This is a genomic window from Lacrimispora brassicae (assembly GCF_054772055.1).
Window position 1 is genome coordinate 115,168 of record NZ_BRYH01000026.1, and the last position, 45,295, is coordinate 160,462.

Annotated in this window: 35 protein-coding genes (1 of these 35 cut by a window edge); 10 read left to right on the forward strand and 25 right to left on the reverse strand. The window is 46.6% G+C overall.

The genetic code is table 11. The features are described 5' to 3' along the window. The 6 genes from ACYVD3_RS13705 to ACYVD3_RS13730 all read right to left on the reverse strand — a co-directional run. Positions 1-492: the start of an N-acyl-D-amino-acid deacylase family protein gene (locus tag ACYVD3_RS13705; protein WP_460643086.1), read on the reverse strand. 1,119 nt of this gene lie to the left of the window's left edge; 492 of the gene's 1,611 nt are visible here — the first part of the coding sequence; its start codon is at positions 490-492; its stop codon lies beyond the left edge, outside the window. Continuing rightward, complete coding sequence (locus ACYVD3_RS13710; protein WP_460643087.1) at positions 489-1,610, reverse strand: alanine racemase; 1,122 nt, start codon at positions 1,608-1,610, stop codon at positions 489-491. Before ACYVD3_RS13710 ends, ACYVD3_RS13705 begins: the two co-directional genes overlap by 4 nt. Before the next feature lie 69 nt (positions 1,611-1,679). Then, positions 1,680-4,223, reverse strand: a complete 2,544-nt coding sequence (locus ACYVD3_RS13715; RefSeq protein WP_460643088.1) for a beta-mannosidase — start codon at positions 4,221-4,223, stop codon at positions 1,680-1,682. Positions 4,224-4,346: 123 nt separating this feature from the next. Further along, positions 4,347-5,171, reverse strand: a complete 825-nt coding sequence (locus tag ACYVD3_RS13720) for a carbohydrate ABC transporter permease (RefSeq protein WP_460643089.1) — start codon at positions 5,169-5,171, stop codon at positions 4,347-4,349. 2 nt (positions 5,172-5,173) lie between these two features. Continuing rightward, positions 5,174-6,097 carry a carbohydrate ABC transporter permease gene (locus tag ACYVD3_RS13725; RefSeq protein ID WP_460643090.1) on the reverse strand — a complete coding sequence of 308 codons (924 nt, stop codon included), beginning with the start codon at positions 6,095-6,097 and terminating at the stop codon, positions 5,174-5,176. An 81-nt stretch (positions 6,098-6,178) separates the two neighbouring features. After that, the gene (locus ACYVD3_RS13730) at positions 6,179-7,522 is read right to left on the reverse strand and encodes an ABC transporter substrate-binding protein (RefSeq protein WP_460643091.1); all 1,344 of its coding nucleotides are present in this window, start codon (positions 7,520-7,522) and stop codon (positions 6,179-6,181) included. Positions 7,523-7,774: 252 nt separating this feature from the next. Between ACYVD3_RS13730 and ACYVD3_RS13735 the strand changes: the two genes are divergently transcribed. Continuing rightward, the gene (locus ACYVD3_RS13735; RefSeq protein ID WP_460643092.1) at positions 7,775-8,416 is read left to right on the forward strand and encodes a helix-turn-helix transcriptional regulator; all 642 of its coding nucleotides are present in this window, start codon (positions 7,775-7,777) and stop codon (positions 8,414-8,416) included. 81 nt (positions 8,417-8,497) lie between these two features. On the opposite strand, the gene ACYVD3_RS13740 is transcribed toward ACYVD3_RS13735, so the two are convergent. Next, positions 8,498-8,902, reverse strand: coding sequence for a MerR family transcriptional regulator (locus tag ACYVD3_RS13740; RefSeq protein ID WP_460643093.1), 405 nt, complete (start codon positions 8,900-8,902; stop codon positions 8,498-8,500). A 127-nt stretch (positions 8,903-9,029) separates the two neighbouring features. On the opposite strand from ACYVD3_RS13740, the gene ACYVD3_RS13745 reads away from it, so the two are divergent. Next, entirely contained in the window at positions 9,030-9,890 is an 861-nt protein-coding gene (locus ACYVD3_RS13745) for an aldo/keto reductase (RefSeq protein ID WP_460643094.1), read from the forward strand. Positions 9,891-9,915: 25 nt separating this feature from the next. Next, on the forward strand, positions 9,916-10,614 hold the full coding sequence (locus ACYVD3_RS13750) for a flavodoxin (protein WP_460643095.1): 699 nt from the start codon (positions 9,916-9,918) through the stop codon (positions 10,612-10,614). Between the two features lie 198 nt (positions 10,615-10,812). Here the strand turns inward: ACYVD3_RS13750 and ACYVD3_RS13755 are convergent, their stop codons facing one another. The 3 genes from ACYVD3_RS13755 to ACYVD3_RS13765 are packed head-to-tail and all read right to left on the reverse strand — an operon-like array spanning position 10,813 to position 16,182. Continuing rightward, positions 10,813-14,193 carry an ATP-binding protein gene (locus tag ACYVD3_RS13755; protein WP_460643119.1) on the reverse strand — a complete coding sequence of 1,127 codons (3,381 nt, stop codon included), beginning with the start codon at positions 14,191-14,193 and terminating at the stop codon, positions 10,813-10,815. Further along, positions 14,174-14,824 (reverse strand): DUF4194 domain-containing protein, encoded by a 651-nt coding sequence (locus ACYVD3_RS13760; protein ID WP_460643096.1) that lies wholly within the window; start codon positions 14,822-14,824, stop codon positions 14,174-14,176. Before ACYVD3_RS13760 ends, ACYVD3_RS13755 begins: the two co-directional genes overlap by 20 nt. Continuing rightward, positions 14,821-16,182, reverse strand: coding sequence for a Wadjet anti-phage system protein JetA family protein (locus ACYVD3_RS13765; RefSeq protein ID WP_460643120.1), 1,362 nt, complete (start codon positions 16,180-16,182; stop codon positions 14,821-14,823). The genes ACYVD3_RS13760 and ACYVD3_RS13765 overlap by 4 nt, the downstream gene beginning before the upstream one ends. A 307-nt stretch (positions 16,183-16,489) precedes the next feature. Here ACYVD3_RS13765 and ACYVD3_RS13770 point away from each other — a divergent pair, with 307 nt between their 5' ends. Then, positions 16,490-18,691: a helix-turn-helix domain-containing protein gene (locus ACYVD3_RS13770; RefSeq protein WP_460643097.1), complete on the forward strand. Its 2,202-nt coding sequence runs from the start codon at positions 16,490-16,492 to the stop codon at positions 18,689-18,691. 17 nt (positions 18,692-18,708) lie between these two features. Here the strand turns inward: ACYVD3_RS13770 and ACYVD3_RS13775 are convergent, their stop codons facing one another. The 9 genes from ACYVD3_RS13775 to ACYVD3_RS13815 form a co-directional block, all read right to left on the reverse strand. Next, positions 18,709-20,409, reverse strand: a complete 1,701-nt coding sequence (locus tag ACYVD3_RS13775; RefSeq protein WP_460643098.1) for a DUF4091 domain-containing protein — start codon at positions 20,407-20,409, stop codon at positions 18,709-18,711. A gap of 22 nt (positions 20,410-20,431) precedes the next feature. After that, the gene (locus ACYVD3_RS13780) at positions 20,432-21,256 is read right to left on the reverse strand and encodes a carbohydrate ABC transporter permease (RefSeq protein WP_460643099.1); all 825 of its coding nucleotides are present in this window, start codon (positions 21,254-21,256) and stop codon (positions 20,432-20,434) included. Beyond that, positions 21,253-22,134: a carbohydrate ABC transporter permease gene (locus tag ACYVD3_RS13785; protein WP_460643100.1), complete on the reverse strand. Its 882-nt coding sequence runs from the start codon at positions 22,132-22,134 to the stop codon at positions 21,253-21,255. Before ACYVD3_RS13785 ends, ACYVD3_RS13780 begins: the two co-directional genes overlap by 4 nt. 72 nt (positions 22,135-22,206) lie before the next feature. Beyond that, positions 22,207-23,526 (reverse strand): ABC transporter substrate-binding protein, encoded by a 1,320-nt coding sequence (locus tag ACYVD3_RS13790; protein ID WP_460643101.1) that lies wholly within the window; start codon positions 23,524-23,526, stop codon positions 22,207-22,209. A gap of 621 nt (positions 23,527-24,147) precedes the next feature. After that, positions 24,148-26,130, reverse strand: a complete 1,983-nt coding sequence (gene ftsH / locus ACYVD3_RS13795; protein ID WP_460643102.1) for an ATP-dependent zinc metalloprotease FtsH — start codon at positions 26,128-26,130, stop codon at positions 24,148-24,150. Between the two features lie 143 nt (positions 26,131-26,273). Beyond that, positions 26,274-27,254, reverse strand: a complete 981-nt coding sequence (locus ACYVD3_RS13800; protein ID WP_460643103.1) for an ABC transporter permease — start codon at positions 27,252-27,254, stop codon at positions 26,274-26,276. Between the two features lie 15 nt (positions 27,255-27,269). Continuing rightward, a complete protein-coding gene (locus ACYVD3_RS13805) occupies positions 27,270-28,370 on the reverse strand; it encodes an ABC transporter permease (protein ID WP_460643104.1) in 1,101 nt (366 codons plus the stop codon). Continuing rightward, entirely contained in the window at positions 28,363-29,895 is a 1,533-nt protein-coding gene (locus tag ACYVD3_RS13810; protein ID WP_460643105.1) for an ABC transporter ATP-binding protein, read from the reverse strand. The genes ACYVD3_RS13805 and ACYVD3_RS13810 overlap by 8 nt, the downstream gene beginning before the upstream one ends. Positions 29,896-30,010: 115 nt before the next feature. Further along, entirely contained in the window at positions 30,011-31,291 is a 1,281-nt protein-coding gene (locus ACYVD3_RS13815) for a BMP family ABC transporter substrate-binding protein (protein WP_460643106.1), read from the reverse strand. Positions 31,292-31,598: 307 nt separating this feature from the next. Between ACYVD3_RS13815 and ACYVD3_RS13820 the strand changes: the two genes are divergently transcribed. The 6 genes from ACYVD3_RS13820 to ACYVD3_RS13845 all read left to right on the forward strand — a co-directional run bounded on the left by ACYVD3_RS13820 (position 31,599) and on the right by ACYVD3_RS13845 (position 38,465). Next, positions 31,599-33,203 carry a CTP synthase gene (locus ACYVD3_RS13820; protein WP_460643107.1) on the forward strand — a complete coding sequence of 535 codons (1,605 nt, stop codon included), beginning with the start codon at positions 31,599-31,601 and terminating at the stop codon, positions 33,201-33,203. A gap of 216 nt (positions 33,204-33,419) precedes the next feature. Continuing rightward, positions 33,420-34,598 (forward strand): ABC transporter substrate-binding protein, encoded by a 1,179-nt coding sequence (locus ACYVD3_RS13825; protein ID WP_460643108.1) that lies wholly within the window; start codon positions 33,420-33,422, stop codon positions 34,596-34,598. Between the two features lie 233 nt (positions 34,599-34,831). Further along, a complete protein-coding gene (locus tag ACYVD3_RS13830; RefSeq protein WP_460643109.1) occupies positions 34,832-35,713 on the forward strand; it encodes a branched-chain amino acid ABC transporter permease in 882 nt (293 codons plus the stop codon). A 10-nt stretch (positions 35,714-35,723) separates the two neighbouring features. Further along, on the forward strand, positions 35,724-36,902 hold the full coding sequence (locus ACYVD3_RS13835; protein WP_460643110.1) for a branched-chain amino acid ABC transporter permease: 1,179 nt from the start codon (positions 35,724-35,726) through the stop codon (positions 36,900-36,902). After that, a complete protein-coding gene (locus ACYVD3_RS13840) occupies positions 36,902-37,768 on the forward strand; it encodes an ABC transporter ATP-binding protein (RefSeq protein WP_460643111.1) in 867 nt (288 codons plus the stop codon). The genes ACYVD3_RS13835 and ACYVD3_RS13840 overlap by 1 nt, the downstream gene beginning before the upstream one ends. After that, positions 37,755-38,465, forward strand: coding sequence for an ABC transporter ATP-binding protein (locus ACYVD3_RS13845; RefSeq protein WP_460643112.1), 711 nt, complete (start codon positions 37,755-37,757; stop codon positions 38,463-38,465). The genes ACYVD3_RS13840 and ACYVD3_RS13845 overlap by 14 nt, the downstream gene beginning before the upstream one ends. Before the next feature lie 78 nt (positions 38,466-38,543). On the opposite strand, the gene ACYVD3_RS13850 is transcribed toward ACYVD3_RS13845, so the two are convergent. From ACYVD3_RS13850 to infB, 6 genes are all read right to left on the reverse strand, one after another. Beyond that, positions 38,544-39,587 carry a C40 family peptidase gene (locus tag ACYVD3_RS13850; protein ID WP_460643113.1) on the reverse strand — a complete coding sequence of 348 codons (1,044 nt, stop codon included), beginning with the start codon at positions 39,585-39,587 and terminating at the stop codon, positions 38,544-38,546. A gap of 58 nt (positions 39,588-39,645) precedes the next feature. Next, complete coding sequence (gene ribF / locus ACYVD3_RS13855; RefSeq protein WP_460643121.1) at positions 39,646-40,599, reverse strand: riboflavin biosynthesis protein RibF; 954 nt, start codon at positions 40,597-40,599, stop codon at positions 39,646-39,648. A gap of 256 nt (positions 40,600-40,855) precedes the next feature. Further along, entirely contained in the window at positions 40,856-41,761 is a 906-nt protein-coding gene (gene truB / locus ACYVD3_RS13860; RefSeq protein WP_460643114.1) for a tRNA pseudouridine(55) synthase TruB, read from the reverse strand. 12 nt (positions 41,762-41,773) lie between these two features. Then, positions 41,774-42,724, reverse strand: a complete 951-nt coding sequence (locus ACYVD3_RS13865) for a DHH family phosphoesterase (RefSeq protein ID WP_460643115.1) — start codon at positions 42,722-42,724, stop codon at positions 41,774-41,776. Positions 42,725-42,736: 12 nt separating this feature from the next. After that, a complete protein-coding gene (gene rbfA, locus ACYVD3_RS13870) occupies positions 42,737-43,099 on the reverse strand; it encodes a 30S ribosome-binding factor RbfA (protein WP_460643116.1) in 363 nt (120 codons plus the stop codon). A gap of 88 nt (positions 43,100-43,187) precedes the next feature. After that, positions 43,188-45,295 (reverse strand): translation initiation factor IF-2 (infB, locus tag ACYVD3_RS13875; protein WP_460643117.1); only part of this gene is annotated, 2,108 nt, incomplete at its 5' end.

The following is a 45,295-nucleotide window of genomic DNA, read 5'->3' on the forward strand; positions in this document are numbered from 1 at the left end:
TGTATATGCCTTGTTTCCAAAGCCCTTTAAAGCCACTTTGATGCTGTCTGAGGCGGCAAAGAAGCCCATATTCACCGGAAGCTCTGCTGCTTCCAGGGCTTTCCCGTAATCCTCATAGGTTTCAAAGGCAAGATCTTCCGGAGCCGTTCCAATCACCGGCTCCAGGTAATCATACAGTTCCTTCCGGCACAATGGAGTGGACGGTACAGGTGCAAGGCCGCAGTTTCCCACAAAAGTAGTGGTGATCCCCTGGGCCAGCTCTATTTCCCCAAAATGGGGGTTAATAAAAGGTGTAATATCACAATGCCGGTGGATGTCAATGAAACCGGGAGTTACCGCCTTCCCTGTGGCATCGATGATCTCTGCGCCTTCCTTTTTAATGCCAGAGGCGATTTCAACAATTTTATCCCCTTCAATAAGAATATCTCCCTGAAACGGCAGATCCCCGCTTCCGTCATAAATCAACCCATTTTTGATCAGGATATCACTCATATCAGCATCCCTCTTGCATCAACCTTTTGTTTTTTAAGGCAACCCTTTTCCAGGAGGTAAACGGAATTTTGCATGTTGACAGCCGTACACACATGGATGGGGATCAGGGACAGCACCTGCCCTACCTGCAGCCCGGTTTCACCCTTTAAAGCCGTAATAATCCCATGTTCCTCGTTCATCCGCGACAGCCTGAGATTGTCATCCCCTTCTACCACCGCATATCCCGGATAGTAAAAGGGCGGCTGTCCCGGAACCACATCCGTAGGAAAGCACTTGGTTCCTCCGTCTACCACGGCGTATTCCCGGTGCTGGCAACTGACTACGGTAGCATAGAACCGGACGGCGATCTGGCTGAGTTTTGCCACCTTTTCCTTTGTCAGCATAAAGTCATGGAAAATGTAGGTACCCGGACGGATCTCATTCACCATTCCGGTCTGAGCGACCTGGACCCCTGTAGGAGAAGAACCGGCGCTGATGTCCTGTATCTCAACTCCCGCCGCTTTCAGCATCAAGGCAGTTTCAGCCATCATGTTTCCTTCTTCTTTGGCAGCCAATAGGTTATCTTCCGTAGGCTTGCCGGACAGGATAAGGCTTTTAAAGGTGAAAATGCCTGTCAGGTTTAAATGTTTCATCTGTTTAACAGCAAGGGCCAGTTCCACCACACGGTCCATGGGCACTCCCGTTCGTCCGGCTCCTGTATCGATCTCCATGCGCACTTCCAAAACCATATCCTGGTTAGAAGCCGCCTGATCCAGGGCTTTTGCGCCTTCCAGACTGTCAATGGCTAAAATGAGCCTTTTGATCTTTTTCGCCAGAGCCATTGCCCGCCGGATCCGAAAATCTCCGATCATGGGGTATGCGATGAAAATATCCTCCATGCCTCCCTGGGCCATAACCTCTGCTTCGCTCACCTTGGCGCAGGTGATCCCCCTTGCGCCGGCCTTTACCTGCATTTGGGCAAATAAGGGCATTTTATGGGTCTTGATATGAGGACGCAGCCTGCATCCTGCTTGATCAGCCGCTTCCTGCATCTGTCTTATATTTTTCTCCGCCAGATCCACATCAATGACCAGGCAGGGCGTTTCTAACTGCTGAATCTGTTCCGGTGTAAGTTCCATCCTTATTTTCTCCTTCCTTTCCACGTTTTTTGAACATAACGGAATACCCGAAGGGTGTTTCCTCCCTTCTCAGCTTTCATAGCTGTCGGCCACGCTCCGCACCACCAGATTCTCTTTTACCAGGTCCGGGGTCATATGGCATTGAAAGTCTTCCTTATTTACATGAACAATAATTCCTTCCGGCGATGTAATATCAAAATAGTTATCAGAGAAAATCACGTCAAAATCCTTAAAGTAAAGCTCCACATACTGACAGAAACAGGAAGCTTTCACCGTGATATCAAAACTCTCCCCTGACTCTGAAACCGAAACATCATAAACCGGGGCCTTATAATCAAAATGCTTTGGCTTTACAAACAGCACCGTCCGTTCCGTCACAAACGATTCTCCCCTGTATAACCGGAATACGGAAAAAACGCAAGAGCGAAGGGTTTCATCATTGGTCCACGGGGAAAAATCTGCTTCCATGGATTTCACAACAGACAGCGCCGGTAAGTCGCCTTCCCAGGCTTCTTCCCATAATACCCGGAACTCATGGTCCTTTAACTGGATTTCCGTTCTGCACCCTTCTTTCTCTCTGGTATCATTATGAACGTAATAGGAAACATGGGGGGAGAGCTCCTTTTCTTCCCCAATGGAAATGGTAAAGGGCGCATAAAATCTGCGTGCTCCGTAATGAAGCGCTTTCCAGCGTCCATAATAGTCAATGCTTGCCCAGGATGCCACCGGCCAGCAGTCATTTAGCTGCCAGTAGAGGGAACCCATGCATTGTCCCCGTTTTCTTCTCCAGTGCTCCACCCCATATTCAATGGCTTTTAGCTGCAGGATCTGGGAAATATATGCCAGGGAATCCGTATCCTTGGGATAAAGGAAGTAATCCGCTATATAGTTTAATATTTTCCCGTTTGCAGCCGGATTCTTCTGGTGAGATTCCATGACCCTGCTGAAAATGTTCCGGTCCTCAGGCAAGGTAAAGGAAGCAATGGTTTTGCTGTGGGGAAAGGACTGGAATCCGTATTCCGAACAAAAGCTGAAATCCCCGTATTCTGTAAAGGGTTTTCCGGAATGCCAGACCTCCCAGTAATGCTGATCCCCCCGGTTAATTCCATTGGGATTGTCAAAGGCTCCCCCTGAGGACGGGGAAGACGGCCAGTAAAATGTGGTGTCATCGCAGGCTCTTATTGCACGGGGAAGGATATATTCAAAGATCTTCGTATAGTCCGCCTTATATCCTGGGTGATGGCCTTTTAACCTGGCCCACTCATCTGCCCAGCCCCATTCCATTTCATTATTTCCGCACCATAAGGCCAGGCAGGCATGGTGCCTTAAGCGGCGGACATTGTCCTTTGTTTCTTCCACAATGTCCTCTTCAAAACTGTCATTTAATGCATAGACATTGCAGCCGAACATCAGGTCCTGCCAGATTAAAATTCCTTCTTCATCACATTTGTCATAGAAATAGTCGTCAGGGTAATAGCCTCCGCCCCAGACTCTCAGGCAATTGAAATTTGCGGCAGCACAATCCTCAATCAGCCGTGTTGTCCTTTCCTTTGTCACCCTTGTTAAAATATTATCTTCCGGGATATAATTTGCGCCCATGGTAAATATCTTAATCCCATTGACCGTTATGGCAAACTCATTACCGGATTCATTTTCGTATGCTGATGAATCAAGGGAATATTTATCCCTGCTCACGGTCACTGTCCGAAGGCCGATCCGGCACTCATAGGTATCATGGCAGGTTCCCGTCTCATCAAGCAGGCGGATTCTCACTTTGTATAAGGGATGCGCTCCCAGACCGTTGGGCCACCAAAGCTTAGGCTCACTGATGATTTCTTCAAACTGCCACTCTCCGCTGCTGCGGACTCTTTGGGATACAGGCATACCTTCCGGATCTGTTATCTCAGTCTCAGTAAACCATGTGTGCCCTGCTTCCCGGCTTTTATCATAAGAAGAAAGCTGCTTTATTTTCACTTCAAACTTCAGCCCTGCTCTGCTGCTGTCCTGATGATCCTGCCTGATGCGGACGTCTTGGATTTTTGCATGGTTCCAATATTCAATCCCTATATCCCGGAAGATCCCCATATCGGGAAGCTGAGGGCCCCAATCCCATCCAAACATATAATGGGCCTTGCGAAGTGCTGCATTCCCCCGGATACAGCCGGTGGATGCATAGAAAATATCATTTTCCCCGTCTTCTTTCCTTACAAACTCCAGGGGGGAGCGGAATAAAACCTCAATCCGGTTCTCCCCTTCCTGCAGGTATTCCTTCACAGGGAAACGGTAGGTCCTGTGCATATCCCTGGTCTCTGCCACCAGGCAGCCGTTGATGCGGATGGAAGCAATGGTGTCCAGCCCTGCGCAGACAAGTTCTGCACAGGATAGCTTCAAATCCTCTTCTGACACCGTAAAGCTTCTCCAATAAAGGCAGTCCCTTCCCATCATCTCCCGGACAGTATACTCATTGCATCTCCAATAAGGGTCCTCAATCAGCTTATGGCCAAGCATATCGCTGATCACCGTTCCCGGCACCTCTCCAGTATACAGGGTATGGCAGGAAGCTCCTTCCCAATGCCATTCCCAAATTCCATTTAATGATTGTGTTTTTCTCATTGTTCGTCTCCTAATGGATCAAGCAGATCTGCCTGCATATACCGCTAATGCCCGATAAAGCGGGGCACGCTGTTTACAAACTTAAGGCTGAAAGACGTCTTTCTTTTAACCTTTCCTTGCTGATTACGCCTTTAAACCGCTGGTCGCAATTCCTTCCACAAAGTTCTTCTGGAAAATCCCGAAGCAGACAATGACAGGAAGAACAAATACAACCGCTGCCGCCATCAGCCTTGCCCAGTCCACGGAATACTCACTCATATACTGCTGAAGTCCCAGGGAAAGTGTATACATACCGGGCTTTGTTATGAAAATCAAAGGATATAAGTAATCGCTCCAGGCATCCAAAAATGCATATATCCCGATGGTGGTTAAAACCGGCTTAGACAGAGGCAGCGCAATTTTATAATAACGCTGGAATTCCGTTGCTCCGTCGATCTTTCCTGCCTCAATCAGACTGTTGGGAATGCCTGCAAAAAACTGCCGGACAATGACAATATAGTATGCCTTTCCAAAAAATGCAGGCAGGATTAAGGGAACGTAAGTATTGGTAAGTCCCAGCTTTGAATAGATCTTGTACAAAGGAACCATGGTGACCGTTATGGGGATCATCATGGTGGCCATAACAAGTCCTGAAATAATGTCTGCACCTTTCCATTTGATCTTTGCTAAGGAATACGCCACCATTGGCGTCACCAGAAGCTGCCCTATAAGGGAAATGGCCGTGATGAACACCGTATTTCCCATGTACTTAAAATATGGGATTGCTGCAAATGCCGCCGGATAATTTTCCTTCACCCATTGACGGGGAAACAGCTTTACCGGAATGGTGAACGCATCGTTGTTGGTTTTGAAAGAAGTGAGCACCATTACCATAAAGGGTGATATAAAAATCAAAGCCAGCACGGCAACCATAGCAAAAAATAAAACTTTGCTTGTAATTTTTTTCATTCTTATTCACCTCCGGCATTTTCTGTTGCTTTTCTTGTTACCTTTGTCATAATAACTGTCAGAATTGCAACAATGATAAACAGCAGCCACGCCATTGCCGAAGCCTTTCCCATCTTTAAATAGGTAAATGCATTGTGAAATACATACAGGGGATACATGAGAATGGAATTCTCAGGGCCGCCGGCGGCGCTTCCGCCTTTTACTCCGGCATTTGCAGTAACAATGATGTACACCTGCTGGAAATACTGGAATGCATTTATGGTACTTAAAATAGCCTGATATACCAGCACATGAGCAATGCATGGTACTGTAATATAGAAAAATCTTGCGATCTTTCCTGCTCCGTCGATTTCTGCGGATTCATAGTAGCTTCTGGGCACAGACTGTAAAGCTGACATGCAGACCAGCATCATGGTTCCTGTGTTCCACGTTCCCATGAGCACCAGCGCCCACTTGGTATAATGGGCATCCATAAGCCACGCCGGCCCGCTGATTCCAAACCAGCCTAATACGTTATTGATGTAACCGTAGGTAGGGTCAAACATCCAGATCCATACCATAGTGGCCGCAACCATGGGGATTACGGAAGGCAGGAAAAATGCTGTCCTGACAAACCCCCGCCCCTTAAAATCAGCGCATACGATGCTGGCCAGAAGCAGTGCCACAAACAGGTTGATGGGCGTAGATACAAAGGCCATAAATAAGGTGTTTCCCAAACTTTTCCAAACAAGGGGATCACTGAAGATGTCTTTGAAATTATTAAGTCCCACCCACTGGGGAGCTGTTACGGCATTGAATTTTGTAAGGCTGTAATACAGAGAGCTTATTAACGGATATACGCTAAAAGCCAGAAAGCCCAGAATCCACGGAGATGAGAACAGCAGCCCGTTTATAAAATCCCGCTGTGTTGCGTTTCGTCCCTTCATTCCTTTTCCCCTCTCAAACATTAAGATTAGGGCACTGCAATATGCAGATTTCTGCTTACAGCGCCCCTCATAAGTGAATTGTTATTTTAAATTTGCACTCTGTTCTGTAAGAGCTTTCAATGCCTCTTCAGGAGTTTTTGAGCCTGAGTAAACGGTATCCAGTGTGGCGTTAATCATAGATATGTATTCATCATAATCGGCCATTGCCGGATACTGAATGCCCTTTTCCAGCTTCAGTGCATCAATAAATTCTGTAAATCCAGGAACTGCTTTGATATCAGCATCATCGTATAACGCTTTTACAGCCGGAAGATTTCCTGTTCCAAGATCAATGATCTTGGCTCCTTCCTGACTGCAGAGCCATTTTGTGAAATCCCAGGCTCCGTCTTTATTCTTAGCCATTACCGGCACTGCTACAGAGTCAGTCTCATACCGGCTGGTTCCTCTCAGCTCCGGATTTGCCTGTGTACCAGGGATAAGGGTAATGCCGTAATCAACGGTTGAATTAAAGTTCTTCATCATGGTCGGCAGCCAGGAACCGTCAAGACGGAACAACTGCTTGCCCTGGAAAAACATATCCTGCTCTGTATAGCGGTTTGTATTTGCCGTACCGATAAATCCATCCAAAGCTTTTCCGCCAAACTGGTTTCTGTATTTTACGTTCATATTAAGGCTGTCTAAAATACCTGAGTTATCTGGGGTAACATTAGAATTCTCATCCCACCATCTTCCGCCGAAGCCGTAGATCAGCTCCTGTCTGGCAGAAGCATATGGGAATAAGGGATATCCAAGCACCTCAATATTTCCGCTGCCATCTACCTTTGTAGCCTTTACTGCCATCTCATACATCTCTTCCATGGTTTTTGGCGGCTCGGTGTAACCGGCTTCCTTCAGCAGTTCCTTGTTGTAATACATCTGTATGGTATAGGCATCAAGGGGAAGGGCATAAATGTCTCTGTCAATGGTATTGGCATTCACAGCCTGTTCTGAATAGATAGAAGAATCAAAGGAGTCCTTGTCTGCATATGGCTGCAGGCTTTCCAGCAAGCCGTTCTTCTGATACTGCATCACTGTCTGGTTGCTTATTTTGATCACATCGGGAGATTCGTTGCTGCTCATGGCAACGATTACTTTCTGGGCATCCGTAACGCTTAATCCCTCTACCTTGTACTTGCTCTGGGAAGCGTTATACTCACTGATGGCCTTCTCATAGACAGCCGCTTCATCACCTGTGTTGTTGTACCAGAAGGTGATCACCTGTGCTTCTTTGTTTTCTGCCTGAGCGGTTGTTTCCCCAACCGTTGTTTCCCCACTGGCTGCTGTTGTCTGTGCAGAAGTGGTCTGTGCCGTTGAACCGCCGCCGCAGCCTGTGACCGCCAATGCAGCCATACCTGCAGCCATGATAATACTGATTGCTCTTTTCATAAATAACCTCCTTGTAAAAGAATAGTTTGAACTTTTTGTTGATTGTTCTTCAACATTTTGTTTAACTCATAATCAATATATACTATATTTCCTATCTTTTGTCAACAATAATAATCCATTATCTTTATATTTTTTGTCTGTTTTTTATAATCTTTCTTTTTGACTTCAACAAATAATCTATTATTGCTGGACTTTATTTCACATTTCATTTATAATTTTCTTAGACATTTTGTTGAAAGGATAAAAATTACTATGGGATATGTTTCTGATAACTTAAACCTGCTGTCTGATATTGCCAAATGCATTGCAATGCAATTTGGAGAAAACTGTGAAGTGGTTCTCCATGATCTCACCCTGCCCTATGACCAGACCATCGTCGCCATCTGGAACGGGCATGTGACCGGAAGAAAGGTGGGAGACGGCGGCACCAATGCCGGGTTAGAGATTTTAAAGGGATCGGCATCACCGGATGATCAGTACAGCTATATCAACGCCACGCCAACCGGCCGGATTTTACGTTCATCCAGCAAGTACTTCCGTGACGAATATGGAAAAGTCAACGGAAGCCTGTGCATCAATATGGATATTTCAGATATGATCAAATGCGAAAACACCTTACGTTCCTTCACCTGCTCCGGCTCCTCCACCCTCCCCCAGACCCCGGAACTGTTTGTGGGCAATGTTGATGAACTGCTGGAAATCATGATGAAAGAAGCGGTAAACATGACTGGAAAAACCGTGGGGAATTTAACAAAAGAAGAGAAGGTGGCTGTTGTCCATAACCTGGATGGCAAGGGATTTTTCCTGATTAAGAAGGCTGCGGAAAAGCTGGCCGACTTTCTGGGATTGTCCAGGTACAGCATTTATAACTACTTAAATGAAAGCACCCATTAATCTGCTTAATTGTGATAATCAAAGAGAGGTTCTTCCAAAAGTCTTGATATGGCTTAGGGAAGAACCTCTTTTTATTATGATCTATGGACTCTCATCAACCTTAATGAGATTACTTACATACTTAATCTTATTGTTCAGAACATCATCATAAAACTGCTGCTTTGTGTCAATGTATTCGATACATTCATTGATTTCCTGGAGCTTTCCCAGCAACGCTTTTCTTTTTTTGTCTAATATAATTTTCCTTTCCGGAATAGAGGATTTGCCCTTTAAGCATAGCTCAACATACTGCCTCATTTCTGTAATTCCCATACCGCATTGTTTTAAACAGGACAGGCTCTTTATCCATGCAATATCTTTGTCATCAAATATTCTGTAATTGTTTTTATCCCTTTTTACATTGGGTATCAATCCTTCATTGCAGTAAAATTTTAACGTTTCATAGGTCATGCCTGCTTGTTTACATACTTCTTTCATTGAATACATAAAGAACCTCCTTAAAATCACATTCAAAATTTCAACATCTCAAAAAGGTATTGACCGGTAGCTACTACCGTCTTTTATAATCTGATTGTACCCCTAAAAAACATAGAATGTCAAGGAGAAGTAGAATATGGAATATGTAACATTGAACAACGGCGTAAAGATGCCAAAATTAGGTTTTGGAGTATTTCAGATCTCAAAGGAAGAATGTGAAAAATGTGTCCTTGACGCAATCAAAGCAGGATACAGACACATTGATACAGCACAATCTTATTTCAATGAAGAAGAAGTGGGAAATGCGATCAGCAAATGTGGGATTGCAAGAGAAGAATTGTTTATTACCACAAAGGTATGGATTGACAACTATGGCTATGAGAAGGCAAAACAATCTGTGTTAAAGTCTATGGAAAAATTGAAAACAGATTATATAGATTTGGTTTTGCTTCATCAGCCATTCAGTGATTATTACGGTGCATACCATGCATTACAGGATTTATATGAGGAAGGAAAAATCAGAGCAATCGGTGTCAGCAACTTTTCACCGGACAGATTAGCGGATATGGCCGCTTTTAATAAGATAGCACCTCAGGTAAATCAAGTTGAAACAAATCCCCTTCATCAACAGATCAGTGCACAGGAAAACATGGTGAAACGTGGCGTCCAGATGGAAGCATGGGCGCCATTTGGAGAAGGAAAAAGCAACATGTTCAAAAATCCTGTGTTAAAAGAAATAGCAGATAAATATGGAAAATCTGTGGCACAGGTTATTTTAAGGTGGCTTATGCAGCGGAATATTGTTGCTCTGGCAAAGTCCACTCATACAGAACGAATAAAGGAAAATCTTGAAATCTTTGATTTTCAGCTTTCAGACGGGGATATGAATAAAATCACAGCATTAGACACAAAGTCAAGTTTATTTTTTGACCACCAGACACCAGAAACAGTTGACAGATTCGTAAATATGATTGAAGAAAGAAAAGGACGAATTTAAACTTTTAAGACGGGAAGTAAATTCAATGAAAAAAATAATCAATTTATTATCAGGGATAACACTGATACTCGCTCTTACGGCCTGCGGAACATCGGGAGCAGAAGCCGGAAAGGATAAGGATGCAGCTTCTAAAGAACAGGCAGCAAACAGCTTACAGACACAGCAGACAGATATGGGAAAAGCTTTAGTCGTATATTTTTCCATGCCGGAAACCACTAATCCCAACAATATGACAAAAGCAGAGGCTGACAGCACAGTGATCGTTGACGGTAAAGTATTAGGAAATACCCAATATGCAGCAACTGTTATTCAAGAAAACACAGGAGCAGATATGTTCCCCATTGAACCTAAAACTCCATATCCGACAGATCATGGTACCCTGGTAGAACAGGCAGAAAAAGAAAAGGAGAACAAGCTTCGTCCGGAAATAAAAAACCGTATAGAAGATATAAGCCAATATGATACGATTTTTCTTGGCTATCCTACATGGTGGAGCGATATGCCAATGATACTATATTCTTTTTTGGATGAGTATGATCTTTCGGGAAAGACAATCATTCCCTTTAATACTCATGGCGGCAGTGGATTTGCAAATACGATTGACACTATTTCTGAGCTGGAACCTGATGCAACAGTGAACAAAAACGGCTTTACTGTTTCCAGAGATAATGTTCAAGAAGCCGAAAATGATATTATTGTTTGGCTCAGCGGCCTAAAAGAATAGGGAACCGGGTATCTGGTAAACGGTGTTGTATACCTGTTATGGGAGTTGAACCCAGGGTGTGGGCTATAAATTTGCAGAGGATAAAACAAATGAAAGGCGGGGCGTTCAGAACAGCCTGTAAAGCAAAAACTGTCTGAAACGTCCCCACCTTTTCAGGAGCGGCAGAAAAAGCTGATATCTGTTTTACCGTTGATCCAATCAATCACCGTCTGCACATGTCTCCTCTTCATCAAGCTCCCGCATCAGCTCCGAAAAGCTTTCCCGCTCAAACTCCTGAATGGATATGGACTTTTTATTGGGATTGGCGAACACAAAGGTCTTATCCACGTTTTCCACATAGTTCTGGATCTTGTCATTGGTGGCGCTGATAATGGCCTGGAAGCCCAGCCCCCGGATCAGTTCAATGCAGCTTGCCACCTTCTCCCCATCCATTTTGGAAAACGCTTCGTCAAGCACCACCAGACGGAGGGTGGGATTCCTCTGGATCTTGGGAGATAAGCTGATCCGGTAAGCCTGGGCAAAGCTGGCTAACAGAGCCACGTAAAGGGGATTCTGCCCCTCGCCCCCGGAATTCTTCTTGATCATCTTGCTTAAGCGGATCTTAATGACCTCGTCCTCGTTCTGTATGATCTGCTGCATGTCAAAGGATAAATACGTCCGGTAATCCGCATACTTATCCATGTTCCGCTTGGCCTCTTCCATCTGCTCCGCCGTGGCATTTTCCGGCGGGATGAAGATGTTTATAAGGTCATTGATTATTTCCCCGTACTGGCTCTCATGCTCCATGGTGAATAAATTCATCTGGTCATCCAGGGAATCCGTAAGACAGGCGGGATTAACTTCCAGGGAATCATCCATGAACATGTCGTAATATCTCCCATCCGGTCCCCGATTCCTTCCGATAACAAACTGGTACTTATCCTTTCCGAAATCCAGCCTGCTGATGATCCGGTTCAGCTCATCCTTTCGCAAAAGCGCATCTCTTATAGCGCTGCGGATCTTGAACATAAAGTCATCCTTAAAATGAAGGACAGCAGACTTTGCCTGCTCCGCAGCCATATTTTTATATTCCTCCAGACTGCCGCACTCCATGACCTCAAGAAGCCGGTCGTACTCACGGTTATCCTTTGCTGTCAGGGAAAAACTCCGGTTAGGGTATTTCCTGGCATACTCGCCTCTGGCGCCTACAAGGGCCTGGAACGCCTGGTCCCTGGCGTCTTCCGCTTCCCTGCATTTTCCCCAAAATTTATTCTTCCATTGGTCGTACCGGTGGTTTTCTCTGCTTTCCAAAAGTTCCTTTACCCTGGATTCCAGTTCCTCATCCGGTTCAAATTCCTGCTCCTTTAAAACCAGCTCTTCCTGCTGTTGCAGGGATTCTCTGCGAAACCGCTCTATCTCACTGTTGATGCCAAAAATCAGCTCATCCACTGCCCTCTGCTCCGCCCTTTTTCTTTCGCAGAGCTGTAAGACAGCTTCCCTTTCTTTCACCCAGCCTTCTACATCCTGGGCCTTCAGCTTTTCCAGTTTCTGTTCCAGCCGTCTGATCTCTTTTTCCTTTTCCTTAAGGGCCGCCATATCCTGCTGCCACTCTAAGTAAACGGCCGCATCCTCGCTTAAATCCTCCATGGATAAGATCCGCCCGCATTCCTTTAAAACCTGCTCCTGAGGCTTTTTCTCCTCTTCCATGGCAGCCAGGTTCTTTTCCAGAAGCCGGATCCTTCTCCTGACACTGTCTTTGCCGATATAGGCAAATTTCGTATAATTATCGGGATTCATATGCTGCAGGCGGAAGGTATGGTACAGCATGCAGTCAGGAGTCACTCCTATGCGGCATTGGCGCAGCTCTTCTAAATTCCTGCACTTGACCACCCTGCCCAAAAGCAGGTCAATGTATGGCTGTAAATAAGCCTCCCTCACAATGATCTCTTCCGCAAGGCCGTCTTTTACCACTTCATAGGAATTCTGACCCACTTTTTCCGTATCCAGGACCGCCACATTAAAATATTCCGCCTTGTCCAGTTCCTCATAAACAGCCATGGCCGCTTCTGCATAAGCAGGAGCTACTACCAGGGACAACTTGTTATTTCCCAGATAGCCTTCCACCGCATTTCTCCAGGTCTCATCCCTGATATCCAGAAGGTCTGCAAGCACATGGACCTCCACTGCCTTGCCGGTTTCCTCCAATAGCCGCTGCTGGATCCAGGATCTGGCACGCTCCAGATACTTGGGATAGGCCTTGCTTCCGGCCTTTAACTGGACCAGTTCTTCACTTGTCTGGCGCTCCTTTTTCCGGATATCCCGGAGGATCCCTTCCGCCTCTTTCTGGGTCTCTTTTGTTTCCTGCCCCATTTCAGCGATGGATCTTTTCAGGCGGTTCAGCTTCTCTTCATCAATGGTGTTCTTTTCAAATTCTTCTATGTCCCATATGGTCTGGTTGGAAGTGGCCTCTTCGTCGATCCATTCCTTTAACCGCTCCCCTGTCTGGGACCATCTGGCAGAGCTTTTCCCTAAATGGCTTAACAATTCCCTTGCTGTTTCCAACTGATTTTTTAAATCCTCATAACCGGTGGAAGAAATCCGCCGGAGCAGTTCATTTCCCTGCAAGTTCAAATCTTCCATCTGCCTTTCCAGGGCCGTCTTCTGGCTCTCCTGGCGGCTTAAATCCTCCTTTGCAAGCCCGGACTTATCCGTCAATGCCTGGATCCTGGCATGGTAATCCAGGATCTCCATCCTGCGGAAGAAATACGTATTTTGAACGATCTCCTCTTCCTTTTCCTGAACGGATGAAAATCTTTCCCTCATACCCTTTAAGTAATCGATCTCCACAGCCGTGTCTTCAATCTTCTTTCGCATCCGTCCGTACTGCATGACGCTTTCCTGCATATCCTCGATATGGATGTCCTGCTCCATGCAGATGTATTCCTTTACAAAATCCTCCAGCTTGATGTTCATGCGGAAGGGAATGGCCCGTTTAAACAGAAGAGGGAATTTTTCCGAATCAAGGCCGCCTAAGTATACATCATACAACTGCCTGCGGAACCGCTCGTTATGGGAGGTTGCAAAGTAATCCTCTTTGGCGTAAAGGGTCTGCAAATAAGCGGACACCTCCTGAGTTGTCATGGTCCTGGAACCGGTACGGTAGCCGTTTTCCCAGAGAGGTCCTTTGTGCCAGAAGAATTTTCTGGATATATCATTGGTGGCCGTATCCACATCAAAGACGATTCCAATGCACTGGCATTCTTCCGTATCCGTCCGTTTCAGTTCCAGCACAATGGTGGTGGAAAAATTCTGGTTCCTCAAATAGGCGAATTCGTTATTCTCCCCGATATTCACCATGCCACGCAGATACTCGATCAGGCTCCTGTCCGAATCATCGGCCGCAGCCTTGTTAAAGAATCCCCTGCCGTCGGTATTGGCGTAAAGGAGGATCTGCATGGCATCAATAACAGTGGATTTTCCGCTGCCGGAATGGCCGGTAAAAAAATTGATCTCCTGATTAAAGGATAAGGTCTTCCGGTTGATATAATGCCAGTTGTTAAGGAGTATCCGGGACAGGGCTTCAAATTTCTGGTTCGTCATCATCATCCTCTCCTTCTCCAAATGCTTCTAATAATCCACGCACGTCATCTCCAAACAGCACCACATTGATGCAGGGATAGATGACCATACGGCTGTCTCCATCTAAATCCTCCAAAATATCCAGAGGCTCCAGGATCTGATATTTCTTTAACAAAGCAATTGCCCGGCGGATCTCTGTGGGGGATGGCTGCTTCTTAAATAAGCGGTAAGTTCCCAGCTTTTCATGGATCTCGCTTAAGGTGGTGTAAATGTTGACACTGGTGGAAACTGCCGCCATCTGTTCATCGTAGATCAGCTTTAAGACCAGCAGATAAAGGGTAGCCAGCTTGGGAAGTTTGTCTCCCACCGTAGTCTCTCCCTGGATGTAAATAAGGCCTAGCTGGCTGTTTTCCAGAACGGCTACCCCGCTGACGGCAAGATAGGCCCGGATAAATTCCAGATGCTTGTTGCAGGTTTTAAATTCCTGGTTATAGGAAAACCGGCCGGAACGCTTGTCATACTTGTGCTCCAGCACAAAGGTCTGCTGGAGAAGAAGCCTTAAGCCTGCCCTAACCTCTTCCTTTTCCCCCTGCCCCAGGGCGTCATAATATGGGATCTGGCTGATGATGCCAGCACTTTCTTCATATGTCATGATTCTTTCCTCCTTACAAATACCAGCTTCGGATAGCAATATCTGCCGTTGTCAATGAGCTCTGTCTCCTGATCCTCCACCTGATACAGGCTCTTCCTTCTGGTGGAGTAATCATAGGCCAGGATCAGCTTTTCAAACTCCTCAGGGGAATTGACCGTATCTTCTCTTACCTCCATACGGCCGTTTTCCATATGGGATTCAATATAACTTTCGATCTCCCGGCCGCTGTACCGGCTTTTTAAACGGTTTAAATCCAGGATCTCCTCCATGGTAAGCTCCACAGCCTCTTCCTCAGGCATTAGATTCTCCTTAAAGCCTGACCTGGCTCTTCTCTTTTTATAGAGGGATTTTTCAGAGAGTATGGATATCTGGGATAAATTCATGAGGTTTCCCACTTCCTTCACGGCCTCGTCCTGATCCTCTGTCTGGGAGAGATGATTTAAAAGCCTGATCACAAGGCCCTTCATGCTGTCTTCCTGGTTTAGAAGATAGTTAAGCCTTGTAACCGTTGCCCGGATATAACGGGAATGCTCCCTGTCCATATTGGCAATGCGGTGTTCAATGTCGTCAAAGCCCCTTTCGATCTGGTCCAGCTTTTCCCCAATATCCCCAGCGGTCACTTTCTGCCCGCTGCGGCGGCTCATCTGTTCCATCCATTCCACATCTTCCCGCATGGAGCTGATCCACCGCTTAATATCATTTTTGTAAAGATAGAAATTATCTGAAGTTTTTAACATATGGTATTTCTTTTTTACAATTTCCTCCACATATCCTTCCAGATGTTCCTTTAACAGCTCCCCATACGCCTTCTGCTCCAAAAGGCTTGCAAAGAATTTGTCCATGTTGTGGAGCATGTCCTGCAGGGTCTTGTTAAGCCGCTTTGTGTTGACATAAGCTGTGTTTAAAAGGCTTACACCGGCTCTTGGATCATTTTTCAGGGAAAAAAGGATGGCGTAGACGTTCTGGATATAAATCTGGGTCTCATCCTCTTCATCACTTGCAAGCTTAAAAAAAGCCTCAATCATGACGGCCGCATAATCAGGGATCACAATATTCACCGTCATGGAGGCATAATCATCCACTTTCCTAAGCCAGCCTGCCCTTAACAGCCAGTTTAAGACCCTGACTGCGGTTGGCTCTAAGGCATCCGCCTCATCTTCCAGTTCATCCTGCCAGATGACCAGACGTTTCGCAGTAAAATATTCCTCCAGAACCTGAATGCACACCTCACGGCTTAAAAAGTAGTTGCTGTATTCATATTCCTCATTGATTTTTAACAAAGCTTCTATGTAAGTGGACCTGTTAATGGAACGGAACAATCCCCAGAACCGGTCGGGTATTTCATTCATCAATATCATTTGCTTCTGCTTCATCTCCTGTTTTTCTGATTCCAACCATGAAGTAACCGCCTTGCCCCTATAAAAGCAGACAAAAAGAAACGGCTATCATCAGTTATGACAGCCGATTGATCTTTGTTTTTACGGGTTTTTCTTTTAATCCAAGGCCTCTTTCTTTATATTATAACAAAAATCCCCATTTCTTACAATAAAATTATGAGAGCATATCCCATCTGCCATACCCGAAAACTTTCATTGCCCGCCCATACTCCATATGGTATCATAGAAAGAAAATACAAATGGTATTTGGTTAGGAGAGTCCACGAATATGAAATATAACAATCCAACATTTTTTAAGTGGTTCAAATCAATCCTGCTGGTTGTGGCAGCGATTTTATTGTTGTGTTCTATTCTGTGCGGCTACATGCTGGTTCTGCTCCGGAACAATGCCATCCAGATGAGCAGCAATTTAACCCAGTATATTCAGACAAATATTGATTCCCGCCTGTTTGAGCTGTATAAATACTCCTCCACTCTTGAACTCCATCCTGCCAACATCTATCTTAAGAAATTAAAAACAGCTCCGAAAACCATTGATCCGAAAGTCTATCAGTTCAGTGATCAGATGTTAAACTACAATTATTCCAATAAATTAATCAACAGTATCTTCATCTATTACCCGAACCTCCAAAAAATTGTGGGCAATTTAGGCTGCTATGATGCAGACTCCTATTATGCCCTGGATAATCTCCTGTTGTTAAACGGCTATGAACAATGGCTGGACACTCTCACCATGGAATCAGACAGCGACTTTGCCTATCTGCAGTCAGACAGCCGAAACCAGTTCTGTTATATCAGGAAGATAAAAAACTCAGAGGAGCTTGCAGGTTATCTTGTTTTTGAGTTGAATACGGATGAACTGTTAAATTCTTCCCTTTTGACGGAAAATTCCGGGGATCCTCATTCATCTCTTGGTATTTTGCTGGATGGCCAGTTGATTGCCTACACAGGAAACAGCGAAGAACTGACCCGGCTTGCCACATTGCTGCCCGGCAAACTGGAGGCTCCTGTCATTTTGGAGGAATCCTCTTCCCTGCTGTATGCCAGGCCCTCCTCTTTGCAGAATCTGTGCTATTTAAACGTATATTTTCATAAAAAAAACTTACAGCCGGTTTATATCACTCTTGGAATATGCATCTTGGGCATCATTGCCTGCACAATCTCAGGCCTCTTCGCTTCTGTACTCATCAGCCGGAAGAATACCAGGCCCCTCATCAGCCTGCTAGATAAAATCGGAGGCATCCCGGATAAAGAAAATGATGAATATGAAACCATTCATAAGCGCTTTGACCAGTTAATCAAAGACCACTGGGAAAACACCGAAAAAGTACAGGAACAGCAATCCCTGATTAATAATTTCTTCTTAAAAACAGTACTTTACGGTGACATGCACAGCGAATATGCTATTTTTAATGTGGCCAAAAGATGCAATATCTTATTTGAGAATCCACGCTATTTAGTCGCCATAGCTGAACCCATTTCCGCCAGGCCCCAGCCGGATGAAGACCTGCTTTTTACCATCAACAAATATTGCGAAACAAACCATTTTGATGTGATATCCTCCTTCCATGAAGGAAATCTCGTGATTCTTTTTAATATTGAGGAAACTGTTACACAGAATATGATTTCAAAGTTTATAAAAGAGATGAAGGCGGATGTGTTAGGAGAAGATAAATGGGTCATTGCCCTTGGTTTAGACTATGACGGTCTTGTCAATATACAATACAGCTATGCCCAGGCTGTTACGGCCCTGCACTACCAAATCAAACAGGAATCACCAGTCATCTGCTATAACAACTACATGGAAAATATTGCATCACCAGGTTTATCCTATATTGATACCTTTGAAAACTTCTCCAAAAATATGATCCAGAACGATTATAGCGCCGCACTGGTCCTGGTGCCCGCTGTTTTTGACAATTATTTTTCCGAGAAGGATTCTTCAGAAGTTACTAAAGTAAAATTCAGGGCCATACAGAATCTCTTACTAAATGCCAAGCAGAAGGTCAATCAGGAGATTAAGACATCCGGATGCAGCATTCATACAGCTCAGATTCTGTCCTGCACTTCCCCTGCACAGTTGCGCGAGTATACGCAGTGTATTTTAAAAGAACTGTCAACCCCTTCACAAAGTACCAAAAACATCGCGTCCAGCATTGCTGAACGCGCCAAAGCCATCATTCAAAGGGATTTTTCCGATCCGATGCTGGGTCTTTACCGGATTTCGGCAGAACTGAATATCAGTGACTCTTACCTTTCCACTACCTTCAAAACCGCCTTTGGCATCGGTGTGGTACAGTATATCAATTCCCTGCGGATTGAACAGGCCAAAAAACTAATCTGCAACACAAATTTAAGTATCCGGGAGATTGCATTAGCCGTAGGATTTTCCAGTGATGCTTCCTTCATCAGAGTATTCAAGCGCTACGAACTGCAGACGCCGAATACTCTGAGAAAGAACAAGAGATAACTATTTATTGACTTCTGTTATGATATCCTCTTAATGATTTCCCGGTTTATCTTCCGGCGCAGTTCAAACAGATAATTACTGCTGGAGGGGTATGACTTAAACGTCATTTTTTTCTTCTCCCCCTCCAGAATCAAAGACTCCACGGTTTCCCGGCTTGACAAACTTTCCAGTAACTCCATGGCCCGCAGGTCATAAAAAGCTTCCATCTGTACCTGGTTCCTGATGGAGGAAACCACACTGCCTCCCTCTCCCGGATACACCAGATAAGGATCTCCGGAAGGAAATCCATAGCCTGCATGGGTTTCCACATAAGGGTCAATATGCCGGAGGGAGAAAGCAGAATTATAAAAATTGTAGCCCCAATGCAGGAATCCCTTGATGCGGTACAGGTACATCAGCACTCCCATGATCCGGTTTCTCGCACTTGGCATAGCATAGAACCGGTTTGGCACATCCACACATTGTACGCAGCAATAATACACCCACAGATCCTCCACACCATGGTCAATAAATGGCTGGATATGGTCATCAGCCGGAATAGGGTGCTCTACGATACCCTGCTTGTAAAATTCGTAGCTGCTGAGCGCATCCACAATGGTATATCCCTCTAACAGATCAGTAACCTGTTTTTTGGCTGTCAGATAACTCTTAAGATGTTCTTCCCCAGGCTCATCCGAAATATGGAAAAACAGTTGGTTCTTCTCATATCCCAGATCTGCCAGCTTCCCTAAAAGCGCTGGTACAAAGCTTTCCAGAAAATGCCGGTACTCTGGGGAAACAGCTTCTACCTCCCAGCCAAAGATCTGCTCCATGCCGTTCTCTGTTTCAGCAATGATCTTTGGTGTGGCATGTGCTCCCCACTGGGTAAAGAAATGAGCGATTTCCAGATTCTGAATCCCATATTTCCTGCATAGCTTACACCACCGCTCCAGTTGACCAAAGCCGAAACGGTACTGCCCTTTTTCCCGTATCACCTCCACCAACTGGACGGTTGTCCTGGTCCCTCCTACTGCCGTATCCAGCGGCTGTGTAAAAACAGGCGTCAGCAGTAAGTTGATCCCGCACTCTTCTCCTGCAAAACGGATATAGTTCTCAACAATCTGCCAGTGCTCCTCACTAAAAGCCTCAACCTTATAATAGTCCGCCAGACAATCCGCATGAAACCACTCTGTATGCAGAAGTCTCTGCTCCGGTAAGACCGCCGGAAGTACCTGCAGCTCCAAGGTCTGCTTCCAGTTCTGTTCCACTGCATGGGGATTATGGATGATCACGCCGTTTGCATAAGTTGTCACCTCTTCCGCTTCTGCCGTAATTGTTATCTCATGGCTCCCCGCCTCCAGATTCCCCAGATCAATATCAATCCAGACGCTTCTCATCTGACCGGGAACAGGAATCACCGTGCCGTCAAAAGGTAACAGCACATCCGGGAACATGCCCGCTTTGGTAGTTATATAATTTGTATCATATTCCGCATAACAGGGATAATCCGAAGGCACCAGTCCCACCTTCCTCATTCTCGCCTCTGCACCGGATACCTGGATGCGAAATCTCTGCTGCGGCATCCCCCGCTCTCCGTCCAGGGCAGTATATACCAACTGAAAAGATACTATTTCATTCCTAAATCCCTCCAGCTTCCATCCCGGTTTCCATGTTTCCGGCATACAATCCGGAAATACCTTTTCCAGGGAATGTGTCAAAAAAAACTCGTAATATACCATAGATAAAAATCCTCCTTTTTTGTTATCCTTTGATTCCGCTCATGGCAATTCCTTCCACAAACTGTTTTTGAAGGAAAATATACAGAAGAAATGGCGGCAAAAAGGCCAATGTGGAGCCTGCCATCACCAAGCCGTAGTTGGTTGAATAGCTTCCCTTCAGCGCAGAAATGGCAAGTGTCAACGTCTGCATTTCCGGTTTCGTCACGATTACCAACGGCCAGAGGAAATCATTCCAGCAGGTGATAAAGGTAAAAATCATTAAAGATATCATGACCGACTTAATCAGCGGTATCACGATAGAAATAAATATCCGGTTCTCACCACATCCATCAATTCTGGCTGCTTCCAGAAGCTCATCCGGTATGGTCACCATAAACTGCCTGATCAAAAAAACACCAAAGGCATTGATAATCGGTAAAAACAGCGCCGGGTAAGTATTCATGAGCCCCAGCTTTTTCATGATGGTAAATACCGGAATCAACGTTACCTGCCCTGGAATCATCAATGTGGCAAGATAGAGGTTAAACAACTGGTCTCGAAACGGAAACTTCTTCTTGGCAAAAGCATAGGCCGCCATTGAAGAGATGACGCAATTGAGCACACAGGCAGAAACAGTCACGATGATACTGTTGGCCAGATTGGTGGCCAGATTGAAATTCCGGAATACGCGGTTATAATTAATAAAGCTGAAATCTGCATTTTCAAAGTTTAAATCCAGCACTGTTTTCTGTGTCAATGATACCAGCATCATATAGATAAAAGGAGCCATAGCCAGAAGCGCAGCAAATAAAAGAACTGCCCCGATGATGATTTTGAATATCCAGCCTTTCTTGTCCGCGTTCCTCATGCTGCCTCCTCCCCTCTGTCCTTTAATAATAATTTCTGCACAAAGGATATAAACAGTACAAATACAAACATCAGCAGGGCGATGGCACTTGCATATCCCATGTTATATTCCTTAAATGCCGTATTATAAATTGTCAGCACCAATGTAACCGTGCTCATACCAGGACCGCCTCCTGTCATGGTATACACCAGATCAAACACCTGAAATGACCAGATCGTACCCAGGGTCACAACCAGGAATGTCACGCTGGACAAGCTGGGAAGTGTAATATATATAAAGTTCTGTACCGGTGATCCACCATCCACCTCAGCCGCTTCATACAAGCTCCGTGGAATGTTCATGATTCCCGCATAATAAATCACCAGAAAGTATCCTACGTTCTTCCAGATGTTGGTAATGCAGATACTGATAAGTGAAGTAGATTTTCCGCCCAGCCAGTTAATATGGGGAATGCCCAAAAATCCCAGCACATAATTCACAACACCGGTGGGGCTTAACAGAATCGACCATAAAGTTCCAACCAGGATCGCGGAGGCGATAACGGGAATAAATAACGAACTTTTCACAAAATTCCCAAATCTGGTTTGGAACTGTTCTGCAATAACTGCCGCAAATATCAACGAAAGTATCGTCTGGGCTGGCACTGTGATCAGCGTAAATATAGCTGTATTCTTCAACGACGCCCAAATATAAGAATCCTTAAGCATCCTGGCATAATTTTTAAGACCAACGAACTGGGCTGGCTGCAAAACATTATATTTTGTAAAGCTGAAATAAACATTCATGATAATGGGGATTAAAGAAAAGACCATAATCAGTATAAAGCTGGGCAGCACATATGCAATACCGGTTAAAGCCTCTTTTTGTTTGCTCTTCATAGACTTCCCTTCCTTTTGCCTGTATAAAGTTCTGCCTGACGAATCAGATTCTGTCAGGCAGATCATGGACTACTAATTAATACTTTCAGAATATTCTACTGTTTTCTGAATCGCCTCTTCCGGCGTTAAATCTCCCAGCATCATCAACTGTAAATTCTTGTATAAAGTATCCATAACTTTAAAGGAACCATTTGCAACAGGCAGGGTATGTAAATATTCATTCTGAGTCTCATACATATCCTTAAACGCCGGGTTATCATTATATTCCTCATCCTTGGTAATCGGAGGAAATCCGGCAATCTCTGTATGGAAGCTGGACATCACGGCCGCAGACGTCATGTACTTAATAAGGTCCACTGCTAATTCTTTATTTTTGCATGCATTGCTTACAATCAGTGCATCGGATGCTACCCATGTAGCCTTTGTCTTTTTCTCAAAACTGGGGATAAATGACCAGTTGATGCCAGCATCAGTTAATACACCTGCTGATTTTGCATCCATAGAAGCTACTGCTATACGGTCTTCACAGAACTGGGCTCTCACATCATCTCCGGACAACGCCAGACTTTCATCTGTAAGCACACCGTATTTGAATTTCAAATCATAAAGGAACTGCGCTGCCTCCACGGCTGCTCCATTGTCCATCAAAGCAACCTTACTGCCGTCTTTATTATAGATATCTCCGCCGGCCTGCCATAAATATGGATAATAGATGTTATTTAATGCACCGATTGCCGGATCCGCCCATTCCTGTGCAAAAGGTATTACATTTCCTAAATTGGCTTCTTTCACCTGTACCAGCACCTTGGTCAGTTCATCCCATGTCTCCGGCAGCTCTGTAACTCCTGCTGCCTTTAAAATGTCCATGTTGAAATATGGAATTCTCGCATTTCCTACAATAAATGGAATGGCATACTGTCCGCCCTTCATGTTCCCCTGATCGAAATAAAGATAATTATCCTTCTCTTCCTGTGTGAAATAACTGTCAACATCTGCCAGTGTTCCCATCTCAATAAAATCATTGAACATCTCCAGATACATATAGCCTACATCCGGGCCTTCGCCGGAGGAGAAGCCTGTGAGATATTTTTCTTCATAATTACCCCATGGTGTAATTTCAATGGACAGTTTTACATTGTTCTCTTCCGCCCAAGGCTCTAGCGTTTTAGTCCAGAATTCCTTATCCAGGGAATCTCCTGTTCCAAATGGGGGCATCCATAACAGAAGATTTGTCTTCTCCCCTTTATCTGCTCCTTTTGTGCTGTCTGCATCACTGCTTACACTGCTTGCCACTGCACTTGTTTCTCCATCCGCTCCTTTTCCGCACCCTAATAGAGAAACACCCGTCATTGCCGTAACCAACAAAACACCCAATACTTTTTTTGCTTTCATAAGCTCGCTCTCCTTCTCTGTTCTCCTTTTGTTACTGCTTCGTACGCACTCTTATCTTAGCAGATTATTTTAAAATCTTAAATGTTCCATTTTTTATGGGTTTAAGCATTTATTATATGATTCAGCATTAAAAATCATATTTTATGTGATTAATTTACATTTTTTTAGTTTTTTACATACACTTTTTTCGTTACTATGCACTTAACTCGTTATTTTTTATTGGTCATTGTGTAAAAATTGTATATTTGAGCAATATGCCAATGCCACTCTCAACTCCCCTGCCCTCCCAATCTTAAGCGGCAGGGTCTTCTTTCTTACTTCTTATTGTAAAATGTTCTTATGCATTATAAATACATTCTCAAAATTAAAGCCACTAACCGACTTGAAGGATTACAAAACAATTGCAGCAGATGAATCACATCATCTGCTATTTGTCATACAAAAAAAGAAAAGGCTGCAGCAGAAGCTAATTAAAACTCCCTGCTGCGCCCTTTCTTTAATGGACTGTTTGATAAACTTAATAACATTGGCTTTAGAGGTATCATATCATAGTTCCATTAGATGTTTTTATATCCTCTTTTCTATTAAACAAATAAACCGGCTGCCTGATGATCTTAAGCCTTAATTCTTAACATCTCCCACATCAAAATGAGATTCCTTTGGCTCCTCTTTTTCCTCTGTCCAATCGGAAAGATCGTCTTCCTCTTCCTTTGGCTTTTCTGCTTTTTCAGAATCCTTGTTCTGTTCCACAGGCTCGGGAATTCCCTTTGCCTCCCGGAATATTTTCATGAATTCCTTACCGGTGATGGTCTCTCTTTCGATGAGGAATTCCGCGATCTTATCCATTACATCACGGTTTTCCGACAAAAGGCTCTTGGCCTCTTCATAAGCTTCTTTCAGCATCTTCATGACTTCATCATCAACCTGGGAAGCAGTCGCTTCCGCGCAGTTCATTACGGTCCGCCCGCTTAAGTACTGGTCTTCCTTGGTCGCCAGCCCCATAAGGCCGAATTTCTCTGACATACCGTACTGGGTGATCATGGCGCGGGCCACCTTTGTGGCCTGTTCAATATCATTGGCCGCACCGGTAGTAACGGTGTCAAAGATGATCTCTTCTGCCGCACGGCCGGCCAGATAGCCTACCAGCATGGCATGAAGCTCTTTTCTGGAATTTAAGAACTTCTCTTCCTCCGGAACATGCATCACGTATCCCAATGCCCCCATGGTCCTTGGAACAATGGTGATCTTCTGTACAGGCTCCGAATCCTTTTGCAGGGCGCTGACCAAAGCATGGCCCACCTCGTGGTAAGAAACAATGCGCCGCTCCTCTTTATTAAGAACACGGTCTTTTTTCTCCTTGCCTACAAGCACCACTTCCACTGCCTCAAACAAGTCCTTCTGGGCCACGGAATGGCGGCCGTTTTTTACCGCCAGGATAGCGGCTTCATTGATCATGTTGGCAAGGTCGGAACCAACGGCTCCTGAGGTTGCCAGAGCTATGGCATCTAAGTCAACAGTATCGTCAAGGAGCACATCCCTGGCGTGAACCTTTAAAATATCCACACGGCCCTTTAAATCCGGCTTATCCACAATGATCCGGCGGTCAAAACGGCCGGGTCTGAGAAGGGCCGGGTCCAGGATCTCCGGGCGGTTGGTGGCTGCCAGCACCAAAAGTCCCTTGGAGGAATCAAAGCCATCCATCTCCGAAAGAAGCTGGTTTAAGGTCTGCTCCCTTTCATCATTTCCTCCGCCGAATTTGGAGTCACGGCTCTTTCCGATGGCATCCACTTCATCAATAAAAATAATACAGGGAGCAGATTCCTGGGCCTGCTTAAACAAATCCCGGACACGGGAAGCTCCCACGCCTACAAACATCTCTACAAAATCAGAACCGGACAGAGAATAAAAAGGTACATGGGCCTCACCTGCAACCGCTTTGGCCAACAGGGTTTTTCCCGTTCCCGGAGGGCCTACAAGAAGGGCTCCTTTGGGAAGCTTAGCACCGATCTTTGTATATTTTCCAGGATTGTGGAGGAAGTCCACGATCTCTGTTAAGGATTCCTTTGCCTCATCTTCTCCCGCTACATCCTTAAAGGTAATACCTGTTTCCTTTTGCACATAGACCTTGGCGTTGCTCTTTCCTACACCCATAAGCCCGCCGCCGCCGACTCTGCGCATCATGAAGTTCAAAAGGAATCCCATGGCAGCAAACAAAAGCAGGTAGCTGACAATGGTCTGAATGAAAAAATTGCCGTCACGGCGGGTTCTTAAGGTTTCCACCCCGGCGGTGCGAAGGCGCTCCGCAAGATTTAGATCGTTGTCCATTCTTACGGTATAATAAGTAACGCCAGGCTTATATCCCTCCCAGGTCTTCTTGGGATTTATAGTGATCTTTGAATCCTCCACATTAACCGATTCCACCTGCTTGTTATCTACCATATTCATAAAGGTGTCATAACTCAGTTCCTTATTGGTCCTCGTTGTAATCGCATTGTGCAGGTAAGAAATCCCTGCTACCGCAATAAGAAACGCCATGACCCATATGGCGATTGCCTGGGTGTTCTTCGGCATCTTATTATTATTATTCTGATTCTTGTTATCCATCTGTGTAAATTCTCCAATCCGGATAGATTCTACCCATTCTATACCTCTATCATTATAGTGTCAGTCTCCCCATAAATCAAGAAAAGAATTATAAAATCCTTATAAACACCCAGGCTGGTTTTATTTAACAGCAATAATATTTTTTAACGTTCTTCCCGGAAATAAGCCTGCCCAAGACTTTCCGGCGGCTGATGTTCCCTCTTCTTTCTTAAACTGGTAATAATAAGCACAATGATCGTAACCCCGTAAGGCAGCGCCTTGAATATTTCCTGGGCGCCCCGGTCAAGTCCCGGTATGTAAAGGTAAAGAATATATAATCCGCCAAACAGGATGGAACCCCAGATGGCATTCACCGGTTTCCAGAGGGCAAAGATAACAAGTGCGATGGCAAGCCAGCCCCTGTCACCGAATCCATTGTTCGTCCATGTCCCGCCGGAATATTCCATGACAAAATACAGTCCGCCAAGTCCGCTTAAACCTCCTCCGATGCAGGTTGCCGCATATTTGTAGGCTGTTACGTGAATGCCGGCCGCATCCGCAGTTGCTGGGTTTTCTCCCACAGCTCTTAAATTCAGTCCTTTTCTGGTTTTGTTTAGGAAAAAGGAAAGTATTACAGCCAGAGCGATCCCCAGATAAGTCAGAAAACCGTAGGAAAACAGCGCCTGACCCATAACTCCAAGCTTTGACAGACCAGGAACCGGTGTTTTAAAGGCTGCTCCGGTCACTGCAACGGAAATCTGCCCTACACCTCCGGCAAGCTTTGATAAGGAGCCTCCGAAGAAATTGCCGAAGCCCACTCCAAATGTGGTGAGGGCAAGGCCGGTCACGTTTTGATTGGCTCTTAAGGTAATGGTCAGAATGCTGTAGATCAATCCGCCAAAAGCCGCGCAGAAAAAGGCACACAGGAAGGAGATTGCCACGCCTGCCAGACCGTTGGGATCTGCTGTGGAATTTTCATATAAAAATGCGCCCATCAGGCCTGCAATGCCTCCCATATACATCATACCCGGAATTCCAAGATTTAAGTTGCCGGATTTTTCCGTGAGGATCTCTCCCAAGGCACCATACAGGATGCCGATTCCCTGCCCGATGGCCTTTTGTATAAATATAACCAAAAATCCCATGTTTTCGTCTCCTCTCTAATCTGCTGCGGACTGATTTCCGCCCCGGATTTTTACCTTGTAATCAATAAAGAATTCACAGCCCAGAATAAAGAACAGAATAATCCCCGTTATTACATCAGAAGCATTTTCATTTAAATTGAACTGAGAGGCGATCTGACCGGCGCCCTTTTGCATGAACACAAGGAAAAAGGATACCAGGATCATGGAAAAGGTATTGAACTTGCTGAGCCAGGAAACGATGATCGCCGTAAAGCCCCTGCCTCCGGCCGTGCTGGTGGATATGGTGTGGCTGGCTCCGCTGACTATGATGAATCCGGCGATCCCGCATACTGCCCCGGAAAGAGCCATGGTTCTCAAAATAACTTTTTTCACGTTAATGCCCGCATATCGGGCCGTGTTGGTACTCTCACCCACAACGGAAATTTCGTATCCGTGCTTGCTGTATTTTAAATAAAGAAACATGGCGGCTGCAAGTGCCAGGACGATCACCATGTTCCAGCCGTATTCCAAGCCAAACAGCCTGGGCAGCCAGCCGCCCTTTGTGGAGGAATTGATGGTTCCCACGGAATTGGACCCCTTGGGGTTTTCCCAGAAAATAATCCCATAGGTAACCACCTGCATGGCCACATAATTCATCATCAGGGTGAACAGGGTCTCATTGGTATTCCAGAAAGCCTTGAAAAAAGCGGGAATGACTGCCCAGGCCATGGCAGCCAGAACGCTTCCCAGAAACATCAGGGGAAACAGGACAAAGATCGGAAGAGAGTTTCCAAAATAGATCATCATGGCAGCCGAAGTAACTCCGCCTATGAGTACCTGTCCTTCCGCCCCGATATTCCAGAACCTCATTTTAAATGCAGGTGTGATGCCTATTGCAATGCACAAAAGGACCAGTGTATCCCGGATGGTCATCCAGGCCCGCCGCTTTGTGCCCACAGCTCCTTCAAAAATCCCCTTGTAAACCTCCATGGGGTTAAGTCCCGTAAGAGCGATGATCACCACCCCGCAGACGATCAAAGACAGCAAAACTGCTGTAAGCCGGATCATCCATGCCTTCCAGGGTTCCATGGTCTCCCTTTTTGCCATTTGGAAAACCGGTTCTTTTCCCTTACTCATTTCTGCTACCTCCTTCCTTCATCATCAGCCGTCCAATTTCCTCTTTGGCGGCTGTCCTGCCATCCACGATGCCGCTTATTTTTCCGCCGCACATGACAAGAATCCTGTCACACAGCTCCATGAGCACATCCAGATCTTCGCCCACGCACAGGACCGCTGTTCCCTGTTTTTTCTGCTGGTTCAGCAAATGGTAAATGGTATAAGAGGAATGGATATCCAGTCCCCGGACCGGATAAGCCACCAGAAGCACTGCAGGAGCAGAAGAAATCTCCCGTCCCACCAGCACCTTCTGCACATTTCCCCCTGACAGCCTCCCCACGGGAACGGCAGTTCCGGGAGTCGCGATCTCCAGCTCGTGAATGAGGCGCTCCGCCAGAGCCTTTGGGGATTTCCGGTCCGTAAAAAAGGAACGCCCCTTTTGGTAGCTTCTTAACATCATATTATCCGTTAAGTCCATGGAACCTACCAGTCCCATGCCCAGCCGGTCCTCCGGCACAAAGGAGAGCCTGACTCCGGCCCTTGCTATTTGGGCTGCCGTCATGGAAGTCAGCTCCTTCTCTCCCCCTTCGGCTGGGTAGTATGCAATGGAACCTTCTTTTGCCGGTATCAGACCGGCAATGGCCTCTAAAAGCTCCCTCTGGCCGCTGCCTGCTACTCCTGCGATACCCAGGATCTCACCGCCGTTTGCGGTAAAGGAGGCATTTTCCAGAGTCTTTACCCCTTCCTTGCCAAGACAGGTAAGCCCCTTGACATGCAGCCGCTTTTCCGGTGCTGCCGGATCAGGACGCTCAATGTTTAAACTTATCTTCTTTCCTACCATCATCTCCGTTAAAGACGCTTCCGTAGCCTCCTCTGTTGGGATTGTTCCTATGTACCGGCCCTTGCGCAGCACGGATACCCTGTCAGACAGTGCCAGCACTTCATGAAGTTTATGGGTGATGATGATGATGGAATGCCCTGCCTTTCTCATATTGTGCAGCACCGCAAACAGCCTGTCAGCTTCCTGAGGTGTTAAAACGGCGGTAGGCTCATCAAGGATCAGAAGCCCCACTCCCCGGTATAAAAGCTTTACGATCTCAACGGTCTGCTTCTGGGAAACAGACATGGTATAGATCTTCTGGTGGGGGTCCAGCTCAAATCCATATTTCCCTGTAAGTCTGTTTATTTTTTCCGCAACAGCCTTACGGTCCAGAAGCTCCCTTCCGGGAAGGCCCAGAATGATATTCTCTGCTGCAGTAAGTACCTCCACCAGCTTAAAATGCTGATGGATCATGCCGATCCCTAAGTCAAAGGAATCCTTTGGAGACCGGATGGTGACCTCTTTTCCATCTATGGAGATCTGGCCCTCATCGGGATAATAAATGCCGGAGATCATATTCATGAGGGTGGTCTTCCCGCTTCCGTTCTCACCAAGAATGGACAGAATCTCTCCCCGCTTTACCGACAGGCAGACTTTGTCGTTGGCAACTACTTTTCCAAACCGTTTGGTGATATTTTTCAATTCAATGGCATAATTCTCCTTCACCCGGTTAACCTCCCTTTCCTATTTTCCTGTATTTCCCATTCTCTTATTTAACAGCAAAAAGCGGAACCGGAATCTCCGGCGCCGCTTTTAAGCCTGACACATTCCTGCAGGACATTTAGTTACCAATGGTCGTTATGCCATCAATTAAAATGTCAAATGCCGGCGCGGAACCATGTTCAGACTCATGGAAATAACCGTCTGCGATATATTCCACATCGCTTCCGTCCTTCTTATAGGTTTCCATTTTTTTGCCTTCTACGGTAAATGCAGAAGTATCAAACACATGAAGAGTTCCTGCCTTCAGTGCATCCTCCACTTCCTTCACCTTTTCCTCGGTTCCGGGAGCGATTACATCCTTATTAAGTTCTGTAATGGAATTTGCTCCTTCTTTGTAGCCCTGACACCAGTCAGTGTCAAAGGATTTACCGTCGATGACGCTCTGTACCCCATAGGTCACATATGGGCCCCAGTCAATGGAAGCGGAAGTAAGTGCGGTTTTCGGAGCGGTGGCTGTCATGGAAATATTATAGCCCACACAAGGAATGCCGGCTGCCTCACAGGCAGTAGGAGCTCCGGTGGTATCCGCATGCTGGCTGATCAAAACACAGCCGTCGGAAATCAGGGCGTCGGCCGCCTCCTTCTCAAGGTCAAAGCTTGCCCAGCTATTTGTGTACTTTACTTCCATCACGGCCTCCGGAGAGATGGAACGAACTCCTAAAAAGAAGGAGGTATAGCCGCTGATAACCTCAGCATAAGGATAAGCACCTACATAGCCGATCTTAACGGCGTCCTTACTTACCTTGCCCTCTTCGATCATCTGGTTTATTTTAAGGCCTGCCACAACACCAGATACGTAACGGGATTCGTATACATTGGTAAAATAGTTGTGCATGTTGCTTAATCCGCTTAAAGCAGCCTGATATCCAGTGGCATGGCAGAACTGCACATCCGGATACTCCTTTGCAGCTTCCAGAATATAGGATTCATGGCCAAAGCTGTTGGCAAAAATAATGCTGCAGCCCTGGTCAGCCAGATCCATGGCTGCATCCTTACAGGTCTCATCCTCGGGAACATTCCATTTTATGATGATCTGGTCATCGGACAGCCCCAAAGCTTCCTTCATCTCCGTTGCCCCCTTATAATGGGCAGCCGTATATCCTTCGTTTTCATCGCCAATGTAAATAAAGCCTACCTTTATACCTTCCTTGGCGATCCCTCCCGGGGAAACGTCTTCCTTGGTCTCTGCCCCAGTGGTATCTTCTTTCTCAGATTCTGCGGCCTGTGCCTCTGTCTTTTCCCCGGCAGCAATGGTTGGGGCGGCTGAGTTCTTGCAGGCCGATAAAGACAATGCCATGAGACTTGCCAAAGCCAGGCAAACCAATTTCCTTAGTTTCATAATCTTCTCCTCCTTAAGCATAAGTTCCGGCCAATTACAAAAAGCGCCAGGTTCAGCCTTTGGCTCACCTGACGCAATTGTCACGACCTTATGAAAATAAAATACATTCCCCAGTATAGGCATCCTTCTTTCTCCTGTCAATCATAATTCTTATTTCCTTGGAATCGAACCTAATCGAAACTTATTCCAAAGCTGCCGCTTAATAATCGAAAGTTTTTTCAATGCCACTAGATTTTTTGATCAAATGGGTGTATAATTTCTTTTTTAAAAATATCCCCATACCATCAAAGAAGGAGGTTACACTGTTATGTCAGTGAAATACGTATTTGTCACCGGGGGCGTTGTGTCCGGGCTGGGCAAAGGTATTACCGCAGCATCCCTTGGACGGCTGTTAAAGGCCAGAGGTTATAAAGTCACGATGCAGAAATTCGATCCTTACATCAACATTGATCCGGGCACCATGAATCCGGTACAGCACGGAGAGGTCTTCGTCACCGAGGATGGTGCAGAAACCGATCTTGACCTTGGCCACTATGAACGGTTTATTGATGAAAACCTGACCCAGAATTCCAATGTTACCACCGGTAAGGTCTACTGGACCGTACTGACCCGTGAACGGCGCGGGGACTTCGGAGGAGGCACCGTACAGGTCATTCCTCACATTACCGACGAAATCAAAAGCCGCTTTCACTGCAGCAACAGCAATTCCTCTGAAACAGAGATCGCCATTATAGAAGTAGGCGGAACCGTAGGCGATATTGAAAGCCAGCCATTCTTAGAAGCGATCCGACAATTCCAACACGAAGCAGGCCACGAGAATGTCATTCTCATCCACGTGACCCTGGTTCCATATCTAAAGGTTTCCGGAGAACTGAAAACCAAACCCACCCAGTCCAGCGTAAAAGACTTACAAGGAATGGGAATCCAGCCCGACATCATCGTATGCCGTTCCGAACTGCCCCTTGATGACGGGATCCGAAGCAAAATCGCACAATTCTGTAACGTTCCCAAGACCCACGTACTTCAAAACCTGGATGTGGAGGTATTGTATGAGCTTCCTCTTGACATGGAGAATGAGCATTTAGCGGAAGTGGCATGTGAAAGCTTAAACCTCCCATGCCCAAAACCGGACTTAAGAGAGTGGACCTCCATGATCGAAAACTGGAAGCATCCGGAAAAGGAAGTGACAGTCGCCCTGGTGGGCAAGTACATCCAGCTTCACGACGCCTATATTTCCGTAGTGGAAGCATTAAAGCACGGCGGTGTCTTCCACAGGGCCAAGGTTCATATTAAGTGGGTAGATTCCGAGCTTGTAACCGATGAGAACGCTGCCAGCTTCTTCCAGGATGTAAGCGGAATTCTGGTTCCCGGCGGTTTTGGCAGCCGGGGCATTGAAGGAAAGATTTCATCCATCCGTTATGCCAGGGAAAACAACCTCCCATTCCTGGGCCTCTGTCTTGGCATGCAGATGGCCATTGTAGAGTTTGCCCGCCACGTGGCAGGCTTTGGGGATGCCCATACCTCAGAGCTTGATGCAGACACCACTCATCCGGTCATCCATTTAATGCCGGACCAGAACGGCGTTGAGAACCTGGGCGGAACCCTGCGCCTGGGCTCCTATCCATGTATTCTGGACAAGTCTTCCAAGGCTTACCAGGTGTATGGGGAGGAACTGATCCATGAGCGCCACAGACACCGCTATGAAGTAAACAATGACTTCCGTGAAGCCCTGGCAAATGCAGGGATGAAGCTTTCCGGTATCTCTCCTGACGGACGGATCGTGGAAATGGTGGAAATCCCCTCTCACCCCTGGTTCCTGGCCACCCAGGCTCATCCGGAATTCAAATCAAGACCCAACAGGCCTCATCCCCTGTTCCGGGAATTCATCCGCGCGGCCATTGAAAACCTATAAACCACCGGGTGCAAATATAAAAAGGAAGTCCAGTCTCTTATCAAAGGGATTAGACTTCCTTTTTTGTTGTAAAATTACTATTTTTATTAAAATTATTAATTTCTTTCATTTTTTTCTTGCACTTTTTCTATCTTCTGTATATAATATAATGCAGCGTGTATCCACACGAGAGACAGTTGTGTTTGTATGAGATACACATAAAGGAGGATAATCATTATGAAATTGAAAAAAGTATTTGCACTCACTCTTACAGCATGTATGAGCGCAAGCCTGATCGCCGGCTGCAGCTCAAGCTCCTCTTCTTCTGCTTCCGGCGGGGCAAAGGTCGTTAAGATCGGGGTATTTGAACCTACCACCGGAGAAAACGGTGGCGGCGGTTTTCAGGAAGTCCTGGGAATGCGCTACGCAAACCAGACTCATCCAACGGTTAAAATCGGAGGAGAGGAGTATAAGGTGGAATTAGTGGAAGTAGATAATAAATCCGATAAAACAGAAGCCGTCAACGCAGCGCAGAAGCTTGTGAGCGAAAAGGTTTCCGTTGTGCTGGGAAGCTACGGATCCGGCGTTTCCATTGCCGCAGGACAGATATTTGCAGATGCCAAGATCCCTGCCATCGGCGCTTCCTGTACCAACCCTCAGGTAACCCAGGGAAATGATTTCTATTTCCGCGTATGCTTCCTGGATCCGTTCCAGGGTACGGTCATGGCTAACTATGCCAACGACAACGGGGCAAAGACGGCTGCCGTTATCACCCAGTTAGGAGATGATTATTCCTCCGGCCTTGGTTCCTTCTTTAAAACAGCGTTTACAGGCTTAGGCGGTACCGTTGCAAGTGAAGAACAGTTCCAGACCAACCAGACCGATTTTAAGGCAATCCTTACAAATATCAAAGCTCAGAACCCTGATATCATCTTTGCGCCATCTTCCATTACCACGGCTCCTCTCATCATCAAGCAGGCCCGTGAGCTTGGAATTACAGCTACCATTGCTGCCGGCGATACCTGGGAGAACTCCACCGTCATTGAAAACGCAGGCAATTCTGCAGAGGGCGTAGTACTTTCCACCTTCTTTGACGAAGCAGAACCTGCCAACGAAGAAGCAGCTTCCTTCATCTCCGGCTTTAAGACCTACTTAAAGGATAATAAGCAGGATGAGATCATTCCGGCAGTATCCGCACTTGGTTACGATGCTTACCTCTGTGCATTAAAGGCCATTGAAACAGCAGGCTCCACAGACGGCACTGCTGTCCGCGATGCATTAAAGGGCATATCCCTTGACGGAGTTACCGGAAGCATATCCTTTGATGAAAACGGAGATGCCAAGAAAGACATGGCATTCATCAAAACCATTGAAAACGGCAAGTTCAAATTCTTAACAACTACTACGGTAAAATAATCACAGATACCGTGACAATGCAGTCATTATCAGATGAGTGGGGACGTATTTCCTTCCCCACTCGTTCCATTTGCCCGGGCAATGAGCCAAAGGAATATGCTTGCATTTTCATTGGGCGAATGCCGCATCAGCTAAGAAAAACCCGCAAAGCGTTTTTTTCTTAGTTTGTAAGCTGAACTGTAACGAATCTTGCTATACAATACATACTCAACAGATAGGAGGCATCTCGCCACATGAGTCTTACAACCTTTTTACAGCAGTGCCTGACCGGTATCTCCCTGGGCGGCGCTTATGCGTTAATTGCCATTGGCTATACCCTGGTTTACGGGATCCTGCGGCTCATCAACTTCGCCCATGGCGACATCTTCATGATGGCCGGTTACTTTATGATATTTGCCATGTCAAGTTTTCCATGGTACATTTCCATTCCAGTGGTATTGCTGGTTACCGTAATATTAGGCGTATCCATTGAACGGGTGGCTTACCGCCCCTTACGCACTGCTCCCAGAATGTCCGTCATGATTTCTGCCATTGGCGTTTCCTACCTTTTGCAGAACCTGGCCACCTATCTGTTCACAGCTCTGCCAAAGGGATATCCGGAAATTCCGTTTCTAAAGAGAATCTACCAGATCGGCGGCCTTTCCGCCTCCTTTGTCACCTTCTTAACGCCAGTCCTGACCCTTGTCATTGTTTATGGGCTTATTATCCTGATCAATAAGACCAAAATAGGCATGGCCATGAGGGCAGTTGCAAAGGATTATGATACCGCCGCCCTTATGGGAATTAAAATCAACCGCATCATCACCTTTACCTTTGCCATTGGCTCCCTTTTAGCCGCCATCGGCTCCGTGCTCTATTTTACGGACCGCATGACCGTATTTCCTTTCTCCGGCGCTCTGCCTGGCTTAAAATGCTTTGTTGCCGCAGTGTTCGGAGGCATCGGCAGCATTCCAGGCGCCGTGATTGGAGGATTTATCCTGGGCCTTGGGGAAACCGCCCTGGTAGCCATGGGATATTCCACCTTCAGCGACGCATTTACCTTTGTTCTGTTAATCGTCATTCTCCTGATCAAGCCTACGGGACTGTTCGGTGAGAAGACGACCGATAAAGTGTGAGGTGCCCTTTATGAAGAAAAATGCAGTTTCCAAAAACAAACTTTATACTCTGATCGCTCTTCTGGTCATCATCGGCCTGCTGTCTTTTTTACAGGCTAACAGCGCCCAGTACAGCTATCAAATCTCCATCCTGGAGCGAAGTGCCATCTATGCGGTGGTTGCCGTTTCCATGAACCTGCTTACGGGTTTTACAGGGTTATTCTCCTTAGGTCAGGCAGGCTTCATGGCAATCGGAGCCTATACTGTGGCCATCCTTACCATTCCGGTTGACAACAGGGCCAGTGTTTACTATGTGAACGGCATTGCTCCCGCCATTGCAAACCTCCACTGCCCCTACTGGCTGGCTCTTATTATCGCAGGACTTCTGGCCGCAGCCATGGCCGCCCTCATCGGCATACCGGTTCTCCGGTTAAAAAGTGATTATCTGGCCATCGCGACCCTGGGCTTTTCCGAGATCATCAGGGCCGTCATCGCGGCTCCCCAGTTAGACACCATTACCAACGGCTCCTACGGACTAAAAAATATCCCCGGGTTTCCCAACCTGTTTGTCGCCTTTGGGCTTTGCGCCCTTTGCATCTTTTTAATGGTCCTTCTCATCAATTCCTCCTACGGAAGGGCATTTAAGGCTATCCGGGAGGATGAGGTGGCTGCCCAGGCCATGGGATTAAACCTGTTCCGCTACAAGGAGCTGGCCTTTGTCATCTCCTCCTTTTTTACAGGCGTAGGGGGAGGACTTTTGGCTATCTTCATGCGTTCCATCGATTCAAAAACCTTCTCCATCAACTTAATCTATGATATCCTGCTGATCGTAGTCCTTGGAGGGATCGGAAGCATTACGGGAAGCATCATCGGTGCCTTCCTGGTCACCGCAGGCAGGGAATGGCTTCGTTTCTTTGATAACCCCCTGGTCATCGGTGGATTCCAGGTTCCCTTGTTCCGCTCCGGTTTCCGTATGGTCATCTTCTCCATTTTATTGATGGCAGTGGTTCTCTTCTACCGCCGCGGCATCATGGGCAGCAATGAATTTTCCTGGGCAGGGCTTGGACGGCTGATACGGCGCGTCCTATCCAGGCTGAAGAGAAAAAGCAAAGCACAGAAGCACCCTGCGGGTATACCTTTACACCCGGTAAAGCGGGGTGGGCCCTGTCCAGAAAGCGTGGACAGCGATGAGAAAGGAGAAAACGCATAATGTCAAAAGCAGAAAAAGCGACTGTCAATGTGCTCCATATGCAGGACATTACCATGCAGTTCGGCGGCGTTGTGGCTGTAAACGGTCTGACCCTTGATGTAAACCAGGGAGAGATTGTGGCCTTAATCGGTCCCAACGGTGCAGGAAAAACAACCGCATTCAACTGTGTTACCGGAATTTATGAGCCTACCTTCGGGCAGGTGGATTTTATGGGGGAAACCATTCTTTCCAATACCCCAAAGGGGAAAATGAAAAAAATGTATCTGGGGGAAGTAACTCCAAGGCCTGTTCCGGTAATCAGCAATACACCGGATGTGATCACAAAAAAGGGCATTGCACGTACCTTCCAGAACATCCGCCTTTTCGGGCAACTGACTGTATTTGACAACGTGCTCATTGCAAAGCACATGCGGGCAAAGCAGAATGTATTTTCCGCCACCCTCCGGTTAAACCGCAGGGAGGAGGAACGGATGCGGGTGGAAACCACTGCCCTTTTAGCGGAACAGAACCTGCTCCACTTAAAGGATGAGATCGCCTCTTCCCTTCCTTATGGCCTCCAGAGGCGTCTGGAGATCGCCAGAGCCCTTGCAACGGAGCCAAAGTTCCTGCTCCTTGACGAACCGGCTGCAGGCATGAATCCCCAGGAGACTCAGGAATTAACTGATTTTATCAAGCAGATCCGGGATTCCTACCATCTTACGGTATTCATGATCGAACACCATATGGATCTGGTCATGCAGATCTCCGACCGCATCTATGTCCTGGATTTCGGAAAGCTGATCGCACATGGAACTCCGGAGGAGATCCAGAACAATGAACAGGTAATTGAAGCATATCTGGGGGTGAGCGACGATGCTGAAGATTGATAATCTGCGAGTGAATTACGGCGGGATTGAAGCCGTTAAGGGAATTTCCTTTGAAGTGCCGGATAAAAGCATTGTGACCCTGATTGGGGCCAATGGAGCCGGAAAAAGCACCACTTTAAAGTCCATTGTGGGACTGGTAAAGCCATCGGCAGGAAGCAGCATCACCCTTGATGGCGAAGAATTGATCGGCAAGGATACGCCGGATATCATATCCAGGGGAATCGCCCTTGTGCCGGAAGGCCGCCATGTGTTTCCGGATATGACCGTCATTGAAAACATCAAGATCGGGGCCTATTTAAGAAATGACGATCTTAAAGAGGATATCGACTGGGTCTATGATCTGTTTCCCCGGCTGAAAGAAAGGAGCTGGCAGCTTTCCGGCACCCTTTCAGGAGGGGAACAGCAAATGCTTGCAGTTGCCAGGGCCCTTATGAGCCACCCAAGGATCCTCATGATGGATGAACCTTCCTTAGGGCTTGCCCCGCTGATCGTAAAGGATATCTTCTCCATTATCCGGGAGATCAACAAAAGGGGAGTAACCGTGCTTCTCATTGAGCAGAACGCCAATATGGCCCTTCATACGGCTGATATGGGCTATGTACTGGAAACCGGCAGGATCACCATGACAGGTTCAGGAAAAATGCTGCTGGCCGATGAGTCGGTAAAAGCGGCTTATCTTGGAAAAAAGAAGGATTAAACACAAAGGTTGCAGACTGACGCCCCCAAGGAAGGGGCCGCCTGTCTGCAACCTTTGTATTTGTTTTTCCTGTCATTGTCACGGGATCACCCGTCGAATGGTAACCGGCTTCCTGTAGTTCCAGGTGGAGATTTTGATTCCGCTCCGCCGGTTTGCTGCATGAACGATCTTTCCTTTTCCAATATACATGGCCACATGGTCGATCTGCTTCCCGCTTGCATAGAACAGCAGATCCCCCGGCTCCATGCTGGAGGCTGGAATGGTCTCTCCCTCTTCGGCCTGTTGCCTGGAGGTACGGTCTAAATGAACTCCTGCAGCATGCTCCATCACGTACTGGATGAAACCGGAGCAGTCCGCCCCTGTATTGGGATTGGTGCCGCCCCACTGGTAAGGGTTCCCCACAAACCCGACTGCATAATTGACAACCTGACTGCGAAGATCACTGCATTTTTCCGCCTCAGGTATGGTGTATGCGATCGTGGCATTTTCCGGTGCATAGGCATAGGCTGTCTGACCCTTATACTGGATCTTTGCCCAGCCTCCGCTGTGGGAAATAAAAGGATAAGTTTCTCCTTCGTGAACCCTGCCCAGTACTTCAGAATCCGTATTCGGTTTGCTGCGGATCCGAAGGGTCTCGGTATTTACCCGGAGCATCAGCTTCATGTCATAATAGGCAATTGCTCTGGCTTCCTGTCCGGTGATCAGGTATTTTCCGTACACATACCCGGTTATCTGCCCTGACTTTATTTTATACCAGCCATTTTCTTCTGACAGCACACTGCTGCCGGCATGGTTTTTTAATTTCCCCACGATTTCCGCATCGTTCTTTGGTTCTTTCCTGATGTTTAAGGAATCCTCCACCACACTCACTCCAAGATTCTGGAAGATTGAGTTGAAAGTTCCATACCTCATTTTTTCCTGCGTAAGATCGGCCGGACCTTTTGATCCCTCCCCTTTCATGGATTCCTGATACTGATCCATATAGACCGAAATTCCCGCCACTGGCGAACCGGTCTTAAGAGAAGGCTCTGATTTTGCGGCCTGTACATCTGCTGTTCCTATCCATACGGTGCAGCCGCATGCAATAGCAAAGCCCAGTACCTTCCATGCTTTGTCAGTCATATGCACTTTCCTTCGCAAGTTATTGATTGTAATTCAGGGAGCCTTTGGCCCTTCCCCTTTACAAACGAGTGATTTGCTGATCTGAAAGAGCCTTTAAATACCGCATCCCGTATTCCCGGTCCTTTCCTATCTGTGCCTTTAATTGCTCCAGCCCTTCAAATTTCCGTTCAGGACGGATGAAATGCAAAAGCTGTACTTCTATAGTCTTTCCATAAATATCCTCGTTTATACCATAAATAAAGGTTTCTGCTCCAACAGGTGAAATTCCCTCTACTGTAGGCTTTCTTCCGATATTGGTAATGCCTCCATAATAAGTACCGTCCACATATACTTTGGACACATACACGCCGAATACGGGAAGGTGCTTCTCCGGCGAAGGTATGATATTGGCCGTAGGAAATCCAAGAACAGCCCCTCCGATGTGGTTTCCATGGACAACGGTCCCATGTATGGCATAAGGTTCTCCCAAAAGTTCGTTAGCCTTTTCCACATTTCCGGCATCCAACTGCTCTCTGATGTAGGTACTGCTGATATCCCGGTGATCATCCTGCTCTTTTGGAATAACGATCAGTTCATATCCGTACCGGTCTTTCCACTGGCAAAGACTGTCTGCATTTCCCGCTCCCTGGTAACCAAAGGAGCAATCCGTGCCAACTACAATGATCCTGGCATTCATCTGGCCTGCCAGAACCTGTTTTACGAATTCCTCCGGCTCCATATGGGCGGTTTCCTCGGTAAAAGGATACTCCACCAGATAATCAATGCCGATCTTCTCCAGATTATTTTTTCTCTCCAGATTGGTGGTGATGACCTTTTGAGGGTTTCCCGCCATGAGAGAATTGGGGGACATGTCAAAGGTGAGAACAGCCGTCTGATACCCTTTTTCTTCCTTTATCTCTCCCATCCGCTTCAACAGCTTCTGGTGGCCTCTATGGCGTCCGTCGAATTTTCCCAGGGTCACGATTGCAGGCTTATGGATCTGAAATTCCCTGGTTCCGGTTATATATTCCATGCTTCGTTTCCTCTTTCTCGCCCATCTTTCCAGGGCATACAGGTATCCTTGGAAGGGGTTTCCTCTTTCCTGCCCGGTTTCCAGGGCATATAGGTATCCCTGGAAGGGGTTTCCTCTTTCTCGCCCATCTTTCCAGGGCATACAGGTATCCCTGGAAGGGGTTTCCTCTTTCTCGCCCATCTTTCCAGGGCATACAGGTATCCCTGGAAGGGGTTTCCTCTTTCTTACTCTGCTTTTTGGGACATCGCAATATACCTTAGGGCGTTCCTCCCAGAAATACCTTCTGAGGCTTAAGAAGATTTCTCTCACTGTCCGGCCTGTAAACTCCAATGAACTGGTCTCTGCTGTCATATACCCTTACAGGTCCGTCCGGAAAACAGGAATCTCCCTCCGCCTGGTTTCTGTAAAAGGGGTTTCCATTGTGTACCAGCTTGTCAAAATCCGGCTTCATCCGAAGAAGCGGATATTCTGAAAACACCTTGTCCACGGCAAGGATGTGGTCCTCCAGTGCCCCTTCATCCCGAAGTTCCTCAATCCGGGAAAGGGTCAGGCTGTCCTCTAAGCAAAACCAGGAAACCTGAGTGCGGAGAAGGGATTCCATGCACCCTCCGCAGCCAAGCTTCCTTCCAATGTCATAGCAAAGGGTCCTGATGTAGGTTCCCTTGGAACAAGTCACCGTCATGGTAACCCGCGGAAGCTCTATCCGGTCCACATGGATCTCTAAAATCTCCACAGGTCTGGCTTTCCGCTCCACTTCTTTTCCGGCTCTTGCCAGCTCATAAAGCTTTTTCCCATCCACCTTTAAGGCAGAATACATAGGCGGTATCTGGTCGTAATGGCCCAGAAAGCTGAGAACGGCTTCCTTTACCGTGGCCTCATCTGCCTGAACCGGATATTCTGCCAAAACCTTTCCCGTGGTATCCTGGGTATCGGTTTCCTTGCCTAAGAGTAAGACCGCCTCATAGGTTTTGGTCTTATCCGTCAGCATATCACAAAGCTTGGTCGCCTTACCCAGGCATACGGGAAGTACTCCCTCTGCCATTGGGTCCAGGGTTCCTGTATGGCCGATCTTTTTCTGCTTTAAAATACCTCTCATTTTCGCCACGACGTCATGAGAGGTAAATCCTTTTTCCTTGTATACATTAATAATTCCGTCTGCCATTGCCCATATCTCCTAGTCAAGCTGTTTTACAATCTGATTGGACAGATTGTTGATCACGTCATGAACGCTTCCTGTCATGGTACATCCGGCCGCTTTTTTGTGACCGCCTCCGCCGAAATAAACGGCAATTTTGCTCACATCAAGATTCGTGGTGGAACGCAGGCTCACCTTGTACTCCCTGCAGGAGGTTTCATACATGAATATGGCGCATACCACTCCCTCCGTGATCCGGAGATGATCAATGACTCCATCCATATCTGCGCTGGTGACGCCGTAAAAATCCATATCCTTTTTGCTTATGGCGCTGAAAATGCACTGGCTGTCATGAAAGGTTATGCTCTCCAGTAAAGCCCTGCCCAGGATCTGGTTCTGAATATTAGTCTTCCGGTAAAAACTGTCATCAATGATCTTTGGAAAGTCAATTCCCTTTTCCATCAGCTTTCCTGCGATCTCCATGGTTTTTCTTGAAGTGCAGTCATATTTAAACACTCCCGTATCATGGATGATGCCGGTATAAATGCATTCCGCCACGTCCCTGCTGATCCTGTTTTCATCAAGAAGGCCGTAAAGCACCTCGCAGGTGGAGCTGGCATCATCCTGTACGATATTTTTTTCTGCATATTTTAAATTGGTAACGTGATGATCCACGCAGAGGCTCTTTTTTGCGGTAGTTAAGAACTTTAATGCCTCTCCAAACCGGAGGGTATCGCTACTGTCAAGGCATAGACAGAGATCGTATTCCTTATCCTCTGAAAAGTCGCTGACAATACGGTCAAAATTCCTGAGATAGTTAAATTTTGAAGGAGGAGTCTCAAGATAAACCACAGCTTCTACTTCCGGGTGATGCTCTTCCAGGTAGTTGTATGCCGCCAGACAGGAACCAATGCAGTCCCCATCGGGACGGACATGACCAATGATTGCTACTGTTTTTACATCTTCCAGCATTGCGTCAAAAAAACTCACAAGGGCACCTCCCTATTCTTTGATATCTTTTGTTACCTCGTCGATCAATTTGGACATGTTCACTCCATACTCAATGGACTGGTCCAGAATGAATTTGATTTCCGGTGTGTTGCGAAGGTTCACTCTCCTGGCCAATTCACGGCGAATGTAGCCTTCCGCACTCTTTAATCCATCGATAGTAGCCTTTCCGGCTTCCTCATCTCCCAGAATACTGATAAATGCCTTGCAGTATTTTAAATCCGGAGTCACCTGGGTGGAAACCACAGTGGTCATGGGATGGATTCTAGGGTCTTTGATTTCCAGACGGATGATCTCACTCAGTTCCCTCTGGACCTCCATATTGATTCTTGTATTCTTTATACTGTTTTTACGCATGTTATTCCTTTCGCTTTTTGTCCACTGTTTCAAAAAGACCAGCCCGCAGTTACGGGCTCATCTCTTCAAAAATCCGGTGAGCAGGTTCCTAGCGAGGAACCTCCACCATGGCATATGCTTCTATTATATCATCTTCCTGAATATCATTAAACTTCTCAAATACAAGACCGCATTCGTAGCCTGTTGCAACTTCCTTCACATCATCCTTAAATCTCTTTAAGGAAGCCAGCGGACCATCATAGATTTTTTCACCGGCACGTGTAATGCGGACACTGCAGCCTCTCTGGAACTTGCCATCCATTACGTAGGAGCCTGCAATGGTGCCTATACCGGAAGCCTTAAAGGTCTGGCGCACAACTGCATGGCCGATGATCTGCTCTTCAAACACCGGATCAAGCATGCCCTTCATGGCTGCTTCCACATCCTCAATAGCCTGATAGATTACCTTGTAAAGCCTCATATCCACCTTTTCCCGTTCAGCTATGGATTTTGCGGTTACATCGGGCCTTACGTTAAAACCGATAATAATGGCATTTGATGCAGAAGCCAGGGAAACGTCGGATTCATTGATGGCACCTACGCCTCCGTGAATTACCTTTACCATAACCTCTTCATTGGACAGCTTCACAAGGCTTTGTTTTACCGCTTCCACAGAACCCTGTACATCAGCCTTTACAATGATTGGAAGTTCCTTAATGTTGCCGGCCTTGATCTGGGTGAATAAGTCATCCAGTGATAACTTAGCTTTTGTATCTTCCAGTAATTTATTCTTTCCTTCAGAAATAAATGTCTCAGCAAAGCTTCTTGCTTCTTTCTCATGATCGGTTCCAACCAGGACTTCCCCTGCATTAGGAACGTCGTTAAGTCCTAAAATCTCAACCGGTGTGGATGGACCTGCCTCTTTTACTCTGCGGCCCTTGTCATCCATCATGGCACGGACTTTTCCGTAGCAGGAGCCTGCAGCAACCGTATCGCCCACGCGAAGGGTTCCTTTTTGAACCAACACGGTAGCAACCGGTCCTTTGCCCTTATCAAGCTCTGCCTCAATGATCAGGCCTCTTGCCCGGCGGTCCGGATTTGCCTTTAATTCCTTCACTTCTGCGGTGAGAAGAATCATTTCCAGAAGTTCTTTAATTCCTTCTTTTGTATGAGCGGAAACCGGAACAAAGACGGTGCTTCCGCCCCAATCCTCAGAAATCAGCTCATATTCGGATAATTCCTGTTTTACCTTGTCAATGTTGGCACTTGGCTTATCGATCTTATTAATAGCCACAATGATCTCCACTTCGGCTGCCTTGGCATGATTGATCGCCTCTATAGTCTGAGGCATCACGCCATCATCGGCTGCTACCACAAGAATGGCGATATCAGTGGACTGAGCGCCTCTCATACGCATGGCGGTAAACGCTTCATGGCCCGGAGTATCCAAAAATGTGATCTTCTCTCCGTTTACCTCAACGGTGTAAGCACCAATATGCTGTGTGATTCCGCCTGCCTCTCTGGAGGTTACATTGGTCTGGCGGATGGCGTCAAGAAGAGAAGTTTTACCGTGGTCAACATGGCCCATGACGCAAACTACCGGAGGTCTGGAAATCATATCCGCCATATTTTCATCTGCCTCTTTTAACAGTTCTTCAATAACATCTATTTTTATTTCTTTCTCGCAGAGAACATTATATCCCATGGCGATCTCTTCTGCCTGGTCATAATCGATTTCCGTATTAAGGGTAACGATTTTACCCTGTAAAAACAGTTTCTTTACAATGGCAGACGGCTGAAGCTTCATCTTCTCAGCCAGTTCCTTAATGGTCATGATATCCGGGAGAGTTATGGTCTTTACCTCTTCTACCTTAGGCTCTGCATGCATCGGAGGCTGAACCGGAACCTTTAACGGCTTTCCGCCCTTAAGCTGTGCCCTTTTCTTGGCCTCGTCATCTTTATCTCTCTTATCAAATCTGTCATTTTTATAAGCGTTCTTTGTGGCTCTGTTGCTGGTAGGCTTTGCCTGGATGGGTGTATCAAAACCTGTCTTTGGAGCAGCATCTCTGCCTGTACGCGGTCCCTGAGGTCTTCCGTCACGGTTGCCCTGATAGCCTCCCTGACCCTGTGGCCGGTTGCCCTGGTAACCTCCCTGGCCTGGTGGCCGGTTGCCCTGGTAGCCTCCCTGACCCTGTGGCCGGTTGCCCTGGTAGCCTC

Excerpts from the sequence above, each read along its gene's own strand:
- ftsH (WP_460643102.1), bottom strand. The coding sequence starts at position 26,130 with ATGGATAACAAGAATCAGAATAATAATAATAAGATGCCGAAGAACACC.
- ACYVD3_RS13710 (WP_460643087.1), bottom strand. The coding sequence starts at position 1,610 with ATGGAACTTACACCGGAACAGATTCAGCAGTTAGAAACGCCCTGCCTG.
- ACYVD3_RS13755 (WP_460643119.1), bottom strand. The coding sequence starts at position 14,193 with ATGACGAACCAGAAATTTGAAGCCCTGTCCCGGATACTCCTTAACAAC.
- ACYVD3_RS13760 (WP_460643096.1), bottom strand. The coding sequence starts at position 14,824 with ATGACATATGAAGAAAGTGCTGGCATCATCAGCCAGATCCCATATTAT.
- ACYVD3_RS13830 (WP_460643109.1), top strand. The coding sequence starts at position 34,832 with ATGAGTCTTACAACCTTTTTACAGCAGTGCCTGACCGGTATCTCCCTG.
- truB (WP_460643114.1), bottom strand. The coding sequence starts at position 41,761 with ATGGCAGACGGAATTATTAATGTATACAAGGAAAAAGGATTTACCTCT.
- ACYVD3_RS13730 (WP_460643091.1), bottom strand. The coding sequence starts at position 7,522 with ATGAAAAGAGCAATCAGTATTATCATGGCTGCAGGTATGGCTGCATTG.
- ACYVD3_RS13720 (WP_460643089.1), bottom strand. The coding sequence starts at position 5,171 with ATGAAAAAAATTACAAGCAAAGTTTTATTTTTTGCTATGGTTGCCGTG.
- ACYVD3_RS13735 (WP_460643092.1), top strand. The coding sequence starts at position 7,775 with ATGGGATATGTTTCTGATAACTTAAACCTGCTGTCTGATATTGCCAAA.
- ACYVD3_RS13850 (WP_460643113.1), bottom strand. The coding sequence starts at position 39,587 with ATGACTGACAAAGCATGGAAGGTACTGGGCTTTGCTATTGCATGCGGC.
- rbfA (WP_460643116.1), bottom strand. The coding sequence starts at position 43,099 with ATGCGTAAAAACAGTATAAAGAATACAAGAATCAATATGGAGGTCCAG.
- ACYVD3_RS13750 (WP_460643095.1), top strand. The coding sequence starts at position 9,916 with ATGAAAAAAATAATCAATTTATTATCAGGGATAACACTGATACTCGCT.
- ACYVD3_RS13815 (WP_460643106.1), bottom strand. The coding sequence starts at position 31,291 with ATGAAACTAAGGAAATTGGTTTGCCTGGCTTTGGCAAGTCTCATGGCA.
- ACYVD3_RS13785 (WP_460643100.1), bottom strand. The coding sequence starts at position 22,134 with ATGAAGAGCAAACAAAAAGAGGCTTTAACCGGTATTGCATATGTGCTG.
- ACYVD3_RS13740 (WP_460643093.1), bottom strand. The coding sequence starts at position 8,902 with ATGTATTCAATGAAAGAAGTATGTAAACAAGCAGGCATGACCTATGAA.
- ACYVD3_RS13775 (WP_460643098.1), bottom strand. The coding sequence starts at position 20,409 with ATGGTATATTACGAGTTTTTTTTGACACATTCCCTGGAAAAGGTATTT.
- ACYVD3_RS13780 (WP_460643099.1), bottom strand. The coding sequence starts at position 21,256 with ATGAGGAACGCGGACAAGAAAGGCTGGATATTCAAAATCATCATCGGG.
- ACYVD3_RS13840 (WP_460643111.1), top strand. The coding sequence starts at position 36,902 with ATGTCAAAAGCAGAAAAAGCGACTGTCAATGTGCTCCATATGCAGGAC.
- ACYVD3_RS13745 (WP_460643094.1), top strand. The coding sequence starts at position 9,030 with ATGGAATATGTAACATTGAACAACGGCGTAAAGATGCCAAAATTAGGT.
- ACYVD3_RS13790 (WP_460643101.1), bottom strand. The coding sequence starts at position 23,526 with ATGAAAGCAAAAAAAGTATTGGGTGTTTTGTTGGTTACGGCAATGACG.
- ACYVD3_RS13800 (WP_460643103.1), bottom strand. The coding sequence starts at position 27,254 with ATGGGATTTTTGGTTATATTTATACAAAAGGCCATCGGGCAGGGAATC.
- ACYVD3_RS13715 (WP_460643088.1), bottom strand. The coding sequence starts at position 4,223 with ATGAGAAAAACACAATCATTAAATGGAATTTGGGAATGGCATTGGGAA.
- ACYVD3_RS13825 (WP_460643108.1), top strand. The coding sequence starts at position 33,420 with ATGAAATTGAAAAAAGTATTTGCACTCACTCTTACAGCATGTATGAGC.
- ribF (WP_460643121.1), bottom strand. The coding sequence starts at position 40,599 with ATGGAATATATAACCGGAACCAGGGAATTTCAGATCCATAAGCCTGCA.
- ACYVD3_RS13835 (WP_460643110.1), top strand. The coding sequence starts at position 35,724 with ATGAAGAAAAATGCAGTTTCCAAAAACAAACTTTATACTCTGATCGCT.
- ACYVD3_RS13770 (WP_460643097.1), top strand. The coding sequence starts at position 16,490 with ATGAAATATAACAATCCAACATTTTTTAAGTGGTTCAAATCAATCCTG.
- ACYVD3_RS13845 (WP_460643112.1), top strand. The coding sequence starts at position 37,755 with ATGCTGAAGATTGATAATCTGCGAGTGAATTACGGCGGGATTGAAGCC.
- ACYVD3_RS13765 (WP_460643120.1), bottom strand. The coding sequence starts at position 16,182 with ATGATATTGATGAATGAAATACCCGACCGGTTCTGGGGATTGTTCCGT.
- ACYVD3_RS13725 (WP_460643090.1), bottom strand. The coding sequence starts at position 6,097 with ATGAAGGGACGAAACGCAACACAGCGGGATTTTATAAACGGGCTGCTG.
- ACYVD3_RS13805 (WP_460643104.1), bottom strand. The coding sequence starts at position 28,370 with ATGAGTAAGGGAAAAGAACCGGTTTTCCAAATGGCAAAAAGGGAGACC.
- ACYVD3_RS13820 (WP_460643107.1), top strand. The coding sequence starts at position 31,599 with ATGTCAGTGAAATACGTATTTGTCACCGGGGGCGTTGTGTCCGGGCTG.